This is a genomic window from Nostoc sp. UHCC 0870 (assembly GCF_022063185.1).
Taxonomy (GTDB): domain Bacteria; phylum Cyanobacteriota; class Cyanobacteriia; order Cyanobacteriales; family Nostocaceae; genus Trichormus.
The window spans coordinates 1,989,272-2,045,000 of record NZ_CP091913.1; the positions used below are offsets into that span (position 1 = coordinate 1,989,272).

The window sequence follows — 55,729 nt, forward strand, 5'->3', positions numbered from 1 at the left end:
TGGGATTGATCCAGATAAAGACGTGTCATTGATTGTAGTTCCACCACCGCAGATGGTAGCGAATATGCGGGGCGGTTCAATGGATGCTTTTTGTGTGGTAGATCCTTGGCATCATCGCTTGATTAAACAAGGAATTGGTTACTCTACTGTTACTAGTGGCGAGTTATGGAATAATCACCCAGAAAAGGCTCTAGGAGTGCGTGCTGAATGGGTAGATAAACATCCCAAAGCAGCCAAGGCTTTATTAGCGGCTGTGTTGGAAGCGCAAATGTGGTGCGATCGCCCGGAGAATAAAGCAGAACTGTTTCAGATTTTATCTCAACGCCAGTGGATTGGAGTACCTAATGAATTTTTGCGCGATCGCCTCTTGGGTAAGTTTGATTATGGCAATGGACGCGTAGTTGAAAATAGCCCCCATGCGATTAAATTCTGGCGGGAAAATGCCTCCTATCCCTATAAAAGCCATGACTTGTGGTTCTTCATTGAAGATATGCGCTGGGGTAATCGCCCCAAAGATTTTAATCCCCAACCAATTATTAATACAGTCAATCGGGAAGACTTATGGCGAGAAGCCGCCAAACTCATCGGACAAGAAAAAGCCATCCCCGCTAGTACATCACGCGGAGTAGAAAAATTCTTTAACGGCTTAGAATTTGATCCCCAAAATCCCCAAGCTTATCTCAATGCTCCCAAAATTCGGAGTTAGTTATTTTAGGGATTTCCAAGAAATAAATTATCCAAGATAAACTAACCACAGAGACGCAGAGAACACAGAGAGAGGAGAAATAGAGAGAATTTTTGCGTCAGCTTTGGGATATTTTTTTATTTGGAAGTCCCTTATTAGTCATTAGTTATTATCTCCCCAATCCCCAGTCCCCAATCCCCAAAATAGTAGCTAAATACACAGATATTCGCTATATTCCCCTAGGTAGCTATTGGTGAGTATTTGTATGGGAAGACGTGGAAAAAGTCTCAAACTGGTTGCTGGTTTCTTGAGCGCACTGGCTGTAACACAGTTTTTTGGGGTTAACACCTCTGCAAAGGCGGCTGATACGGTGGTGGTGCGTTATGGCTTGTTTGCAGAATCAATTCCTCTGGCTGATTTGCAAACCGCCGCTAGAACAGGAGAATTTCCCAGCAGTTTAAATACGATTACTAAGCGGTTATCTGAAGAACAGCGTCGCTCTCTTTTGGGGATGCTGAGAATGAGAATACCTCTAAATGTGGTGACTCTGAGTAGGTTACTTAATACCCAGATAGGTACAACTATCCTCAACGACCTCTCAACGGCTGTAGTTCGCAAAGATAAAGCGGGTGCAGAAGCTTTAAGAGCTGCGTTGGTACTAGGCTCTACTTCTTCTCAGGGTCTATCTATGCTCAGTTTTATTGCTGCTTATCCAAGTCAACGCTTGGAAATTAATGTTCCCCAGGCTTTTGCTGTGATGGGAAGCTTCAATAATGCTTTTTGGCGTACTCAGCAGTTCATGCTTTCCCTGTCTCCCCAACTTGCGCCTAAATCTTCCCAAATTAATTTACCCTTTGACCCCAGCCAACCAGGTAGCGCGTCTGTACAAGTGCTGAACTTGAATTTTAATGATCAAACGCGGACTCGCAATATTCCTGTTGATGTTTACTGGTCAACTGCGGCCAATGCCAACAAACCTCTAATTGTATTTAGTCATGGTTTGGGATCAATTCGCACTGATTTACGCTATTTAGCAGAACATCTGGCTTCCCACGGTTATATAGTTGCAGCTTTAGAACATCCTGGTAGTAATCAAACTAACACTAATTTAGCTATTCAAGGTAAAACCAGAATTGTTAAACCCCAAGAGTTTTTAGAACGTCCTAAAGATATTAGTTTTGTTTTAGATGAGTTAGCAAAGGTCAATCAAACAGCAGGTAATTCTCTAGAAGGGAAACTAGCCACTAATAACGCGATGGTGGTGGGTTATTCTTTTGGTGGTGGGACGGCTTTAGCACTGGCTGGAGGCGAATTACAACTAGCCGGACTCAAGCAACGGTGTCAGAAAAAATTAGCTACTTTCAGTATTGGGGAAACTATCCAATGTATTGCCCAAGAATTGCCCGAAAATACCTATCAACTGCGGGACAATAGAATTAAACAAGCGATCGCACTTAGTCCGACAACCTCATTAATGTTTGGCGACACTGGTTTAGCTAAAGTAGAAGTACCTACCTTGATTTTGGCTAGTTCCGCAGATAAAACCACCCCGGCTTTAACTGAACAAATCATGGGATTTAGTAAAATTACCTCTCCCAAATGGTTAGCGGGTGTGATTGGTGGAACACATTTAAGTGTCAAAGACCCCAGCACCACCTTAGACCAAGCAGATCAACCCAATACACCCCTGAGTGGCGGTGAAATTGTCGGTGAACAAGCTGCTGATGTGCGAAAATTTGTACAGGCGATCGCTTTGGCAATGGCAGCACAACTTACACCCGAAGCTGAAAAATACGCGATTTTTCTCACTCCAGATTATGCTCAGGCAGCATCTACAAAGGTCTTTCCTTTCCGCATAGTTAGAGATATTCCAACCCCTGTCTTTAAGTAATGAGTAATGAGTAATGAGTAATCAGTAAATCCCATTACTTATTACTCATTTAATCCCGACTCCCGACTCTCCACTACCTCATCCATAATTCTGTAAAAGGTCAGCGCAGTATTACCGTAAACCTTTTCACGACAAATTTCCCAGTTGGGAATTACTATCTCTGTCCACCCTTGAGGATTATGCTCAACAGCGATTTCACCATTGGCATCTAATAATTGATAGTGAGCGATCGCTTCTAATACCTGCTGATATAATCCACTAGCATAGGGTGGGTCAAAATAAATTCTGTCAAACTGCTGCCCTGATAAGTGCTTTAGCTGCTGGATGACATCGCCGCGCAATACTTGCCATTTTTGATTTGACTGTGCCACTGTCTGCCAATTCTGTTGAATCACAGCACAGGCGCGGCTTGATTTTTCAATTCCGACCACCAAACTGGCTTCTCGACACAAAGCTTCTGCACCCATTGAACCCGTACCGGTGCATAAATCCAGCCAGCGACAACCTGATATTTCTCCCTGCCAAATATTAAAAACTGCTTCCCTAACCCGCGCACTGGTGGGTCGGGTTTCTTGCCCTGGTAAAGTTTTAATTTGGCGATTCCCGTAAATTCTTAGACTCATTAGTCAATCGTCAACAGTCAATAGTTAATAGTCAATAGTATGTAGCAAAAACATAATGACTGAGGACAAATGAAGAACCTCTAAGTTTTAACTTCATATTATGCGGCGATTTTTTCCCGTACTTGCGAAACGAAATTAGACAAAATTTGCAACCCAATATTCGAGGATTTTTCTGGGTGAAATTGTACTGCCATCAGGTTTTCATGGGCAATGGCAGCTGTAATGGTTTGCGTACCGTGGGTAACAGTTGCAGCCCGGATTTGCGCCTCAATAGGGTCAACATAGTAGGAATGCACAAAATATACCCAAGGGTCATGGGGTAAATGCTCCCACAAAATACTTTTTGGCTGAGTTAATTGCAGCTGATTCCAACCCATGTGGGGAATTGTAATTCCCGGTTCATGGACAAACCGCCGCACTTTTCCCTTGACAATTCCTAGTCCTGGTTGCGTTCCTTCGGCACTGGATTCAAAGAGAATTTGTAGTCCTAAACAGATGCCTAAGAAGGGTTTGCCAGATGCGATTGTATCTTTAATCGGTTGCTCTAAATCTCGCTCGCGGATATGTTGCATTGCCGGATCAAATGCTCCCACTCCTGGCAAGACAACGGCATCGGCTTGAGCTAATTCCTTGGGGGAATGAGTAATTTTAGGAGTCGCTCCAGCTTTTTCTAATCCCTTACAAACAGAATGCAAATTTCCCATGTCATAGTCTACAACCGCAATAACTGGCATCGACTTTCTCCTTGTAAATTATTTATGGAGGGTTTTTCTATTCTAAATAATATTTTCCATGAAGAAAAGAATACTATTAACTTCTTTTGACACTTGGCTTGATGATCAGCACTCAAATTCTTCTGATGATTTATTATTTGAAGTCTCTAAACTTGACTCACTCCCCTATGATTTAAAATTTTTGCGCCTGTTACCTGTAGATATCGAGCTTGCTAGTTATCGGGTGATGGCAAAAATAGAGACATACCAACCAGATTACATCGTCTGTTGTGGCATGGCTGCTAGTCGGCAAAAATTAAGTCTAGAACTTGGTGCTAGGCGTGGAGAAAGCTTTTTACAGACAACAATTGATGTCAAAAAATTAGTGTCAGGAGCAAAGGCAACTTATATTAGTGACGACTGCGGTAAATTTGTTTGTGAAGGCCTTTATTATTCCGTACTGAACTACTTAGAACAAAATAAACTGGCGGCACATTGTATATTTGTTCATGTTCCAGTTTTAAATCAAGAAAATTTTATAGAGATTTTGACAGATTTCTTATTAATTATTCACAATATCGCACTTTTATAAGTCGCTAGCGTCAAAGCGGGAGCAGGGTAGACAAGGGAAATTATATTGACTATCGGGACTTAAACATTTTTGAGTCATAAAAAAACCTCAAACTCATACAGGGCATTCTTGTGTTCGCGTAGTGTTCCCGCAGAGTAGCAAAAATCCCACGGCTTTAGCCGTAGGATTGTCAACCTTAGAAAGTGAAGGTGGTTCTGAAAGTACCAATCACAGCATCATTTTTATTAGTTTGACCATGTTTGGTTAATCAAAACGGGTTTCTGTTGAGGCATCAACTGTTTGCCAAATTTGGCGTAGAGAGCCGGAATAACTAATAAAGTCAAAGCTGTAGATGTAAATAAACCGCCTAAAACGACAATTGCCAAGGGTTGCAGAATTTCATTTCCAGCCCCACTGGCGATCGCCAAAGGCAGCATCCCTAGCGCAGAAGTGAGTGCAGTCATCAAAATGGCATTAACTCGTTCTAGAGAACCGTTGACAATCACATCTTTAAGGAGCATTCCCTGAGCAAACTTATTGTTATAGTTGTCTACCAACAACAAGCCATTGCGGACAGCAACACCAAATAGGGTAATGAAACCGATTAGAGAAGCGATCGAAATCACACCGCCACTCAAGGCAATGGAGATAATACCACCCACCAAAGCCAAAGGCAGATTGAGCATGATGGCGATTGTCGCGGAGAGTGATTTAACGGAGAAGAACATCAACACCGCAATGGCGATCGCTGCCAAAATACTAAATACCAGTAGATTATTAGTAGCACGCTGCTCTGACTCAAACTGTCCACCGTACTGGATGAAGTAGCCATTGGGGAGTTTGATTTTCTGTTGAATTTGGGACTGAATATCGCCAACGACACTGCCCAAATCGCGATCGGCGACGTTTGCCGAAACAACTATCAGCCGTGATACATCTTCCCGATTTACAACATTTGCTCCCATCCCGTACTCTACTTTCGCAACCGCACCCAGTTGGATAGTTTGACCAGTTGGGGTAATGATGGGAATAGCGCGAATGGCATCTAAACTATTGCGGGCTTTCTCCGTCAAAGAGATAGAAATATCAATAAGCTGCTGATTTTCTGCCACTTGCGACACTACACGACCATTCAAGGCAGTTTCCACAACGTTTGATAACTGCTCCATACTCAATCCATAGGTTGCAGCAGCCGTGCGATCATAATGAATTTGTACCTGACGAATGGGCAGTTGGGGTTCAAGCTGCAAGTCTACAATTCCGGTAATGGGCTGAATCACATCTCGCACTTGTTCGCCAATCTTTCGCAGTTCAATTAAATCAGGGCCAAAGATTTTCACAGCGATCGCACTTCTGACCCCAGACAGCACTTCATCCATGCGGTGAGAAATAAATCCACCAATATTAGATGCTACACCAGGCAGTTTATTGAACTCCTGCCGCAATTGTTTAATACTGGCTTCGCGGTCTTGGAGGGCGCGATCGCTCAGTTCTACGTCCACATGAGCCATGCTCACCCCCGCCCCATCTGCATCTCCTGGAGCGCGTCCTGCCCGTATCTGCACCCACTCATACAAAGGATTATCTTTAAGCGCACTAGACAGTGCTATCCCAGCCCGATTGGTCATATCTAGGGAAACCCCTGGAAATAAAACCATTGAATTGACCAATGATTTCTCCTGAAATTCGGGGAGAAACACCCGTCCGAGGGAGGGAACGATCGCAAAAGCAGCAACCAAGGCTGCAAGTGCTACACCCAGAATAATTTGAGGCGATCGCAGCGATAGATTTAACAATGGACGATACAACCGTTCTGCCCAACGGGAAATGAATGTACCTTCTTGCGGTAGGGTTTGGTTTGCCAGCAGAATTGCACACAGGGCAGGTGAAAGGGTCATGGCCACCAAAGTAGACGCGCAGATTGAAAGCAAATATGCAAAACCCATCGGTGCAAAAATGTTGCCTTCAACGCCCGTCAAACTAAAAATTGGTGCAAACACGACTACGATAATCACCGTGGAAAAAATCACGGCTAACCGCACCTGTACAGAGGTTTCATACACTACCTGAAAGGGATGCTTCGGGTTGCCCTGCGCCTGATTGGTTCGCAGTCCGCGATAGCAGTTCTCCATGTCCACGATTGAGTCATCCACAACTGAACCAATGGCTACGACTAAACCGCCCAAGGTCATAGTGTTAATGCCCAAGCCAAAAGCTTTCATGAACATTAAGCCAATCAACAGTGACAGAGGAATTGCACTCAGAGTAATTACGGCAGTACGCCAATTCATCAGAAATAACAGCATAATCACTGACACGATGATGATGCCTTGAATTAGGGAACTGCTGACATTGGCAATGGCAGTATCAATAAAGTTAGACTGCCGGAACGTCCGCGCCAACTGCACATCAGGGGGAAAGGTGGATTGCAAAGATTGCAACACCGTTTCTACTGCTTTTGTCACCGTGGGGGTATCAACATCAGGCTGTTTGTTAATCATCATTACCACAGCCGGTTGCCCATTAAAACTAGCATCTCCCCGCTTCAGTGCCGCACCCGTTTTGACTTCCGCCACATCTTTGAGCAAAATCGGTTTCCCTTCTTGCACCTTGACCACAGATTGCTGCAAGTCTGCAATTGATTTTACCTGCCCAATACCCCGCACCAACAGTTCTTGACCACCACCAATTAAGAATCCACCAGGAGCGTTGGAATTTGCGCCTTTGGCAGCATTGGTCACTTCGGTCAGCGAAACATTGAGCGATCGCAATTTTTCTGGATCAACTAACACTTGTTCCTGTCGTTCATCCCCACCGTAAACGGTGACTTGGGTGACTCCCGGTACAGACAAAATTTGGTTGCTCAGGGTAGTATCCACCAGACGGCGCAAGTCCATCAGCGAGGTTTTCCCCTGCCCATTCACAGTAAAGGCATACTGTAAAATCGTACCCAATGGCGATGCTAACGGTGAAATTTCCGGCGGATGCACCCCTTCAGGTAACTGATTTGTCACCTGCTGGAGTCGTTCTGTTACCGATTGCCGGGCTTTATAAATATCGGCTTCTTGGTCAAAGACCACCTGCACCATCGATAGCCCGACTTTGGAGGAAGAACGCACCGTAGTCACCCCCGGCAAACCATTCACCGCGCTTTCAATCGGCACGGTAATTTGTGATTCCACTTCCTCTGGAGCTAATCCAGTTGCTTCGGTGTGAATATCCACCTGGGGGGGCGCAAATTCAGGAAAAACGTCCAGTGGCATCTGGGTGACAGTGAACACTCCCCAGACCGTTACTAGAATCGCACAGATAACTATAAACCAACGCTGGACAATTGAGGTTTTGAGAATCTGATTGAGAATGGAGTTCAACATCTCAATTAAACGCCTCCCTTGTTCTTGCGATTGCCTACGATAAGGGCGATCGCTCCGCCCACAAGCACAACTCCACCACCAACTCCTGCTACAATACCCATTGGGAATCCGCCCGATTGCTGAGTTGTTTCACCAGCCTGTGAGACGAGATTACCGCTAGCATCATGGCTATGAGGTATTCCTTTAGCATCTGCCTGAGCATGGGCTGCATCAGTTTTAGGAGTGGCACTTGCAACTGGACTGGGTGCTGTATCGGCGGTTTGAGTTTTGCGCGATTCAGCATAGAGCGACAAACTACCTTGGGTAACGAGCTTTTCCCCAACTGACAATCCTTTGGTGACAGCGATTAGTTCGCCTTTAGTCGCGCCGGTGGTGACTTCTACTGGCTCATAAAAATTCTTATACTGCACAAAGACTATCTGCTTGCCATCAGCATCAACCAATGCCGTCACCGGAATCATGACAGCAGATCCAGCTTTGGCAGAGGAGGCGATCGGCGTGACAACAATACCTAATAGTTGATCGGTTTGGGAATTGACTTTCACGCGATCAATGCCGCCCGTTGCTTGAAATTCATCACCATGTCCAACGTGAGCAAATACAACTGTGGGAGCACTGATAATTAAACTGGCTGCCAGAATGGAACTCACTAGCATAAAAGGTTTCATAATCACTCCTCACAATGGATACTTAATTAAACAAAAGTTCTTCATAGTTTGCCAAAGGGCAGATGAAATCCAGGTGAAATGGCAGAAGTTTTTGTAAGATCAGAGCTTCGTGGGGGTGTTAAATAATAAGCAGGTGCTAAAGATTTGAGGAGGCAGGATGGCATTCTACGATGTGATTGGTAAAACCTATGCTCAAACAAGAAGAAGTGATCCACGCATCACTAAGAAATTGCTAAGGATGTTATACGGCAAAATTCTTGGTAACACCAAGGGATATACGGAAAAATTCCATATAATCCTCCCGTGAAAGGTGGTTATACGGAAAAGTTCGGTGTAATACCCAGATAGGGATGTAAAAAAGAAGTTTTCCGTATATTCAGACAGGAGTTCGTTGTAATGCTTGATATATAATGGTTTTTGTTGAAAAACCTAGAATCTAATGAAATTTTGGTTTAAATGGATTGCCATAGGTTTTCTATTTCCAGTGATCATCCTGTTTTTAGGACTTTTTCTTTATGAGTATTGGTCAAGAATCTACTTGGCAAAAAAGTACCCGCCACCAGGTCAATTAGTCGATGTTGGAGATTCTGATTCTAAGAGGCTTCGGCAACGCAAACTGCACCTGCATTGTGAGGGTGAGGGAGATGTGACAGTTGTATTAGAAGATGGGCTAGGGCCGATTGGCTCACTAGGTTGGGGAAAAGTGCATCCGCCTGTAGCCCAGTTTACAAAGGTTTGTGCCTACGATCGAGCAGGAATTATGTGGAGTGACCCCAGCCCACATCCTCCTACAGCAGACAAAATTGCCCAAGACTTACATACAGCTTTGAATCAGGCTGGTATTAACCCACCCTATGTGTTGGTGGGGCTTTCTATGGGCGGTATCTATAGTCGGGTCTTTGCTGAACGGTATCCTGATGAAGTGGTAGGCATGATCTTGGTGGATTCAGCCCATCCAGAACAGGAGGAGCGCTTTCCTCCTGCACCAGTAAACCTTAAACCTTCCCCAATCAACTTATGGTTGACCCGGCAATTGGCGACAATGGGAATCCTGCGCTTAAGTCATCATTTACCGAATCCCAACGCTAAACGCATTCCTCCAGAAATGCTACCAAAGCTTAAAGCCTTTTTTCCGCAATCTGTCCGTGCAGTGCAAGCTGAAGCGAAATTGTTTCATGAAAATCTGCATCGAGTAAAAGGAAGGAAATCATTGGGCGATCGCCCCTTAATTGTGTTGACAGCAGCGAAGCCCGTTCCCTTGGATAAGGTTCCCCGTGGCTTTACGAAAGAGTATCTTCAAAAGGAAAGAGGCGTTTGGCAAGAACTCCAAGCTGAACTTTCAGCCCTATCTGCGAGGAGCCGACATATTATTTCAGAGGAGAGCAGTCATCTCATGTATTTTGATCAGCCAGAATTGATCATAGATGCTATTCATGATGTCGTAAACGAAGTTTTACGGGATCATGAGTTGTAACTAAATAAGAAGTGGCGATTCGCCTTTAATTAATTTATCGAGGTTGGCTAAACCTTGAAAGCTTACTGAGGGATAACCGCTCCCATGCTCCCAGTGAAGTAAGAAATAAATGTCTAGACTTGTCTAGGATTTATATAGCAGCCAACTAACAAAGATACGCCCAGAGGTGGGTTGGTCATCTATACAAATTACCTTTAACCTTGATGAATCGCTTCTCAACGAAGCTTTTCAACTGACTAACCTCACCACCCAAGAAGAATTGATGAATCTTGCTCTACAAAAATTCGTGAGATCGCGCCGTAAGAAAAACCTTCTCGACCTTGCGGGACAGATTCAATTTGCCCCAGGTTTTGATTATCAAGCCCTACGTGAAAATCGTCATGTTGCTGAAGGAGGAGAGAATGAGTGTTTCCATTATCAATGAAGTGATCAAACGGCTAGAAATAATGCCGCAGCATTTGCAACAACGAGTGCTTGAATTTACTCAAGCGTTAGTAAAAGCTGAAGTTCGAGGAACTCCAGGGCAGCAATTACTACGTTTTGCAGGTTCAATCCCTCCGGACGATCTCCAGGTAATGCGTGAGGCGATCAAGCAGGATTGTGAACGGGTAGATGTCGATGAGTGGTAGGTATTTGCTCGATACCAACATCATCATTGCTCTTTTTGCAGATGAAGCGATCGTCAAAAGCAATCTTGCTCAAGCCAACGAAGTTTTCATTCCAAGTTTTGTGATTGGTGAGTTGTGTTATGGAGCCAGGATGAAATCCAGGTGAAATGACAGATGTTTTTGTAAGATCAGAGCTTCGTGCTTGATTTCCCTGGAGCAATGCGAATTTTACTTGTGGAAGATGAACCGGATTTGGGACTGGCAATCAAGCAAGTCCTGATTAGCGAAAGATATGTGGTGGATTGGGTAACAGATGGCACTGAAGCATGGCTGTGCCTGGAAAGCCAGTGGACAGAATACACAGTTGCTATTGTTGATTGGCTGCTTCCCGAAATGTCGGGATTACAGTTATGTCAGAAGCTCAGACTACACCAAAATCCCTTACCAGTGCTGATGCTGACTGCTTTGGGTCAGCCAGAAAATCGCGTGGCGGGGCTGGATGCGGGCGCGGATGATTATTTAGTCAAACCGTTTGTGATGGAAGAATTGCTGGCACGGTTGCGGGCCCTTCAGAGGCGATCGCCTCAACTACAACCTTCTACCCTGACTGTTGCAGGTTTTACTCTGGATACAGCAAACAATGTCCTACGAGTAAATTCAGATGGATCTACGCCCCTAGTCATTCCCTTAACCACCAAAGAATTTCAGCTGCTCATGTATTTGATGCAGAACCCCAATCGCATCATTCCCGGTAGTAAATTGCGTCATCAACTTTGGGACATGGACGAAGAACCGATTAGTAATGTAGTTGCGGCGCAAATGCGCTTATTACGGCGCAAGTTAGCAAATCATGGCTGTTACTGCCCGATTGAAACTGTTCCCGGTGCTGGCTATCGCTTTAATTCTCAACATGAATAGCTACTCTCTTTTTCGGCGCAGTCGTCTACGGTTAGCCCTCTGGTATGCCGGAGTCATGGGCGTGATTTTGAGTGTTTCTGGCTTGGGGATGTATCGAGCAATGGTACAAACAAACTGGGCAGCAATGGAGCGCGAAATTGAATCAATCGCCGGAACTTTACACGATAGCGTCGAACCACTGTTACCGCCTTCTGAAGAACCGACTGCTGTGTTGCAACAAATTTTTCCCGATCTTTGTTTGAGTGGACAACCTTGTAAGGCTACCCCAACGCTGATTCAACGGCACACCATCGGCATCAGCGATCGCACTACATATTATATTCGGCTGTTCAATCATCAAGGGAAACTCCTGGCTTTTTCACCCAATCAACCGCTATCTCTGCCGCCAAATCTCAACCGCACTTCATGGCAAACTTTTCGCACGACTAAGGGTATTCGCTATCATCAATTCACCACGATTTTGCATAGTGCCAATACCCATCCTTTAAATAATGAAGCCAATGCTGAATCATCCTGGGGCTATTTGCAAATTGGGCGCACTTTAGAACATTTTGATGCGGAAATCAGGCGAATTAAATGGATTATGGCGATTGGTTTGCCTATAGCTCTAAGCTTGGTTGCTACTTCCAGTTGGTGGCTTTCAGGATTAGCCATGCAACCGATTTACCAGTCCTATCAGCAACAGCAACAGTTTACCGCTAATGCTGCCCATGAATTGCGATCGCCCCTGGCTAGTCTGTTGGCGACTGTGGAAGCTATTCTCCGCATACCGCAGTCAAATCAACAAGATATGCAAATAATGCTTCATACTGTTGAGCGACAGGGGCGGAGGTTGAGCCATTTGATTGCAGACTTACTCTTGTTAACCAGTCTTGAGCAAAATTCACTTGAGCAAAATGTAGGGGCAAAACCTTTTCAGCCCTGTTGCTTAAATGATTTGGTGAGCGATTTGACCGAAGAATTTTTAGAGCTTGCCACTGTTGCTGATATTAACTTAACCTCCCAAATTCCCACTTGTGAGGTTTATGCTCTAGGGAACGAATCGCAACTTTACCGTTTAGTGTCAAACTTGATTGCCAATGCCATCCAGTACACACCTAGAAGGGGATATGTAACTGTTAGCTTAGTCAAGAGTGATTACACTGCTGTTATTGCGGTGAAAGATACGGGGATTGGGATTGGGCTTGCTGATCAAAAGCGAATTTTTGATCGCTTTTACCGTGTTGATGGCGACCGCTCTCGTAAAACCGGAGGCACAGGATTGGGGCTAGCTATAGCTGTGGCGATCGCCCAAAAACATCAAGCGATTCTGAAAGTTGAAAGTCAGGTGGGAAAAGGTAGTATTTTTACGCTAGAGATGAAAGTTTTATCTTCTAATAAATGTATAGAAAATTGACCATACATCAACTTCCGAAATTGCGTTTTTTACGTAACTGGATGTCTTGGTTTGTTAAACTTTCTTAAAGCCATAAAACTTTCTATGCTATGTTAGATTTATTACTAAGCTTACTCGTCGCTCAATCTACTCCTGCTGCACCACCACCGGAAGAAGTGGTAAAACCACAACAAGTGCGCCCGTTACCAGGACAGTTAGATGCAGTACCAACATTTAATAGCAATAGTCCAGAATTGGTTTTAAAAGAAGGGATCTTACTTTCCACATTTCCCACAGAGGGGAAAAAAGCACCATCAGCCCATTTGAATTTTCCCTTTCGCGGTAGATTTGATGTGTTTGCTCACCATGTCGCCAAAGCTGATCCGCCGGAGGATTTGCGCTCATTATATTTAGGGATAATTTTACATAACCCCACGGCTGAATCAGTAACAGTGAATGTGTTGCAAGGGGCGAGTTATTTAAGTCAACCGGATGCACCGTTTATTCAGTTACCCGCTTTTAGTCCAAATTTGTTGGGTAATGTGTTTGCTGGCCCAGGCGATCGCGTTATGCTAGATGTCCTCAGAGGAAGACGACAAGATATTTTCCCTGACCAAATCGTCATTCCCGCCGGGGAAAGTCGAATGTTACTCAATCAACCCATTCCCGTGAAAGGACTCACACCACCTCTCAACGGTAGGTCAACGTTGGCAAGACTGCGGAGTAATGGTACAGTCTATGCAGCAAGTTTGGCTATGTTTGCCCGTACCAATACTGATGGTAGTGAACGTGCGCCGACTTTAGAAGAGTGGCAAAATTTATTAAATAATAGTGATGTATCTAGTCCCCGCGATAAAGTACCTACACCCTTAGAAGAAACTGGTAAGCCACGCATTTATGGACGAGTCGCTGGGGTAGGGCGTGGGGCGCAATGGCGAGCCTTTATAGTTGATAGTCCCAAAGCCAAGTCTTTAACTATTCCCCAACCAGGACAAGCATTTTCTTATGCACTTAGCACACTGCATGGTGGAACTTTAGGAACAGAGCAAATTCAAAGTGCGCCGCTTTTGGTACGTTATCCTGACACCGCTTATCGCGCACACGGGAATTATGCTATTCAATATAGTTTAAAATTACCCTTGTATAACAATACACCCACCTCCCAGACTGTGAGTATATCTATACAAACGCCACTTAAAGAAGACCGACTGACAAAACCCGGACTGCGCTTTTTTACTACTCCAGCCCGTCAAGTCTTCTTTAGGGGAAGTGTGCGGATACGACATAGAGACGATAATGGACAGCCTAAGACTAATTTTATCCACCTAGTGCAGAGGAGAGGACAACCAGGGGAAGCATTAGCTGTATTAAACATGAAAACAGGCGATCGCCGATTAGTCGAAGTAGACTTTCTCTATCCCCCTGATGCGACACCGCCGCAGGTGTTAACAGTCTCGACTCAGGGGAAATAAGGGGAGCAGGGAGCAGGGGGAGAAAAATCCAATATTAATTACGAATTACGAATTACCAAACCCTTTCACTGGTTTTTGTTTCCCTTTCCCCTGGGGTTTAGACTTATGAACTTCGACGACAGCCGCTTGAAATAATTCGTGCAGATGTAGGGGTACACTGGCAATTTCTGGTAAATCTGGCTTGAGGGGTTTATTGAACTCTTGCAGTAATTTGTCTAAGTCATTACTCAGGCTAAATTCTGGGCGTTGCAAGTAATCTTGTAATATTTTTTCTAAAGAAGTGGGATAATTTCCAGCTAAACGATGCCAAATAAAAGCATTAATACTTTTATCTTCGAGGTAATGACGAATTAATTTCTCAGCACCTTCAACAGTTTGCCAATTTTCTGCTGTTAATAGTGTTTGAAATTTACTATATGTTGGTAAAAACATTTGTCCCCAATGGGGATGAGAAATAGCGGTCACTTGTTCAGCTTTTTTTAGTTCGGCAGGTAAATCAACTTTTGGCATCACCATTTTACTACTGCCATTTTTATTATTAAATATCTGCGACACTAATTTGGCATCAGCACCAGTTTCTTTAGCTGCTGCTTGAATTTCTGCTTCGGAAACACCAGTTTCTGCTGCTAACTCACTTAGAGATTTACTTTGATCAATTCCTAGTGCTGACAAGCGTTTCTCTGCGGTTAACTCTTGAAATTCACCAATTTTTTGATTAAGTTGATATCCGGGTAGTGTAATTTCATCGCTACCAAAAAATTCAATAAACTGCTCATGGTATTGGGATACAGACTGCCAAGCTGCTTCTAGTAAATTGGGAGCATCACTATAAAGATGATTTTTATAGTTTTCCTTAAAGTTACCAATAGCTACAGCTAATTTCGGTTTACCCAATTTACCCAGCAGGGTGTATTGTCCAAAAAATGTCCAGTATTCATCAGTAATAGGCGCAATTCTGGTTAATAATATTTCCTCTAGTTTTAATCGTGAAATTGCCTGTAATATTTGGTTGTTATTGGGTTTTACAAGATAATATTTATCTGTTAACCAGTTTTTTAACTCTAAGCGATCGCTCTCAATTTGAGTAATAGCAAATAAACCCATAAAACTATAATGCCAGTTTTGAAGTAGCAGGCGATCGCTCTCTGTAATGTCTGTATACTGTTTAATAAATAAATCTATTGGTGATTGCTCTCCAACTTTCCCTTCAATGAGAAAGCTATCAATAGTTAAGTCTTGCTGCGTACTATCTCCACTACCACGGCGCGAGTGTTCGGCTGCATAAGTTTCTAATGCTTGTGCTAGTTCCCCTTCTGCATCCAAAACGAAATCTAATAAAGCTTGTTTGAGTTCGTGCGATCGCTCTAATATCCTATCCACAAGTCTGTCTCTCGGTACAATAGCTGTAGATTAAGGCTGACGAGAGAATCACAGCATCTAGCAACAGCTAGATTTGTCATAATATACATTGAGCAGGTTGACTTATTGACAAGTTATAAAATACAAAATATCTCTTTTCCCCTACACCCTTACACCTCTATACCCCTACACCCTTACACCCCTACACCCTTACACCCCTATACCCTTACACCCCCATACCCCTACACCCACTTTAAATTCAGATGATTGCAAATCCCAGCTATAGCTATATTTCCCCAGAAGACTATCTCAAAGGCGAAGAAACCAGTCCCATTAAACATGAATACCGCCAAGGAGAGGTTTATACAATGGCTGGGGCTAGTAATACTCATGTAGTAATTTCTTTAAATATTGCTTCAAGGCTAAGAAATCACTTACGAGGAAGTGGATGTCAAGCTTACATTTCAGACACCAAAGCCCACATTGAATCACGCAACATTTATTACTATCCCGATGTTATTGTCAGTTGTGACCAACGAGATAAAGCCTTTGATAATTTTCTCCGCTATCCTTGCTTAATTATCGAAGTGCTATCACCTTCCACAGAAGCTTTTGACAGAGGAGATAAATTTGCTGACTACCGACACATGGAATCACTGCAAGAATATGTTTTAGTTAGTCAAAATCGGCCGAACGTTGATTGTTTTCGCCGCAACCAAGATGGCCAATGGGTACTTCATCCCTACGGAAAAGATCAGGAAATACATTTAGCGAGTATAGATTTTCGGTGTGCGATCGCGGACATATACGAAGATATAACTTTTGAATTACCCCAACCTCAAGGGTAAAGACAAAACAAATCTTAAAAGCTGCTTAGTTAGCCTTGTAACAGTTTACCCTCAATAACAGTAGCTTATTATGGACTGAGGAAACCACAAGACGTAAGTTTATGACAAGTGTTGTTCAATCTCCCTACACTAGTGAACAGATAACCGCTTGGTTGCGTGGACTGCTAACAATAGCTTGGGCTGATGGTAACTTTGATGAACAAGAACAGCAATCAATTGCCATTATTACCAAAGATGAATTAGCCCCTTGTCTTGACTGGGATTCGCTGGAAATAATTACACCAGAAGAATTAGCTGCTGTTTTGGGTAAAAATACACCAGCTGCGGAAACTTTTTTGCGTACAGCTGTGATGGTAGCGATCGCAGATGGTACATATTCTTCTAGCGAAGATCAAGTGCTGCATCAATTTTGCCAAGCCCTAGGCGAACCGGACGACATTCTAGAAGCCCTACGCCATACCCTAGAAGAAAAAGAACAAGTAAATCCTCTGGTAGCAGCAGAACTTACAGCCCCCTGTCCTGATGTCCTCAACCCTCTACGGGATTGGCTCGATGGGTTAGATGTCAAAGACCCCAGAGTTGCCCGGTTTTTGTGTAAAATGATTCCTTCCCAATGTCCCTTTGAGCGAGATGTCACCCTATTTGGGCGTAAAATCGTCCACATTCCGCCATTGTGTAAAATTAACCCAATATATGAACAACTCGTAGGTTTACGCTTCCGCGCCCTCTCTTATTTGGCAGATGAATGTAAAGAAGATGTGACACCATATATTTGAGTGGTGAGTAATGAGTGCTGAGTAGTGAGTGGGGAGTGAGGAGTAATGAGTAATGAGTAATGAGTGAGGAGTAATGAGTAATGAGTAATGAGTGGGGAGTAGGGATTAATAAAGTTAGGAATTAAAAATCAAGTAATGAGGGATAAAGAGTCAATTAAAAACTTATAATTGATAGCTCACAACTCACAACTCAGCACTCAGCACTCAGCACTCAGCACTCAGCACTCAGCACTCAGCACTCAGCACTCAGCACTCATTCAGGATTTAGCACTCATGCAATTTATCGACCAGGCAAAAATTGAAGTAGAAGCCGGAAACGGTGGTGATGGTATTGTCGCTTTCCGGCGGGAAAAGTATGTACCAGCTGGTGGCCCTTCTGGTGGGAACGGTGGAAGGGGTGGTTCAGTAATTTTCGTCGCGGTGGAAAACCTGCAAACCCTTTTAGATTTCCGCTACAACCATATCTTTAAAGCCGACAATGGCGGACGTGGCGGCCCCAACAACTGCACCGGCGCATCAGGTAAAGATTTAATTATCGAAATTCCCTGTGGGACAGCAATTTATGAAGCAGAAACAGGCGATTTGATAGGAGATTTAACTAAACCTAACCAAAAACTAATTATTGCCCAAGGTGGTAAAGGTGGTTTGGGAAATCAGTATTTCTTAAGTAACCGTAACCGCGCCCCAGAATACGCTCTCCCAGGACTACCAGGAGAAAGAAAACTGCTCCGTTTGGAATTAAAACTTTTGGCAGAAGTCGGAATTATTGGTTTACCCAATGCTGGTAAATCAACTTTGATATCATCCTTGTCAGCCGCACGTCCCAAAATTGCTGACTACCCCTTTACCACTCTCATCCCAAATTTAGGTGTGGTGAGAAAACCCACTGGTGATGGTACAGTCTTTGCTGATATTCCCGGATTAATTGAAGGTGCAGCCGGAGGTGCAGGTTTGGGACATGATTTCTTACGCCACATCGAACGCACACGGGTACTACTGCATCTAATTGACGCTACTAGTGATGATGTCATCGGCGACTACAACACAATTCAGCAAGAATTATCAGCCTACGGACGCGGTTTAGAACAAAGAATGCAAATTTTGGCATTAAATAAAATTGATGCCGTTGATAGAGAAACTGTAGATTTAGAAGCACTGGCGACTCAATTAAATCATCTTTCTCACGCCAGAGTTTTCTTGATTTCTGCGGTAACTCGTAATGGTTTAGATCCAATGTTACAAGAACTTTGGAATGTTCTCGACCAAATCAATGCAATTGAAGCAGCCCAAGTGTTGGCGTAAGGAAGCAAGCTACATCTAACCTCTAAGGCTTGAAATAGCTTTTTTGGTGCTGGTGTTTGCAAGTTTAAGCTAGCTTCTGTTAACCAAGATGGGATTGCTAGCAAAGAACCCATCACTAAAGAAGGGTTCTTTCCTGTATAGCTATAAAACTGACTACCACCACAAAGACACGTAATCGTCACCTGTGTTTAGTGAAAATTGACACAAATTTTATCAAAACTAGTCCGTAATTATTACATACAGGGAACGAAGTCTGTAATCATACAGTTGCTGTTGATTGCCTCTGAAGAACAAAGAACAGGAAATTTCTGTACTTTTATAAAGTATAATTAAGAGGAAAGTTACACAAGTTCCAACAGATCAGGCAAACTAAGCTTGTCAGTCCACTGTTGTTGTGTGGCTATATTTTTATTTGTATCAACAACTACTGAGTTCATTAGCTGTTTACCAGCTTGAGGTTCAGAAAGTAAACAAAGTTGTAAATTTTCCAGTAGTAGAAGAGGCAAACAAAAGCGTGGGTCAGTATCAACCTGGTCAGCTAAAACGCTACAATTCAGACACGATCGCTCGTTACTATCGCTACCGTCCTTGGTTAGTTTGGGGACGCTTGTTCAAAATTAGTTGGTCTTTTGCAGTATTTGTTTTCAGTCTCAAATGGGATGAATGGCAAAATCAGGCCGAACAAAATAGAGAGAAGCGTGCTACTCAGTTGCGAGAATTGCTTACCAAGCTAGGCCCAACATTTATTAAAGTTGGTCAAGCTCTCTCGACACGACCTGACTTAATCCGTAAGGATTTTTTAGACGAACTGATCAAACTGCAAGACCAATTACCAGCGTTTGATAATGCGATCGCTTATCACATTATCGAAACTGAGTTAGGGCGGTCAATCTCAGAAGTTTTTAGTGAACTTTCACCTCATCCAGTGGCTGCGGCTAGCTTGGGTCAAGTCTACAAAGGACGTTTGTTCAGTGGTGAAGAAGTAGCCGTTAAGGTACAACGTCCTAACTTACGCCCAGTTCTCACCCTTGACCTTTATTTAATGCGCTGGGCAGCTTCTTGGCTTTCTCCCTGGCTACCTCTAAATCTTGGTCATGATCTGACTTTGATTGTGGACGAGTTTGGCATCAAGTTATTTGAAGAAATTGATTACCTAAATGAAGGTCGCAACGCTGAAAGATTTGCTAACAACTTCCGCAATGACCTACAAGTAAAAGTCCCCAGCATTTACTGGCGGTTTACCAGTAGCCGTGTCTTAACTTTGGAGTGGATTAACGGCTTCAAGCTCACGGATACTGAAAGGATTCGGGAAGCAGGTTTAGATCCAGAGGCAATTATCCGCATTGGTGTTACATCTGGCTTGCAGCAGTTATTAGAATACGGCTTCTTTCACGCTGACCCTCATCCTGGTAATCTGTTTGCTATGCCGGATGGTCGCATGGCTTACATTGATTTTGGCATGATGGATCAGCTAGAGGAAACCACCAAAGAAACGCTTGTTGATGCAGTGGTGCATCTAGTTAATCAAGACTACACTGACTTAGCTGCCGATTTTGTCAATTTAGGCTTTCTTACCCCAGACACGAATATTGCCCCGATTGTGCCAGCTTTAGAGATGGTGCTAGGCAACGCCATTGGTAGGAATGTCGGAGATTTTAACTTTAAAACCATTACCGATCAGTTCTCAGAACTGATGTATGAGTATCCATTTCGCGTCCCCGCCAAATTTGCGCTGATTATTCGTTCTCTGGTGACACAGGAAGGGATTGCTCTGAGCCTGAATCGGGATTTCAAAATTGTTGAGGTGAGTTATCCCTATGTGGCTAGGCGGTTGCTGACTGGAGAATCGCCTGGACTACGGCGGAGATTACTGAATATTTTGTTTAAAAATGGTAAATTCCAGTGGCAACGCTTAGAAAATTTAATTGCGATCGCTCGCACTGATAGCAATTTTGATGTATTACCTACAGCACAGATGGGTTTGCAATATCTGTTGTCTGATGAAGGTAAATTTCTCCGTCGCAAGTTGGTACTAGCACTGACAGAAGATGATCGTCTTCACACAGAAGAAGTGCAACGCCTGTGGTCTCTAGTGAAAGAGGATTTACAGCCAAATCGCTTGTTTAATGTAGCGATCGCTTTATTGACAGATTTATCTAGAGAAGGTGTAGCGGCTATCCTACCAAAATCTACAAATTTAGAATTTTTTGGTGATCCCAAATCAACAAATAAAAATTAAAAATCAACGATTTCTGCTGTTTTAATTAGAACATTCATTTTTTAACATCAATCGGGAGTTTTCATGTACTATTATCCTCTACAACCACCATATTTTATTCTCTTTGTTGGTTTATTTATGTCTGTGACTTCTGGTGTAGCTTTATCTGGCACACTGAAGTTAATTGTCCAAGAATGGAAAATCAATAGTACGGAAAATTCTCCATCTAATTCTGGATTAAAACAGCTATTGTCTGTCCCTTTTTTCGGTATCACCGTAGGAGTCTGTTTATTTCTATCTTCCGGCTTAGAAATATTCGGCTTTCCTTCTCTTCTAGCTTTAGGAGTTGGTTTACCACTTAGTCTTTTGACTTGTTTATTAGTATGGTTTCAATTGGGAAGTATGCTAGTTTTTGCTAAACAGCAAGGAATGCAATCTTTTGATTTAGATTCTTGACCTTAAAGATTGAAAAAATAGCCAACATATGAATTAATCTTAGCTAGCAAATGGTAACATTAGTTTCATCTGTTGGCTAATTTTTTTTATCATCTATTACTTGATTAATTCTATAATTATGATATTTTTCAAACCAGCTATTTAACTCCTTAACAAATACAATAAAATTCATGAAACTTTTTTACTACAAAGAAAACAATTTTGGTGATCAACTTAATACCTGGCTATGGGATCAGTTGATACCAGGTGTATTAGATGATGATGAAAGTACTGCTTTCATTGGCATAGGTACTCTCCTTAATGACAGATTACCACTAAGGACAAAAAATGCTCGCTTGAGAGTGATATTTGGAACAGGAGTAGGATACGGGCAAGGAATACCTCAAATAGATGATTCTTACAAAATTTATTGCCTTCGTGGCCCCCTATCAGCGCAAGCACTAGGAATTGAAAATAAATTCGCACTGACAGATGGAGCTATTTTAATTAGAAAACTTTATAACTTTACCAGCAAAAAGCTGTACAAATTTTCTTATATGCCCCATCACAACACAGATGGGGAAGGTTGGCGTTTAGTCTGTGAAAAACTTGGATTTGGATATATTGATCCTCATTGGCCAAGAGAAAAAGTTTTGTCATCTATTAGCCAAAGTGAAGTCATACTTGCAGAGGCTATGCACGGTGCGATTATTGCTGATGCGTTTCGTATACCTTGGATTCCAGTCATTTCCCACTCTACTATTCTGTCATTTAAGTGGCAAGACTGGTGTCAGTCTATTGATGTAGAATACAAACCATCATATATAAACCGGTTGCATCATCCTAGACAAAAACTAGATATATTATCTCCAGTACGCTTGGTTCGTGATTGGGCAAGGCAAAGAGAATCTGCATCACAATTACTCACTGTTGCCAGAACTGTAAATCCTACTTTGAGTAGTGATACAAAAGTAGAAAATCTTACTCAAAAAATGTATGAAAGGCTTCAGGAATTTAAGCAAGATACGGAAAAAGGAGTTTTGTCTTAAATATGTAGAGACGCGATTTATCGCGTCTCACAAGACCAATTATCTACACAAATAACCCTGAAGTAAGAAGGATTAATTAGAGTATTCGTGTAGGGGTCATCGATAATAAAAATCAAAATTACTCAGTGTGAGTAGTCGTGCTAAGTTTAAACGATAGTAATAACCGAGTTGGCGTTGTATTTTAACCGTAACAGCTTTGGGGTCTTTCAACTTATCCCAAAAACTTTTGGAGTCTGGTTCACGAGAAGCATAAGTATGTTTTACAGCCTTTTTTAAAGGCTCGATATTATGTCTATTCACATTCCAGCCTACTTTAGTTGCAGCCAAGCCAATGGAATTGCCTTCTCCAGTATGTATACTGTTTAATTCAAAATAGCTCGCTATTGTTCCCCACTGTTTAATAAATTCTTGCTCTTTTCCCCCATCCCTAGTGATGACGAATAAATCCTCATGCACATAATTGGTGTTTTCTAGTGAAATTTCTAGTTTTGTGCCTAGTTTTCTGATTATTTCCAATCTTTTTGAGACTCTTTTATTTCTACTATGCTCAAAAATATGTAGGAAATTATCTGATGTAATTCCAGGCAGCCATTGCATATCTACAGGTATACTTGACATGATTTTTGTATCTGCATCTACCCATATAACTGAATGGTATCTAGATAATGCTTCACCAATTACGAAACGTTTGTCATTGTAGCAGTAGCGGATACCTTTTTGAGAATGCTTAACAGCTAAAATGTTATGGCGATCGCAAAAATCATCAGGCTTATCGGTATAAACTAACAATATAGTTGTCGGACAATGTATTTCTAAGCCAGCAGCAAGTTCTTTAGCAAGACCACGATATTTACTACCAAGTGCTAAAGTACAGAAACAAAAATCTTTTTCTTGTGCAACCATTGTCAGTAATTTGATAAGTTTAAGTTGTCAAAAGTTCCATCGACTTCAAGTAGGTAACTTACCTATCTATAAAAAAATTCAAAATCTTTCAAAGCGACCAATCTAGCTTTATTCAATCGGTAGTGATAGCCAAGCTTTCTTTTCCATAAATCCCAGAAAGTTTGCTTGTTAGTGTAGGAAGCATCTAAGTGTTTAGTGATATTTCTCACTTCAGCCCAGCCATCCTTAGTCACAGTCCAGCCAATTTTGGCGGCTGCTAATCCCATCGCATTACCTGAACCAGCATGAATACCGCGCAATTCTAAATATCTACCAATCTTTGCCCAATATTTTAAATACTCTATTTCTCTACCTTCATCTCTAGCAATGATAAATAAAGACTCTCCAATATAAGGAGAGTCTTCCAAATTGATATTTAAATGCGAAGCTACTTTTTGGATATGTGCTAATCTTTCAGGCGTATATCTTGTAACGTGTTCAACTAGATTCTCGCAATGACCTGCTGTAATGCCTGGTTTCCAGTTTAAAGTATCAGGTAAGGAAGATAGTATTGTTGTGTCTGCATCAATATATATTGCTGCATTAAATCTCTCTAAAGCTAATTCCATAACCAAGCTTTTATCGTGATAACAATGCAGAATTCCGCGCTGGTTATGCTTAAAAGCTAAAACGTTGGGATAATTTTTAAACTCTACTGGCTTATCTGTTAAAACTACAAAGGATTTTCCTGGAGAATATTTTGCTAAATCACTAGCTAATTGTTGAGTTAGCAGACGATATTTTTTTCTTAAAGCTAATGTGCAGAAGCAGTAATTGTGTTGATCGGAATTCATAAATTTTCCTTATGTATTTCCACTTATATCCTCCAGATGGGGGATATGATTACTAGTATCCTTATGGTTGTCATGCTTACACTAATTCTCTGTGAAGATGCTCTAGTTCCCTTTGGCAAGGGGGAGGATGCTAGCAGGGGAGGAAAATATATTGATTGCAAATTCACAAAGAAACAGTAGTAGCCTTACAATCAGATTACAATAAATTCATACGTCTATAGCAATCCATTAAGGTAAATTTACTGTATTTTTACTGATTACACTATCAATCTTAATCATTAAGTTATAAAACATGAGAATTTTTTAAATATTTATACTTAAAGCGTCTGAGTGAAAAACAAAAAATTGCCTAATGTTAACTTCGCAATTTAGGTAATTTCACTTACTTAGTATTCAATTTATATAACCACCTGAGTTTTTATTCCTTATGAATGGAACTCCAGAGGGTGGAATTAATATTTTTTATTTGGAGAATCACAGTCAGATGTTACTCACCTAAGAGGGTGTTTGAAAAGTCCCCTTTTATGTCATGCTGACGAAGGAAGCATCCCAGTATAACGGTGAAAACGCGGATTCTTTCCTACGGAACGCTTCGCGTTAAGCGCAGCTCTGCCGCAGGCTTTACCTTCCGCAAAGCTCCACTCAGAATGACAAATGATACCTGACACAACTTTTCAAACAGCCTCTAAGCTGTCAAAATTCAAAAGTCCACAGTCTAGAACAAAAGATTGCCTTTTGACTCTTGACGATGGACGATCCTAACGAGTAAGTATGTAAACGCTGAAGCGTTTTCTCTGATTACATTTTAAGTTGCCGTAACTGCTGTTTAATATTATTTAGTGTCTTCTGCAACTGATTTGGTTTGACAGGTGCAGGTATATCAGATACAGGTAATGCAGAATTAAGATTACGATAGTATTGCCAAATATCCCAGTAGGGACAACCTGGTTGAATGCGAATACCTGCCCAATGGAGATATTGGAGGGGTTGATTCACACTAGGATCAAATAAAATATGGTCTTGAGTTTTAAATTGCGGTGAACCAGCCCAATTACCTGGAGCTTTACCCTCTCTGCGAACAATATTAAATCGGCGGGGAATTCGCTTGAGCAACATATAGTTGATAATTGGTTGGTCAGAAGTCTTCTCAGAGAAGTCAAAATACTCTGGATGAGCAGCACACTCAGCAAAGGTTGCAAATAAATCCTCATCCGATATCAAGTTTTTCTTTGACCCCCAAAAACCACCGTTAAAAATATCTTTAACTTCTGTTTCACTAAAGATATTATCTGTAAATACTTTTGGTGTGAAAACATTTTTAATACCGCCTAAATGTTGGTAATCACAACAAATAAAATCAGAGTCAGCTAGATAATTGAGATTGTCAATAATTTTTTCAAAAACAACAATATCAGTATCAATATACAAAAATTCCTCAAAGGGTCCGAACCAACAAGCCTGCTTACGAAATTGGTTGGGACGAGCAAAAAATTGATTACCAAAAATTTTGTGTAAATTATCAGCAAGACGCTCTATAAAATCTAAGTCTTCATAGAGTTGCACTCCATAATTTTTGTTGAGTAATTCCGCTATTTGATGATAATTGTCATCATAGGGTATCATCACAATTGGGGTGTCTTGGTCATGCAATCGAATGCTATTGAGTAGAGCGATCGCATGATCGATAACTTTGTCATTAGCAATAATATAAATGCCACGGCTCATTGTATCAACCTCAAAGAGTTAATCCTAATTTGCGTAAAATTTTTGTCCCCAAATTTGGAGACCCATTATTAGCCTTGGGCTTAGTTGTAAATATTGGTCGCTTGTCTGGTTCATGAAGATAGCGATAATGCAAGAAAGTATCGCGGTAGGGAAAATCAATATTTTCTCCTTCAGAAAGTTGCTTAAACAACCGAGATTTTAGACCAATATAATGAATATAAGTTAACTGTTTACCGTGGTCGTACAGGATATTGTCTTGTGTTGTAAAATGATTAGAAGTTACACAACAGCCTGTCCTTTCTTGGCTAGGAAGTTGGTGAGCTAAGTTACAGTAAGAAATCCCTAGCCGCATCACCATATAGTTGAGAACTGTTTGATCTGGGGCCATTGCATACAAGATTTCTGCTTCTCCTTGGCGGAGTTTTTCTAAAATAGTTTCTTGCTCTTGGGGTGTAAATATACCTTTTTTAGAAGCATAAAATCCAGAGCAAAATATTTCTGTTTGCAGTTGTTCTGGGGTGAATAATTCCCTTAATTTCGGGGAAGATTCATCATAAACATGAGATAAATCTTTATACTGGAAGTCATATACTATAAAGTCATGCTCATCTAGCTGGGCAAAAATTTTATCTAGGGGACTCATCAATAATGTGTCTGCATCCATGTACACAAATCGCTCAAAAGGCGCATCAAAAGCACAGTAACGCCGATGAGTACCGACTCGATGATATTTATCACTACTAACTTTTAGCCAATGAGCTTGAGCTGTGGGGTGAGTATCCCAAACACGACGCACAAATTCATCCCATTGTTGAATTGAATTTTGATCATCATATAGTTGCACCTGTGGACGGCGAGCTATTTCGGCAGCGATTTGCTCTGTATGATCATCGTAAGGATAGACACAAACCGGCATGGTTTGACCATAAATTGCCTCAATACTATTGAGTAGGGCAATTAGTTGGTCATAAACTTTATCATTAGCTAGGGTACAAATACCATCCATAGAGTAACTCCTTTTCTATGAGAACTTGGCAACAAATTCTGACAACCAATTGAGTAGATTTAGTTTGTGTAAGATAATTTGTCTAGCTTCTGCGATCGCATCCTTAGCAGCATACCAAGCATCAGGAGTAGAAGTCACTTCTTGGATGTAGGCAATACCTTTTTCATCTAAACTAGGTAAGCGTAAAAAACTACCTGGTGGTAACAACTTATCAGCAGCCGATCCTCCATAGTAAATTGGTAAACACCAAGCCAGTAACGCATCCCACAATTTTTCACTCACATACCAACTGTTATCAGCATAATTTTCAATAGCTAAATTGTAATAATACGGGGCCATGCCATGCCATTTACCGCCCAATTCACCTGATGATTTTGACCATACAGGTAAATTACGTCCATATAAATCAAATTTAATTTCACTATTTTGTAGTGATTCTAAAAACTGTAATCGTTGACGATGATTAGCTGTACGGTTGATACCAGAGGTAATCCAACTACAAGGCGCAACTTTTTCGGGTATTGGCATTTCATTTAATTCCCGAAACGAGTTACCAATATACCAAATTGCAGGCATATAGTCAGGGACAGGGGCAAAATCATCAGGGCCAGAAATATAACCGCAGTAATTTTCTGCTGCTTGATAATAGCGTTTATTTTTTTCAACAACCTCATCTAAGGGTGGTTCGCGCAAAAGATATATTACTCGTTCTTTCGGCACACCTCTGAGGCGTGAACTGACGTTAGTTTTTGGTTTTTGTTGTTTCCCTTTTAGCTTATCTAGCCAAGATTGAGGTTTATGCTGCTTAGGAAAATCAAATTGATACATCAGCATAAAATCTGGGTTTGGTGCTGATGCTTGTATTTTTATATTGCCCCAAATTCCAAAGGGATTAGGGGTTTGTTGCCATAGCCAATCACCTCTTGTATCAATATTGCTATAACTGCTAATCATCCCGACAGTTTTTATATTCATTTGTATCTATAATTTATTGTTTAAATTGTTCAATTTTCGACCTATACTGTAACTGGAGGTCGTAAAGACTCATCAACATAACTGAGTATCTTCTCTGCTCTATTTTCCCAAGAGAACTGTTTAGCTAATTCAATATTATTGATATAACCTCCTATTTTTCGGGGATAATTTTCTAAAGCTTGTTCTATTGCCTGGGCAAGCTTGGTGGGATGATCTGGTTCACACCATACAGCAGATAAAGGCAAATCTTTAAATAACATTAAAGGTGGTATCTCCGTAATGACTATAGGAGTTCCTGAAGCCATATACTGAAAAAATTTCACAGGATTTGTGAAATTAGCCGACTTACCGGAACAGTGGGGGTGAGCCAAAATATCCGCCGCTTGAAATAAACTTACTAATCGCTGGCGAGGTAGTATCCAGCCTAAAAATTTCACATTATCTATTTGTTTTTCTCTAGCTAGTTGTTCATAAGCTGTGACTTGTTCTTCTTTACCACCTGTGATGGCAAACTGAACGTGTGGCAATTCTTTGGCAGCATCAATCAATACATTAATTCCTTTAAAAGGATATAAAGCACCTGAGTAAACTACAAGATATTGCCGTTCATTTCCTAATAGCTGTTTACGCCATTCTTCAGCTTGTTCTGGTTGTCTAAGTAAAAATGATTGCTCAAAACCATTATGCAACCAGACAACTTTTTCTGGTGGCATACCTTTTTCAATTAGGCTTTGTCGAATAAGTTCTGATTGGGTGATAGCAATTTGAAAAAATGGGCTATTAACAATTTCTGGGTTAAATTTTTCTTCTTGAAAATAGTGCCGTTCATAGATTGTGGGAATATGATTTTTAACTGCTGCTTTGGCAAAGTTCCAATCTCTGGTATGGACAACTTTAGTATTAGGTAATAAATGAATTGGTAAATAGTAACGTGCCAATACTGTACTAGCAGAAGTGAACTTGCTTCCAACGCAATCAATTGGCCAAGGCATTGGTAAAGTAGCAATTTTTAATTTGTCTTGTACGTCGTAAAATTCTATAAACTTTTGATCGGGTTGTCTGAGGTGAAAAGGAGAAAATAACCCTAAAGGATTCCAAGCACCACGTTGAGAATCTGGATATACTAAGACTGAAGAATAACCGATATTGGCTGCGGCATTAGCACAAAGAACATCATGTATTTCGTGTGCTGTATCTGGTTTGAGGGATATTGTTCTACTAAAAAAAATATATTTATTTTTCATGTTTAGTTTAGATGCTAATTATTATGTATTTTATCTTCAAAATTTTCTAAAAACTTCAGCAGGTTCATACCTAAATCTAGAGCTTCTTTAAGGGTTTGATATCGGTTGGGAGGTAATTCTAAAGTATTATTAGCAAGTGACCGCAGAGAGATTAATAGGGAATTTAATTGAATGTTAAATTCTTGTATTGTCTGCAAATATCCCATCTGGGCATTGCTGTTGTAGTTTTTCTCTGATGATGATGTAGATAAATAGTGGATTTGCTGTTGCACAATATCCTCAAAAATATCCAGGGTGTTGATGATTTTAAATGTTGATTTGTATGAGTCTTCAATCAATGTCTGGTGTTCTTGAGTATTGTCTGTCATCTCATCAAGTAACAAGTGTAAAACACCGATCATTGAGTTTAGCCTTGTCCGCATTTCATGAGAAATTCTCAGTAAGCTTTGATTACTGTGATTGCTAGTTTTAGGAATATTGCTAAACTGCATTGAGTAAAGACGTGCATAATAACCACCTTTTTGTAGGAGTTGTTCATGAGTTCCTACTTCCATTACCTGTCCTTGGTCTAGGACAGCAATTTGGTCAGCTTTTTGGACTGTGGATAGGCGGTGAGCAATGACTAAGGTGGTGCGATCGCGGCTCAGATCATCTAGAGCTGCTTGCACTAAACGTTCAGACACTGTATCTAAAGCACTGGTGGCTTCATCTAAAATTAAAATTTCTGGATTTTGCAACAGGGCGCGGGCGATCGCTAATCTTTGTCTTTGTCCTCCAGATAACATCACACCGCGATCGCCAATTAAGGTATCCAATTCCTGTGGTAATTTACTAATAAACTCGTAAGCGTTGGCTCGCTTGGCGGCTGTAATAATTTCGTCTTTGGTGGCTTCTGGTTTCCCATAGGCAATATTCTGACCTACGGATTCATTAAACAAAAAGGTATCTTGACTAACAATTCCCATCCTCTGGCGCAAAGATTTCAAGTCAAAATCACGCAAATCTCTACCGTCAATTGTAATACTACCGGATGTTGGGTCATAAAATCTGGGTAGTAGGTCAGCCAAGGTTGATTTACCAGCACCAGAACTACCTACCAAGGCTAAAGTTGTCCCACGGGGTAAAAATAAATTGACATCTTTTAATACGAATTTCTCTTGTCCCGGATAGCCAAAAGATAATGAGTTAAAACCTATACCCTTTTCTAATTTGGTGTAGATAACGTCACCTTCACCCATAAAGGGTTTATTATCACGCCGCAAAAACTCAGTGACTATCTCCACGCTAGGCGCACTATTGGCAAAACTATTGCGGATACTATTCAACTGAGAAACTAGTGGTAACAGTCGCAGTAGTACCAATAGATATGTAAGTAGTACGGCTGATAGAGCAGAAACTTGATCGGAAAATAAAACTCTGCTTAAAAATACAATTAATAGCAAGGATGTGATTCCCATCACCTCACTGAGTGGAGCAATCAATTGGGAATTCGCTTGAGAATCGAAATCTGCTTGCTCGCGATCGCGAATTAGAGTGATGATTTTTTTATATTCTTTTTCTTCATTTCCTGTGGCTTTAACTAACCTAATTCCATTTAATATTTCTAGCACAGTGATTGAATACAATTTGGACATATCACTAAGCTGTTGTCCAAAGTGTTTGGAGCGGGAAATTGTGTACTGGTTAATTAACGTTACTAAAGACAACAACACAGTAGATGCAAGAGTTAACTGCCAAGAAATTGATAGTAGCAATCCAATAAATACAAAAATCGTAATAACATTAATAATTAATTTAATCACATTACTGATAGAACCTGCCGCCCGGCCAATTTCTCCTCCCAGACTATTTAATAAATCACCAACTCTCATTTTGGTGTAGTAGTCTAGGTCAACCTCTAGTAATAATTTTAATCCGTCTTCTCGGATATCTGAAGTTAACTTTCTTGTAAAAGAGCTTGATGTTAAAGAACTAGTATAAGCGGCTAAATTTTTTAAACAAATTGTCAATATAATTGCTCCCGACATGACCAATATCCGATAGTTCTCTGGAACGTTATCAAACGGAGTCATGATCGATCTGAGCAGGGGAGGGGCGTTAGTTAAGTCTATTTCTTGTCCCACTATCTTTAAAACTATCGGCACAATCAAAGTTGTGCTGATACCATTAAATAAAGCACCAGAAAATCCCAATAATACTGTCAGAAAAATCCAGCCGGGATATGGTTTGGCAAATTTTAGTAGTAGTTTTCTGGTAGACATCTGTTTTTCTTATCACACCTAAGCTATTTTTAACATTAATTATTCTGTAATCTCTACATATTTCACCTTTCGCATCAAGAGTAATAGAAAATTATTATACAAATAACTGTGTTTTTACTGTCAACCAAGATAATATACTCCTAATTTTACGTTATTCACCATCTACCACCGAGCGTCAATCTTCATAACTGAGCAATTAATGATTGCAGGGTAGAAGCCATCGCCTCTAAACTATATTTCTCGACACATCTTTCTCTAGCTTGTTGACCACGCTCATTAGCCAAATTTAAATCTTGAAATATCAATTGAATCTTCTGGGCAATTTGTGCTGGCGATGCTGGGTCTACTAAATAACCAGTATCCGCTAAAATTTCTGTAATATCTCCTACATGAGTTGATAATACAGGTTTAGCCATTGCCATCCCATCTGTCAACTTTAGAGGAAACTGAGCGCGAGAGGTTAAGGTATCCCGTTGCGGAACGACAACAACGTGAGCCGCCGCCACAATTTCTGGCATTACATCTACCGGACACTTTGGCAACTTAATAATCCAACGTCCCCATTTTTGAATGAGTTGCTCATCGTAGTCATCGTAAGGACTACCACCGACAATCACCAGTCTTAAATCTGACTCATTTAACAAATCCAAAGCCATTAAGACATCTTCCACCCCCTTGTGAGGACGTGGTGCGCCAGGAAACATTAAAATTCTATATTCAGACAAGTCATAACGCTCTCTACTGATTTCTGGGTCATACTTACTAGGATCAAACATAGCAGTATCTTTCCCATTAGGTACATAAACACCGCCAAAACGGTTTTGCAAAAACTGAGTATCTACTGTGACAGCATCTGCTTTTGGTACTAACTTTTCTATCCATTGAAGATACAATGGATGATCTGGAAACCTCAATGCTCCATTAGGCTTAAAAATATCTCTGTACAATTGCTTCAAACCAGGACGATATTGCCATTCATCGCCGCCATACCAACTCAGTTCCCAGTCATCCATATCTAAAAGTAAAGGACGATGGGTACTAAACTTCTTCAATAGCGAAACGCCAAAACTCGTTGGTTTAGGTTTTACTGCATAAATAATATCCCCATCTATTTTTTGTAAGATTTCTTGGGCCGAACCAAAAAAATTGGGATAGTTAGTGCCGGTAATAGGAATAACTGTAATTTCATTAGGTGGAATTGCATACAGTTCTTTTCCGTAAATAAATCCAATAATTTCTACTTGATATTCCAGAAATTTCAAAATCTGAGCTAGTAAAAAAGCCCTAACACTTCCACCACCAGATAAGTCGCTAACAATTAATGAAACCTTCATTATTTCTAAATAAGCCGTTCAATAAAATGGTAAATAATAGACCCTACTAGATGGGTAAAAAAGAATAATGGGCAAAAATTAGGTTTTTGAAAATTATAAATCAACTCATGTTAGTTAGTTCATCAGGATAAATTGAGCATATTTTTAACCAAATCTAATTTCTCTGATACAAGAGAGATGATTTTTTTTGACCGGGGTCCGCGATACTTTTCATATAATAAAAAACTTGGTGTAATTGCTCTCATTTTATTTACTAACTTTATAGTAAATTTATTATTTAATTTTACCTTTTTGTCGAATAATTTAACTGGTGTAGGAGCTATTTTAATTAATTGATCAAATATGGATTTATCTTGTTCTCGGATAGCTTCTTCCAAAAGATACTCTATGCCGATTGTGCAGAGCTTATGCAAGTCTGGATGCTTTTGTATGACATTTTCATAAAATAAAATATAGTAATTTCTCATATAAGGCCAGTTATTGGTCCGATTGGTTTGATGTTTTGTATAATAAGCACCAATCATAGGGGTATAAACAAAATTCGCACCTTTTCTGAGAATATCTATGGCAAAATATCTATCCCCCAGAGCTTTAAGATATTCAGGAAATTGAATTTTACTCAATATATTCCTGTGCATCAACATGGCTTGCTGAAGACAAGGATGAGGTGAGGCTGCTAAAAAATCGGGGATGAGTAAACGTTGAATTAGTTGCTCTGTAGTTAATAAACCGATAATATTTTCCTGACGGTTAACAATATTTTCTTGAGCATCTATAAATACTCGTTCATAATCTGAATAAAATATAACATTTTCAGAAAAATCAACTTGTGCTAGATGATTGAGTTGAAATCTAATTTTGTCTTCATGAATCCAATCATCTGCATCTAGACATTGAATCCATTCTCCCTGAGCCTTTTGAATCCCAAAATTGCGAGAAGATGGTAGTCCACTGTTTTCTTTGAAAAAGTATTTTACTCGCTGATCAATACCCATTAATTGCTCAGATACTTGACGAGTGTTATCAGTAGAACCATCATCTATAATCAAACACTCAATCTCAGTGTGGGTTTGTGATAATACACTTGTGACTGAACGCTCAAGGTAGTGTCCTTGATTAAAGCAATTAATAATAATTGATACCAGTGGAGGCATTTCTTAAGTGTTCCTCATGATCATAATTTGTCAGTTAATACTCACTATCATAGAGATAGTAGGCGTATTCACTTGCCCTGAAGACTTTTGGTTCTTAAGATAGCACAGATTTTTAGTGTAATTCCTGATAATGATTTTTCTCTAAGAGTCTTAGTTACCTAGTGGTCTTATAAAACTAAGCTACGTATAATTATGACGATGAGTTACCAATTAACTAGTTTTAGCTGTCCTGTTTGGATATAGTTAAAAACACGATTAATCTGACGACGCTCTCCTTCACGAACATCTCTTTTATTGAAAACAGTAGAGGTAAGCAAGGTATGGTCTTGACGACTCATCTTACCAGAGCTGAGGATTTTGTCTACAATTTGCTTTACTAACATCTCTGATTGGTCTTCGAGATTGCTATATATGTAACTTTGGTTACAACTCATAAATTATCCTACTTAAATAAAGGTGTCATAGCACTACGAATGAATCTTCTTTGCTTCAAAGTAAATATAAATACTACTACATAAAATTCCTTAAGTAATTTGACAGCAAAAAAGAACACACTAAATCTAACTGTGCATCAAGTCTTCCTCCTAGAGAATTTTTACTGATCAATTAAAATATTCTTTACATTTTTTTGTATTGTTTAAGTATAAGTACAGACTTGGACCAAAAAAGCGATGAAAAGGGAGACTGTAATATAAAAAATACAAGTATTTAATCAGACTTGGGGCAATATCTAGTGATTTACTAGTAATTAAGAGTTGAAAATATATACCAAGCACTAACTTATGAGGAAATAAAACCGATGCAAGTCATTCGTCTTGAGGCACTCTCAGACAACTATATATTTTTACTGCATGACCCTAAACAAAATATTGCAGCTGTTGTTGATCCCGCAGAAGCTGAACCATTACTCAAGGAACTTGCAGAACTGAAAGCGGAATTAGTGGCAATTTTTAATACACACCACCATCATGACCATGTAGGTGGAAATCAGCCGCTAATCCAAAAATTCCCGCAAGTGAAAGTTTATGGTGGTGCGGAAGATAAAGGCAGAATACCAAGACAGGAGGTATTTTTACAGGAAGGCGATCGCGTCCAATTTGCTGATAGAGTAGCAGAGGTCATCTTTATTCCTGGACACACCCGCGCTCATATCGCTTACTACTTCCCCCCCCAAACAGCCAATGAACCTGGGGAGTTATTCAGTGGTGATACCTTGTTTGCTGGTGGTTGTGGTCGCTTATTTGAAGGTACACCAGCGCAAATGATGGAATCTCTTAGTAAACTTAGGTCTTTACCAGATAATACTCGTGTTTGGTGCGCCCACGAATACACCTTAAAAAATTTACAATTTGCTCTGACAATAGACGGTAATAATACGGAACTGCAAAAACGTAGTTATCAAGTCAAAGCACAACGCAGTCGCCAAGAACCTACTGTCCCCTCAATGTTGGGAATAGAAAAGCTGACAAATCCCTTTTTACGTTGGGAGCAACCAGCACTACAGTTAGCAGCTAATAGTAGTGACCCTGTGCAAACATTTGCCAGGATTCGGGGAATGAAGGATATGTTTTAGTCACTTGTCCCCAATCCCCAATCCCCATTACCCCTTATCCCCAGAGGGGGCCCCGAGTTCCCCAATCTCCAATCCCTATTTTAAAATTTTTAGCACTAAGGAGTTGCGATCGCCCCCCGCCTTTCGCTAGGATCTGTAAGCTTTGGGATTATAGTATTGGTTGGGATACAGCTACGCTCACGTAGATTATCCTGCTGCCACCCAAGTTAATGAGATTTTACAGGAAAAACGGAAAACAATGGCGAAACGCATACAATTAGTTTTAACTAAGGATGTCAGCAAGCTAGGAAAATCTGGCGATTTAGTAGATGTAGCTCCTGGCTATGCTCGTAATTATCTGATTCCTCAGAGTTTTGCAACTCATGTTACTCCCGGTATTCTTAGACAAGTAGAACGCCGTCGGGAAGTAGAACGGCAACGCCAATTAGAGCTGAAACAACAAGCACAAGAACAAAAAGCCGCCTTAGAAAAAGTTAGCAGCTTGCAAATTGCCAAGCAAGTTGGTGAAAACGAAGCGATTTTTGGTACTGTCACCACCCAAGATGTTGTTGATGCTATCCAAGCAGCTACAGGTCAAGAAATAGACCGTCGTGGTATTACTATTCCAGATATTGGCAAGTTGGGTACTTACAAAGCAGATATTAAGTTGCACTCTGAAGTCACAGCGCAAATTGATATTCAAGTGGTGGCTAGTTAAACTAGGGAGGGACAGGTGACAGGGGACAGGGGACAGGTGACAGGAGAGGGGATAGTTTTACCCCAATACCCTTGCCCCATGCCCAATTTCCCCTGCCTAATGAATAAATTATGGCTGAAGAATTAAGTTTTGAATCGCGTGGTAGCAATAGCCTCCCACCCCAAAACATCGAAGCGGAAGAAGCGATTTTAGGGGGTATTTTACTAGACCCAGAGGCGATTAGTCGAGTTAGCGATCGCCTAATTCCTGAAGCTTTTTATATTACTGCTCATAAAGATATCTATCAAGCTACCCTCCGCCTCCACGCCCAGGGTAAACCTACAGATTTACTCGCGGTGACAAGTTGGCTGGCTGACAACGATTTACTGGCGCGGATAGGTGGTAGAAATAAGTTAGCCACATTGGTAGATCGTACAGTCTCAGCCGTAAATATTGATGCCTTAGCAGGGTTAGTTATGGAAAAATACCTGCGACGGCAATTAATTAAGGCTGGTAATGAAATTGTTCATCTCGGTTATGAGACTGAAACCGAGTTACCCATTGTTTTAGATAAAGCCGAACAAAAGGTTTTCGGTGTTACTCAAGAACGTCCCCAATCAGGTTTAACTCACATTGCCGAAACCCTGATTAATAATTTTCAAGAAATTGAGGAACGAAATCAAGGTATTGCCTTACCGGGGATTCCCTGCGGCTTCTATGATTTGGATGCCATGACTAGCGGTTTTCAGCGTTCTGATTTGATTATTGTCGCTGGGAGACCGTCAATGGGGAAAACAGCTTTTTGCCTCAACCTAGCTCATAATATCGCCGCTTCTATGCGATTACCTGTGGCTGTGTTCAGCTTGGAAATGTCAAAAGAGCAATTAGTACAACGTTTATTAGCTAGCGAAGCACAGATTGAAAGTGGTTATCTGCGGAGTGGACGGCTGAGTCAAACTCAATGGGAACCTTTAAGCCGTGCGATCGGTATGCTGTCGGAAATGTCGATTTTTATCGACGATACGCCCAATATTACCGTTACCCAAATGCGGAGTCAAGCGAGGCGACTGCAAGCAGAACAGGGTGTAGAACTGGGTTTAGTCGTGATAGATTATCTGCAATTAATGGAAGGTGGAGGTGATAACCGTGTCCAAGAGTTATCGAAAATTACCCGTTCTCTCAAAGGTTTGGCGCGGGAATTATCTGTGCCGGTGATTGCGTTATCTCAGTTAAGTCGTGGGGTGGAAGCACGCACTAATAAGCGTCCGATGTTATCTGATTTGAGAGAATCTGGTTGTTTAACTGGTGATAGTTTGGTGACGTTAGCAGATAGCGGTCTACAAGTTCCTATTCAGGAATTAGTAGGTAAATCTGGTTTTGCAGTTTGGGCGTTAAATGAAACTACAATGCAGTTAGAGAAAGCAATTGTTAGCCATGCTTTTTCTACAGGTGTCAAGCCTGTATTTACCTTAAAAACCCGCTTGGGAAGAAAAATTCGCGCCACTGGTAATCATAAGTTTTTAACAATTAATGGCTGGTGCAGATTAGATGAATTCAAAATAGGCGATCACCTGGCTTTACCTAACCTCTTAGTAGCAAGTGTTAGCAATTCTGAAATTGTGATTCAATCGACACTGTATAAACGCAATGCGAGTAGAGAAAGAACTGCAACCTTGACTAATCTTGCCCAATCTGAAGAAATAAATCTCTTAGGAAAAAATGATATTTATTGGGATGAAATTATATCAATTGCAGCTACCGACGAAGAGGAAGTTTATGATTTAACAGTTCCTATATGGCACAATTTTGTGGCAAATAACATTATTGTTCATAATTCTATTGAACAAGATGCGGATTTAGTCATCATGTTATATCGAGATGATTATTATAATTCTGATAGTCCCGATCGCGGTATTGCAGAAGTCATAGTTGCCAAACACCGCAACGGCCCGACAGGTACAGTCAAATTACTATTTGATCCGCAATTTACCAAGTTTAAAAATTTGGCTAGACAGGGTAATTATTAGACTGCTAACCTAAATAGCGCACTCAGGAGCAGTAGATATATGTTAGGATTTGACCGCATTACATTTGACCCCCGCATTATGGGTGGACAAGCTTGCATTAGGGGAATGCGAGTTCCGGTTTCATTAATTTTAAATTTGGTCGCCAATGGCAAAACAGTGGCTGAAATCATAGAAGATTATCCATATTTGGAATCAGACGATATTCAGCAATCATTAATGTATGCTGCATGGTTGGCACGCGAACAGGTTTTTCCCATACTTGGTGAGCAAGCTGGATGAAATTTAGGAATCAAGCATGATAAAATAATCATGGCAATGCGCCCAGATGCGCCCAGTGAGCCAAGATTGGTGTTTCTCGCCAGATAACTCGCATCACCAAAAGGAAATACCGGAATACCGGGGGGTCGAATGTTGTGAATGAGATAACGATACATGAGAATAAGTATTTTTTAGTTTGCCGTCGGGCAGTCGGTGAACTTTAAACAGATGCTTGTGGAGGGGAATCTGGACGGGGTTTTGAGTCAGAGATGGTTCAAAACTAGACAAACCCATTGAAGCAAGAATCTCCCACTACAATGCAAAGCATTTAGTGGTGAGAGTGTCAATGAATTTGTAGCGTAGAACTGGCTGAACGTCCAAACTCTTCTGGTGCATACTGCAAATGAACTTCCGCGCCAGGCCAGAGGAATGTACCGGGAGTTACAGAACGGACTAAGTAGTGCAGGCTATAAACTCCTGGTTCGAGGTAGTCAGCGTAGGCGATAATGCGATCGCGGTAGATATTCTTATAGCCAAGTTGCCAACTATCGGCCTGTGCTTGTAATGCGACTGTTGCAGTTTGAAAACTCTGGTCTATTGCTTCTAATCCTGCTGGTAATGGGTCTTTAATTACTATATGATCCACAGGATGGTCAGCAATGATTTCTAAACCAATATCAAACACTTGTCCACTTTCTACACTTAATGGTTTATCAAAAGCGTAAATCCCTGTTTTTTGCAGAGGTTTAGTTTCTCCAACTTTGCTAATGGCTTTTGTAACTCGTAAACCGTTAAATCTCCCCGGTTGGTTTCCTTGCAAACGGTAGTTATAAGCTACTAAATAATGTAATTTACCATTACCAGATTTTTGCAAGGTCAAATCATGACGACCACGAGGTAATTTATCCATTGAGATATTTAATTGTAAACTAGGATTTTGATAGCCATTAAAGCGATTTTCTCCGAGTTTTTTACCTGCTAATTGTACTGTCGCTAAAAAGTTGGGTGGTGTGGGTTGGAGTTGGCTATATTCTACTAATGCTGTTAAAGCTTGAGCATTATTATAATCGGTTTGCCATGTGCCGTTTCTGCGTTGTGCTAACAGACTTTGAAATAATTTATCGATGACTTCTGGCTTACTTTGTTTGGCGATAAATAATCTTAAAGCCTGTGCTTGTGCTGTGGTATTTGAACTCATCCATCCCCATTGTTTGGGTAAGCTAATCACTGCTGTCCTAACAGTTTCGTAGATATTCTTTTGTAACTGATTGAACATTTGTTGTGATTCATCCTGCCATTCTGGGAATTGAGATAAATACCGTGCTAGTTTGATTTGGGTAACGATATCAAAATTATTACGTTGTTGATAAATATTCCCTAAGAAACTATTGCGTTTATCTCCCAGTTCTGCTAATGCAATTAAAGCATTGAGTTGTAGTTGAGTTTTACATAATTGCTGTTTACAAAAGTCGTATTGTCCAGGGTTCGCCAAGACTTTCTGCAAATAATTCTTTAAGCGAGATAACATTGCAGTATCTACAGAATTGGGGAAGGCTTGTTTGGCTTGACTTAGAGATGCAGCAGCGTAAGCAGAAACCCAAGGGTCAGATTTTTCTTGTCCTGGGAAGGCTGCAAAACCACCATCAGCGATTTGCAATTTTTGTAATTGGGTAATGGCTTGATTCGCCTGTTGCTGAGGATTAAATTCTGCAAATGTTTGATTATATTTTTGCGTTAAAGTTTGTAGGTTAGCCGCAATCATTAACTGACTCGCCGCAGGTTCAGCGAAGGGTAAATCATTATCTGCTAATACTTGTTTAGCTGGTGCTTTGATTTCTGGGATTAAGGTACTCGCTAGTTGAATATCTAAACCGCCAGCTTCCAAAGAGACATTTTTATCAACATTGAGAAGAATTTTGACTTGCTTATCAGTCACGCCAGTTTCTACAACTTGTTCTGTAACTTCTAACGGCTTGACTTCTAACGGTACGGCAAAGGCATCGGCGGCTGTATTATTTAGCTGGGTAGTAAAGCGGACTTGCGCCACGCCGACATTCTCAGCCACCATTGGAAAGCGATAAGCTTGAGTTGTTGATTGTGTTTTGGTTTGTAAATTAGTGGTGTTGGGGTTCTTTTCAGCAAATTTGACTGTACCGTTGAGTTCGCCGTTAATTGTTAAGTTTCCTGAAGTATCAGTGTTATTGGTGACAGATAAACCGGCTAAGATGCGATCGCCTGGACGGGCAAACTGTGGCAAAATGGCATTAGTTAGTAGTGGCTTGGTGGTGATAAACGTCGCGTCCCCATTACCAAAGCGGAGATTTCCATCAGTAGCGACAACCATTACCCGCCATGTAGTTAAGTCATCTGGTAATTTCAAAGATATCTGTGCTTTACCATCAGCATCGGTGAGGACAGAACCATTGTAATAAGCTAAAGCTTGGAAATCTGTGCGGACACGGGTATTAGCTGCATTGGCTGAAAACCCGCCACCATAACCCCAACCTTTAGGTTTCGCTACCTCTTGGGGTTGTATCACCACATCAGGACGATTATCACTAAAGCGGGTAGATATTGGCTGTTCTGCGTAAACTGTATCTACCAAATTTGGCGGACGATAACCAGACAGTTGTAACACCGCCTCATTTACCACCATGACGGTTAATTGTCCTTGGGTGGGTTGATTTTGGTTATCTTTCAGTTCTAGTTGTATCGTTGACTCTGCACCTGGTGCTAATGAGGCTTGCAATGGTGTAACTTGCACTTTTAAATATTTATCTTGCAAGTTCACTTTAAAAGGCGTAAACCCAATTTTGACTAACTTATCTAAACTTCCCGCTTCTACTTGATTTAGAGGCGTACCTTGTCTAACTAACACAGCTTCTACTGCTGCGTTGGGTAACATTTCCGGCGTGACTTGAAATTGAATTTGTGGTGCGCCTCCCTTGGTTTTAGTTAGCTGTTGATACAGAGGTTTATCTTTAATAACGGCGAAATATAACTCTGCATCTGGGTAGGGAGATTGAATTAAAGCGGTAGCAATTTCACCAGGTTTATATTCTTTTTTATCTAGTTTAACTTCTAAGCGGTTCTGTTCTTCTGAACCCCAATAAACTGGATTATTTCCTGTCACCCAAATTTGGCTATCTGTGGCTGTTAATTCTTCTTGAGAATTGCTAAAATTAGCTCGAATGCGATATGAACCTGATGCGGATGGTGTGAAATTTACAATTTGGGGACTTTCCGCAGATGTAATTTCTGCGTGTGCTACCGTCTTATATTCAACTTGGTTTTTTGCTGTGCGACTACCTTCTACTAATTGCGTCACACTACTATATTTCATCTGTTGTAATTCTACCCTGACTCGTTGATTGGTCATGAGTTTTCCTGTAGGTTCAGTCACAATCACTTCTACAGGGAAAGGTTTATCAGAATTGGCAATAAAATTACTTTTTAAACCAATCAAACGATTACTTGGTAAAGCTGTAAAGGATTTGGAACTAGCCACAGATAAATTAGAAACATCTGCAACTTGTACATCCACACGGTAAGTCATGGGATAGGGTAAATCTTTCGCCACCGTTACCGTTTGACTGGTTTTACCATTTGCATTTAATTTAGTATTAGTTTCTAAGACATCACTAGGAACAGCAGGAGTTTCTTCTGGCCAAAACCATTGTCTACCAAAACTAAATTCTTCCCAATTTTTAGGGATAAAATTCTCCTGGCGACGAGTCACAAAATATTTGGCTTCTCCTCCCTCGACTGGCGCACCAAATAAATAATTACTCGCTGCTGTCGTCTCCACCTTATCCCCAACCAAGGCAAATTCTTTATCTACATCGAGTTCGACTTTAAAATTCGGCGGTTTAAATTCAGCTACCCGAAACTCACCGGAAATTTCTCTGTTGTCTTTACCCTTAGCTTGGATTGTATAGTACCCTAATTTTTGATTATTATTGATTGGTAATTCTAGCGAAAATGTCCCAAATTGATTTGTAGTTTTATTCCCTAAGTCTGTCTTCTGTCCATCAGGATTTATCAAACTTACTTGGTAAACTGCATTTTTATCTTGCTGAATCATCCCATTTTCTAAATAGTCAGCAAAACCAGTAAAAGCAGCTTTTTCTCCTGGTTGATATAACTGCCTATCTGAGAATATTACCCCGCGTGAAACTGGTTTGTTATCTGCCCAACCTGCATCAATACCATAACCATAAACACCGCTATATTCTTCGGTTTTTGTAAATGCCCAATCTTGATTTTCACGAGCAATTACTAATAATTCTGGTGATTTGACAAACTCTTTATTGGTGATATAACATTGCTGTAAATCTTGACGCTGAAGTCTTAAATTACCATCATTATCTGTTTTACCTGTGACACAAGGTTGAACTGGATCACGATATTTAGCATCTAATCTTAATTGATAAATTTCGATAGGTGCAGCTTTCACAGGTGAACCATCACTAAGATGATTGACACGAATGAAAGCAGAATCAGGAAACCATTGGCTAAATACACCCAAATTTGTTAATTGCACTAAGCCATAAGTCGTAGGTTCTCGCCACAATTCTTTACCGTTGTCTTGATATTTATTTGTGCGTGCCTGCACCCCATAGGCTAACATTCCTGTAGCAGCACCAAGTTTTTCTCGTAGTGGTACAGTGACATCAGTCTGCTGATTATTTTTAGCTGAAACTTTAAAACTTTGCCACTCACTTAGTTTTGGTAATAAATCATTATCATTACCTTGGGGATAAGCTCCCCTAGCGTAAACTAAATCTGTAGGTTGTACTACCCGATAAGCGGCTTTATATTGTGACTCTGGTAAGTTGACTGTATTAATATTGAGTTGTAAATTCTGCCCGGATGGAAAAATATGCAAATCCGAGGGAGTCCAGATATCCCCGGCTAAGTCTCCAGTATTATAGTTGAGTATGACAGGTTTATTTAAGGTTTGTCCAAACTTATCTTTGAGGTTTTTATCAATAGTAATTTTATAGTTAGTAGCTGGTGCTAAAGCATAGGGATTGATGCTGATAAATCTATCTTCATCACCTATTTGTAGCAGTCTAGAAATATCTTTTGGTGCAGGGTCAATTTTAATATGTTCTCTAACAGTATCTGCAACTAATATATTATTAAACTCTAGCTGGGGACTGCCTTTTACAAATCTCCCGTAAGTTCCGCCTGCATCTGGTTGTCCGTAAAAGTTAATTTGTTTAAATGCTAAAGGTGAATAAGTTGCTAATTTACTGACAAATTCTTTATCTGTAGGTAAGTTACCATCCGCAGGTAAGATACCAGGAGAAAATACCAGTCGATAACTCGTAGCTTTTTCTAAATTTTGTTGGGGAAATAAATCATAAACCCAATTACGGGCTGAAGGGTCGAATTTTTCTAAAGGTTCTTCATTTTCTGTTGGCTGTTCGGCTTTAGCTAAAGCTACTTTAAAACTAACACCTTTACTTTTTCCTTCGGGAATTAACTGGAGATGTTCTTGGACAGAAGCTAAGTTAAGTTCTGTATTAGAGGTAAATTGTAGTTTTGGCTGTAAGTCAACTGGCTGAATTTCTGCTTGTTCTACAGGATTTACACCGGGTAAGTTAGTTAATTCAATGGGGTTAGTATTAAAAGTCCAAGCTAAATCTTTTTCTAGGCGATGATTTTTTAAGTCTGCTAAACCTGCTTTGAGGGTAACTTGCAATCTTGTGGCTTGGGGTAAGGCTTTATCTGCTTGAAAGCCTACCATGCGCGGTGTTAAAAAGCGAAATTGACCGGGTAAGGGTGGCCAAAGGGCAAATTTTTGTAATAGGTTTTGTTGTTCGGGAGTGTCTAGTTTTTCGACGGGGATTAATGGTTCTTTGAAGCGGATGCGAATTTGATTGAGGGGTTTGGCGTTACCAATGGGGCTAATTTGTTCAATCCAATCTGGTAAGTTGGGTGGGGTGAGTGCTGTAACGGTTGGGAGTTGTGGTTTTGATGATATGCCAATAAAGTTACAAGATGCGATTCCTAATATGAGTGCAAAGGTTAGTAGGAATCGCATGAAAGTTTTTATAATCATGCTGGGTTTGTATGTGATTTAGAATAGGAATTTATCTCACGCAGAGGCGCAGAGAGGGAAAGTCTGAGATTTTATAGATTATGGAACAGCTACATTATATGGATAACCAATTTTGTGTGATTGTTTCCTGAAATGATCACAATTGTTAACTATTTGGTTTTAATTAATTTTTGTAAATTAAGTGATTGAGAAAACGTTAACTTGAAAAGGTGATGTGTATTTATTTAGTTGAGATGAAATTAAAGCTAATTACGTGATGAATAGGGTAAAGGGTTGGCGGCGGAAAATTACACAACAACTTAGACATCGTAAAAGTATTAAGGTGGTTTTGGTTGTGGTGTTGATGTGCCTATGTGTGCGATTATTGCCTTATTTTGCACCGATTCGTGCTGGAGATATTGCACAGAATCAACTGGCTTGGGAATTTAGCGATCGCAATGGGCTACCATTAGGAACAATCCTCACTCGTGACCAAGAACATACCGCAGTTGTACCACTAAAGCAGGTTTCACCCCAATTTATCCAAGCAATTTTAGCGGCGGAAGATGGTAGCTTCTATCATCATGGCGCATTGGATATGCAGGCTATTATCCGCGCTATCCAACAAGCCATTCATACCAAAAAAATTGTTTCTGGTGCTTCCACAATTACCATGCAATTGGCGCGGATGTTAGCACCATCCCCCCGCAACCTCTCTGGGAAAATTAAGGAGATTTGGTTGGCTTGGCGGTTAGCAGCAGGGATGAACAAAGACGAAATCCTGTCTGCATATGTTAATCGTCTACCAATGGGAGGTAATATCTACGGTGTAGAAGCCGCCGCTAGAACTTATTTTTCCATCCCCGCCAGTGATTTAAATATCGCCCAAGCCAGTCTCCTTGCTGCTATTCCTAATAATCCCACTTATTTTGACCCGTTACAGCATTGGAATCGACTCCAGCAGCGACAAAAATATGTCCTCAACCGCATGGTACAAGAGGGGTATATTACTAACCAAATAGTTGAGAAAACCCTCACCGAAAAAGTCGTCTTTCAGTCACGGAAACGAGGAATTCTCGCCGCACCTCATTTTTTATTTTGGTTAGTCAGTCAGTTATCTGAGACAGAAATAACTTCCCCCGTTCGCACCACTATAGATAAATCCTTACAGCAATTTGTCGAAGCGCAAGTACAGCAAGTAATTTCCCACCTCGCCGCCAATAATGTCCACGATGCGGCGGCTTTGGTAATTGACAACCACACTGGGGAAGTTTTAGCCTATGTCGGTTCACCTGATTACTTTAATGAAGCCAAACTAGGACGTAACGATGGCGTACAGGCGTTACGTCAACCGGGTTCTACCCTCAAGCCGTTTGTGTATGAGTTGGCTTTAGAAAAAGATGCGATTCGCCCAAACACTATTTTGGCTGATGTACCCACCCACTACGCTATTCCCGGTGCAAAACTGTATAGTCCCACAGACTACAGCCAGAACTTTCTCGGCCCCGTCAGAATACGCCTAGCTTTAGCTAATTCCCTCAACATACCAGCCGTGCGCGTCTTAGAAAAAGTCGGCGTACCATCTTTTTTAGCACGTCTACATCAACTTGGCTTTACCCACCTCAAGCAAACCCCAGAATATTACGGTTTAGGTTTAACTCTCGGTAGCGGCGAAGTCTCTCTCTGGGAACTAGCCCAAGCTTACTTCACCATCGCCCAACAAGGAAAAACCACACCTTTAGTTCCTGTATTTTCCCAATCCCCAGTCCCCAATCCCCAGTCCCCAGTACCCACCACATGGCAACTTATCACCGATATGCTGAGTGATAACCATGCCCGTGCTACAGCTTTTGGTGTAGACTCGGTGTTAAATTTACCCTTCCCCGCAGCTGTCAAAACTGGTACTTCCTCCAACTTCCGCGATACTTGGACAGTTGGCTTTACTACCGACTACACCGTTGCAACTTGGGTAGGAAATTTCAACGGTGAACCGATGCGTCAAGTGTCGGGAGTCATGGGTGCAGCACCTCTATGGAATCGCATCATGTTACACCTGCACGAACACCAAGAATCAGCCGCTTTTCCCTCTCCAACAGGATTGATTAAACTGCCTATATGTGCTGTCTCTGGCTTAAAACCCACACCAGACTGTAACTCTGTGGTGCAGGAATATTTTTATCCTCAAGATAAAATCGCCTATGAAACTCAGCAGGATTTTAATTTACCGTCAGAGTATGATGAATGGCTAGCAAAACAGCCGTCATCAAGTTTAGTTACTAATAATTTAAGGATTCTCTCTCCCAAAAATGGTGATTTATTTTTGGTATATCCCGGTACAGAGGGACAGCAAAAATTAGAATTCAAACTAGCAGGAAATAAATCTACATCTGTGGAGTGGTGGCTGAATGGGGAAAAGCTAGATAGCCAAGTTAATTCTATGTTTTGGTATTTGCGTCCTGGTAACTGGACTTTGGCAGCGAGAAGCGGGGAAAGGCAGGATAAAGTTAGTTTTCAAGTCGATTTAGCTAATATTCGTTCCACACGTCGGGGTTTTTCTATCGCCAATCCCCAATAATATAATCTCTTCATGGCATTAAATTAGTAATGCTGAATAAATTCTGATCATCAATAGATGGAAGGGTTAAAATTTTATCTTGTATAAATCAAATAATTCTCCCGTCAATCTGGTGACAATTTTCGCCCCAGATGCTTTGATGGTTTTTTCCCACACCGCCACAGGTTCTAGAAAAACTTCCGCATCTAAATAGGTTTCTAGCACAGCCCAATCTTCTGCTAAAGAGTGTTCAGGGTTGAGGATATCAAATACAAATAGTCCACCGGGTTTTAACACCCGTTTGACTTCTGTTAATACAGAACTCCAATATTCCAGGGGAAAATAGCAGCTAAATCCTGTAGCGATCGCTAAATCAAATTGCTCTGTGGCATAATTCAATTGATGTGCTGCGCCTAATTCCACCCCTTTAAATAACTTAGAATTCAACTGTGAACCACGAGAATTTAAGGTATCTCGCGCCACATTACTAATTTCTTGACCGTAAAAAAAGGCTTGCCAATCTCGCCAAGGATAAATCAAAAAGCTGACACCACAACCAATATCCAAACAGTGCTGATTTTTTTGGGGTTTAGCAATTTCCCAGAAAGGCGAAACAATTCTCCCCGTCAACAGTCCAGATTTCCATTCTTGAAATATCGGCATGGACTGCACTTCTTCAGGTAGTTCAAATTGTTCATTGTGATATTGTTTATTGAAGCGATATGCTACCTGCGCTACCCTCTGCTGCCATTTCTCTTGTTGAGTGTTTACTGAAAATAGAGGATTGTAGGAAGAATTTTTAGACATTTTAGAGACGGTTGACGGTTGACGGTTGACGGTTGACCGGGTATTGGGGATAGGATTTTACCCCTACACCCCTACACCCTTACACCCCCACACCCCTAATCTTTACTTAACCCCTAATAATTCCACATCAAACAACAGGGTAGCGTTAGGGGGAATCACACCACCAGCACCGCGAGAACCATAACCTAGTTCTGCGGGGATGATTAGCTGACGACGACCACCTACTTTCATAGTGCTGAGTCCTTCATCCCAACCTTGAATTACCTGTCCAACACCGATGGTAAAGCTAAAAGGACGATTGCGATCGCGGGAACTATCAAATTTAGTCCCATTTTCTAAAGTACCGGTGTAATGCACTGTCACGGTTTGTCCCTTTACAGGTGTTGCACCAGTTCCCTCTTCTATTTCCTCATACTTCAAACCAGAAGGGGTAGTAACGACTTTGGAGGCATCAGACATATGATTGTTCGCTATTAAGGTATTGTTTTCTGTAACGATGGTGGTTGCTGGTACAGTTGGGGTCACAGTTGCAGCAATAGCAGATTCCTGCTTACCGCCAATTTGTGACAACACTAAAACCACAACACAGACCAGCATGACACCCACGCTGAGTAAAATTGCTTTCAAAATTAGCCCTCCTACTGGGTAGTTTGGCGATGAAAATTACCAACAGAACAAAACTTAGTTTAAATCACAACCAGATCCTAACGCCAAAGCTTATTTTCTAAATCTCGGACTTGACGTTCCAATCTATCAATTCTACCCCGCAGTTCATCTACCTCAGACTGACGCGCTACCCCCAAATCCTGCATCATATTTCGCATTTGCCGTTGCATTTGCGTTTCCCACGTTCCCTGCTCTGACTTTAACTGCTCTACAATATCATCCATCACCGCCTTTGCTTGCTCAGGATTGAGTTTGCCGTCTTTTACCAATTCTTCACTGACTTCCTTAAGTTTTTCCGCTACTAGAGAAGTTGTCCCAATACCAAGCATCATTAGTTGTTGCAACCAGTTGTTGCTGTCCATACATCCTTCCTGTTATTTATTTCAAACCAGCCGACCTTTGCTTTTAACTATGTGCAATCAAGCTATGCTGGAAGCGTCGTTATTTTAGCCTACATCTCTATTTTGGCAAATTGGCAAACACATAGGATGATAAGGGTATGGTTATAGAATTTCTTAAGTTTAAAGTTACCCCCGGTACGCGAGAAGATTATCTACAAAAGGATGCAGCCATTTGGACAACTGTTTTGGCTAAGTATCCGGGGTTTTTGGGTAAAGAAGTGTGGATTAATCCGCAAGACTCCACAGAAATTATATTTATTATTCGTTGGGCAACGAAAGAACAATGGCAAGCCATACCCCTAGAAGATTTACAGGCGGTCGAGCAAAAATTTGCCCAAGTGATAGGTAATACCTATGAGTTAGTCGAGTCAAAAGAATATCAGGTACAGTAGTTAAGAACAACGCTCCCAAAAACTAGCACCCGATACTATTCTTTAAAAGAACTTACTTACCCAGTAAAACCCAATTTCTGCAATTATGTTTAAATATAGAGCAGTTTTCTGAACTCTTAGATATACTCAAAGTCACAACCTCAGCAGACGCGAGTATGATATTAGATTGGTTAGCTGTTTGGGGCATAACTCAAGCTGTCGGTTTTGCTTTTAAGTCGATTTTTGAAGACTTAGCAAAAGATGCCGCTAAAGATTGGGCGAAAGACTTATTAAAAGGTATTCCTGGCAACATTTTACAGCAGATAAAACCAGAAGATATTGACATTGCGGCTGGCAAAGCTTTAAAAGAATTCTTGCAATTAATGCAGCAAGAACTAGAAGATGCAGACTTAGAAGAAACCGAACTGCAACAATATAATCATGGTTTAAAAAAATTTATTGTTAATAAATCAATTAAGCTGATTCTCGGTGAACCTTTTCAAGCAAATTGTCAAGTTATAGACGCTAAAGTCTTAACCCATACCTGGCATGAAATGAAGTTACCCAATCTACCCCAGCAATTTGATTGGGAAAGATTAGCCAAACGCTATCTGAAAAAAGTTAAAGCAATTATTCGTGAATCCGAACAATTACGCCCACTTTTAGATTCCCAGTATCTAGAATCATTAAACAATACCTTGCTAGAAATTAATGGTATTACCCCAGATTTCGACTTAAAAAAATACCAAGAAGGACTCCGCGAGCGATATGGAAATCTTAAACTAGATAGTTTAGATACTACTGGTTACGCCTACAATGAATTAAAGTTGTGGCGGATGTTCATCCCTCAACAAGTGCGAGAAGTTCATCAAGTATTATCACAGGTGCATGAACTCCCTAAAGAACACCTCAAACGACTACAAGAAAGTAAGCAATTAGATGAAGAAATCACCCCAGAAGCTCTAGAATACTACAAACAAATTTATTTTGAACAGCCAACAACTTCAGTCTTAGATATTATCAATGATCCTCTAAATTATAACTATATAGTTATTTTAGGCGATCCTGGTTCTGGTAAATCGACATTATTACAATTTTTAGCATTAAATTGGGCAGAAACACCATTAAATAATGTAGTTTCTTCCGCAATTCCATTATTAATTGAGTTGCGTACCTATATCCGCAGAAGAGAAAATCATGAATGCCATAATTTTCTAGAATTTTTTCATAAATGTAGTGGTATAGTTCATCATCTCAATCAAAATAAACTCCACGAACAACTCAAAGCAGGTAATGCTTTAGTCATGTTTGATGGTTTAGATGAAGTATTTGATCTTGCCAAGCGAGAGGATGTAATTACAGATATTCATCGTTTTACCAATCAATATCCTGATGTCAGAGTAATTGTAACTTCTCGTGTAATTGGCTATAAACCACAAAGATTAAGAGATGCAGAATTTCGGCATTTCATGATCCAAGATTTAGAGCCAGAACAAATCCAAGAGTTTATCAATCGTTGGCATGAATTAAATTTTACAGATCAGGTAGATAGACATCGCAAAAAAGAACGATTACAACGAGCGATTGACACATCAAAAGCCATCACTGAACTAGCAGGAAATCCCCTCTTATTAACAATGATGGCGATTCTCAACCGTAACCAAGAATTACCCAGAGATAGGGCAACATTATACGAACAAGCATCACGGGTACTGCTACATCAATGGGATGTAGAACGCGCTTTAGTGGAAGATTATCGCCTAGATCCTAAAACCATTGATTATAAAGATAAACAGGCAATGTTGCGGCAAGTTGCCTATCATATGCAAACCAGTGCTAAGGGTTTAGTAGGCAATTTAATTAGTGCTAATGATTTAGAAAAAATCTTAATCCGCTATCTCAAAAACATCGAATTTGAACAACCGACAAAAGTTGCCAGAGTGATGATTAATCAACTACGGACTCGCAACTTTATGTTATGTTTTTTAGGCGCAGATTATTATGCTTTTGTGCATCGAACTTTTTTAGAATATTTCTGCGCTTGGGAATTTGTCTGGCAGTTTAAAGAAATACAAGTTATCTCTATTAAGGGACTCAATTGTGAAGTATTTGGTAAACATTGGCAAGATGAGACTTGGCATGAGGTGCTACGCCTAATTATCGCCATGATTGAATCGAGATTTGTTTGCGAAATCCTGGATTATTTAATAGCTCAAGATGGCGAAAAAGAAAAATTTATTAACTTGTTTTTAGCTGCTAAATGTCTAGCAGAAGTTAGAAATCGCTTATTAGTAGCGTCAGTCTCTACTAAATTACTAGATAAAATCAAAGCCTTAACCAAATACGACCTTAACTATTACTACCAACCCTATTTAGATGAAGAAGAAACTAAGTTAGTTCAAGAAATTCGCACCAAAGCAGTTGTATGTGTAGCCACAACCTGGAAAGATGACCCCGATACTCTCCCCTGGCTCAAACAACTAGCCACAGATGATAATAAAGATTATGTACGCCGTGTAGCCTTGCAAGAGTTAGCCAGAGGCTTTAAAGATGACCCTGATACTCTCCCTTGGCTGAAACAACACGCCATAAGTGATAATGATTGGACTGTGCGACAAGCCGCAGTGCAAGAATTAGTCAGGGGTTTCAAAGATGACCCTGATACCCTCCCCATTCTCCAAAAGCGCGCGATCGCAGATAATAGTGAATATGTCCGCCAAGTAGCAGTCCAGGAATTAGCCAGAGGTTTTAAAGATAATCCCAACACCTTATTTTGGCTGAAAAAACGTGCCACAGTGGATCAGTATGGGACTGTGCGCCAAGTAGCAATCCAAGAGTTAGCTAGGGGTTTCAAAGATTACCCCAATGTTCTCCCCTGGTTGAAACAATGCGCCGCCACTAATGAAGATTGGACTGTGCGCCAAGCGGTCGTACAGGAATTAGCTAGGGGTTTTAAAGATGACCCCGATACCTTAACCATCCTCAAACAAGCTGTAACCTCTGACGAGAATGAATATGTGCGCCAAGCCGCCGTACAAGAATTAGCCAGAGGTTTTAAAGATGACTCCGATACTCTCTGTATTTTGAAACAAATTGCGATCGCAGATAAATATTCCGATGTGCGCCAAACCGCCGTGCAAGAATTAGCCAGGGTGTTCAAAGATGACCCCCATACCCTCCCCTGGCTAAAACACCAAGCTACTGTTAGTGAAGATAAATATGTGCGCCGCGCCGCCGTTCAAGAACTAGCTAGGGTGTTTAAAGATGACCTTGATACCCTCAGTATCCTCAAACAACGCGCCGTTATTGATACTTATTCAGATGTGCGCCGTGCAGCCGTGCAAGAATTAGCCAGAGGCTTTAAAGATGACCTCGATACTCTCAGTATCCTTAAACAACGCGCGATCGCCGACGATAACGAATCGGTACGCCGGACAGCCGTCCAGGAATTAGCCAGGGGTTTCCACAATCACCCTGATACTCTCCCTATCCTCAAAAAATGTGCTAAATCTGAGAAATATGCAGATGTGCGCCAAGCCGCATTACAGGAATTAGCCACAGGATTTCCCCATGATCCTGAAACCCTTTCCATCCTCACAAAACGCGCTATATCTGACAAATATGCAGATGTACGCCAAGTCGCATTACAAGAATTAGCTAAAGGTTTTCCAGATTACCCTGAGATATTTGAGGTTTTCTACCACTGTGCTATTAATGATCCCTTTACCCGTGAGTACAATTTTCAACATAACCCCCGACAAGTAGCACTAGAAATAATTATTGAACATTATCCTCATCATCCCCAAACGCTACCACTATTACTCGACAGAGCAGAACATGATCAAGATGAACAAGTGCGGGAGTTTATTCATAAACTGAAGACAACAGCATATATATAAGCAATTAATTCATTAATTAATGTTCGGACACCTTCACTAGAAGTCCACCATCTTTCTGGATCGTACCCTTGGCTCTTAGATGCAATTATACCCACCTTAATCTCTGGAGATAACACTTTTTTAAAGAATAGCCAACTTCTGCGAGCATGAGCATCCCATGAGACAAGATTAATAGCTTTAATCTGTAAATTTGATCGGGTGATCCATTTACGGAATTCAACTACAGATATATAACTGCGGTCTTTTAAAACTGGCGGTGCAGGAACAGTAAATATCTTTTGTTCATCAACACCAATCTTTTTTAAAGTAGCTGCTGAAACCTCTGCAAAATTTTTATAATCAGTTAGATAAGTGCCTTTTCCTAAATCTCCTCCTGTAGTAATTATCATGCGATAATTACTATTTTTTAATTCATCTACAGCCTCTTTAATTGCATAATCTGGTATCCACCCTTCTATAACTAATGCGTCTGCCGATTCAAGTGGAGCATTAATAGCAAGGAATGAATGTAAATTAGTTATCGTGAACAATAATAAACAGACAAAAACACCCAGTGCAACTAGCCATCCTTGCAACGTCAGTATCCAAACTTCTTGACGCTTAAATAACCTAATTCCCCATAATTTTTTATATAAGCGATTTTTTCTTTGCATTAAACTCTGACCGATGACTTGTTTTTTAAATAAGTAAACACAGATTTATCACCAATATCAGGAGGAATTGCTTGCACTACTTTCCGCAACGCAAACACCAAGAATAAAGTTGCCCAAGCTCCTAACAAAAATTGTTCTGCCTGAGTGGGTAAAATACCTAATAAATGCCCTAATAATAGCAGGGGTACTATAACAGTTAACACTTTAGTTTCAGCGCGATTAAAGCAAAAAGCTTCTTTAAAATAAATCCCCGTCAAAGCAACAAAGGTAAACCCAACACCAAATAAAGTTAGTGGTTGATTGTAGACGGTGACAACAAAAGGTTCACTGTCATAATGCCCTATTAGAAATGAGGAAATACTACCAATCAACCAAAATACTTGCAATAGTCTATGCAACAGTGCCATGTAAATATGTATTGTTAATAAACTCACACCAAGAGCCAGGCTGAAACAAGTATATAAAGGGGTAAGTGCTTGGATAACAATGGGATTGTCGTTAAATAAGACTAAAGCACTGGCGATCGCAAAGCTCAATGCCGCTACCATTAACCCAGCACGATAGATAATTACACCTGTGCGATCGCTCTGAGTAATTGTAAACTCCCCAAACTGACCTTGATAAGCTTCTGGTGTAGATACTGTTGATGTCGTCATATAAATATCACAGTAGAGTTACAATTTTTCATTAAACAGCTAAAGCAATTAGCTGACAGTCCAATTGTACTATTATCAACTAGGAAAAACTCTCCCCATCCCCATAACTATTCCAAAGGATTCTGATTTTTATCCATAAATAACACTTCTAATCGATCATACAAATTGATTTGCATCTGTAAATGTGCGTTACGACCGTTAACGGCAATTTCTACCCAGCCATGACTCCCAACTAAAGCAATAGCGTCCCCAAACGGAACATCACTGTAAGTTTCACACCCTGGAATAATGACCCCTGAGATTTGTACACACCATTTTTTACCTTGCAGCCAACTCTCTGGAATATTACTCACTAAGTTGCCAAAATGATCTATATATTGAATGCAACCCACAACACCAGTTTTTGTTGGCTCACACTGCTTAACATTAAGTTTTACTAAGTTAGCTGGATCGATTTCTTCTCCTAGCTGTTGTAGAGAAACACCACTGGCAAGATGAGCAGCTACAGGTGCGAAAATATCTCTACCGTGAAAAGTCTTGCTAGGCGGGGAACTTCTCCAATATTTGTGATTAGTCAGTTCAACAGATGTGATCGCTGGACTTTGAGCTAATACACCACTAAATATGCCATTATCTGGCCCTACCAAAAACCCACCAGCAAATTTTACTGCGATCGCCTTTCTTTGACTCCCCACACCCGGATCTACAACTGCTAGATGTACTGTCCCCTTCGGGAAATAGGGATAAGCATTCATCAAACAAAATCTAGCAACAGCAATATCCTGGGCTGGAACTTGGTGCATCAAGTCTACCACCTGCAATTTAGGGTTGACTTGGGCAATTACCCCTTTCATTACAGCCACATAAGCATCGCGATCGCCAAAATCGCTTAATAAGGTTATGAGGTTCTGATTTATCTGCTGTTCCAACATTACAATTTAAGTTAATATATATTAAGTCAAAAGTTTCTGTAACAAAGGCTACTAAATTTGTGTTATCTTAGGAATAACAAATATAGAGAAAAAAATTAAAGGGGTTAACCACTATGAGCCAAAATAAACTCAGAGCCATGAGTGCTGCAAAAGAACTACACAAACAAAATATTCAAAGAAACATTGAGCATCGCTTAGAAATAGCTAAAGCTCATGGTGATCAAAGGCTAATTCGGCAACTAGAAGCAGAAATGAGATATTTTAGCTAAGGTCAAGTTTTCTTTTCATTGTTCATAGTGTTGTTGTGTGTAATCCCGCCTAGGCGGGTTTTCTATTATTAGGTACTTGCAGCGTAATGGCGCAAAGCAAAAAGCTCCTCCATAAATTAATATGAAGGAGCTTTTTGTATCGTA

At 40.6% G+C, this 55,729-nt stretch carries 46 protein-coding genes (1 of these 46 only partly in view); 24 read left to right on the forward strand and 22 right to left on the reverse strand.

Annotated elements, in window-relative coordinates; all coding sequences use genetic code 11:
* Together L6494_RS08635 and L6494_RS08640 are read left to right on the forward strand one after the other, a co-directional pair.
* Window positions 1-706, forward strand: the 3' portion of a protein-coding gene (locus L6494_RS08635) for a CmpA/NrtA family ABC transporter substrate-binding protein (protein WP_237993823.1). 584 nt of this gene lie to the left of the window's left edge; only the last 706 of its 1,290 coding nucleotides appear in the window; its start codon lies off the left edge, out of view; its stop codon occupies window positions 704-706.
* A gap of 244 nt (window positions 707-950) precedes the next feature.
* On the forward strand, window positions 951-2,576 hold the full coding sequence (locus tag L6494_RS08640) for an alpha/beta hydrolase (protein ID WP_237993826.1): 1,626 nt from the start codon (window positions 951-953) through the stop codon (window positions 2,574-2,576).
* Between the two features lie 41 nt (window positions 2,577-2,617).
* Here L6494_RS08640 and rsmD read toward each other — a convergent pair whose 3' ends face one another.
* Window positions 2,618-3,199, reverse strand: coding sequence for a 16S rRNA (guanine(966)-N(2))-methyltransferase RsmD (rsmD, locus tag L6494_RS08645; RefSeq protein WP_237993828.1), 582 nt, complete (start codon window positions 3,197-3,199; stop codon window positions 2,618-2,620).
* A 98-nt stretch (window positions 3,200-3,297) separates the two neighbouring features.
* Window positions 3,298-3,933 carry an imidazole glycerol phosphate synthase subunit HisH gene (gene hisH / locus L6494_RS08650; protein WP_237993831.1) on the reverse strand — a complete coding sequence of 212 codons (636 nt, stop codon included), beginning with the start codon at window positions 3,931-3,933 and terminating at the stop codon, window positions 3,298-3,300.
* A 58-nt stretch (window positions 3,934-3,991) separates the two neighbouring features.
* Here hisH and L6494_RS08655 point away from each other — a divergent pair, with 58 nt between their 5' ends.
* A complete protein-coding gene (locus tag L6494_RS08655; protein WP_237993833.1) occupies window positions 3,992-4,504 on the forward strand; it encodes a pyroglutamyl-peptidase I family protein in 513 nt (170 codons plus the stop codon).
* Window positions 4,505-4,728: 224 nt separating this feature from the next.
* Here L6494_RS08655 and L6494_RS08660 read toward each other — a convergent pair whose 3' ends face one another.
* Together L6494_RS08660 and L6494_RS08665 are read right to left on the reverse strand one after the other, a co-directional pair.
* Window positions 4,729-7,857: an efflux RND transporter permease subunit gene (locus L6494_RS08660; RefSeq protein ID WP_237993834.1), complete on the reverse strand. Its 3,129-nt coding sequence runs from the start codon at window positions 7,855-7,857 to the stop codon at window positions 4,729-4,731.
* Window positions 7,858-7,862: 5 nt separating this feature from the next.
* A complete protein-coding gene (locus L6494_RS08665) occupies window positions 7,863-8,525 on the reverse strand; it encodes a cobalt transporter (RefSeq protein WP_237993836.1) in 663 nt (220 codons plus the stop codon).
* 439 nt (window positions 8,526-8,964) lie between these two features.
* Here L6494_RS08665 and L6494_RS08670 point away from each other — a divergent pair, with 439 nt between their 5' ends.
* The 7 genes from L6494_RS08670 (at window position 8,965) to L6494_RS08700 (ending at window position 14,372) form a co-directional block, all read left to right on the forward strand.
* Window positions 8,965-9,999, forward strand: coding sequence for an alpha/beta fold hydrolase (locus L6494_RS08670; protein WP_237993839.1), 1,035 nt, complete (start codon window positions 8,965-8,967; stop codon window positions 9,997-9,999).
* Window positions 10,000-10,165: 166 nt separating this feature from the next.
* The gene (locus L6494_RS08675; protein WP_237993841.1) at window positions 10,166-10,423 is read left to right on the forward strand and encodes a type II toxin-antitoxin system VapB family antitoxin; all 258 of its coding nucleotides are present in this window, start codon (window positions 10,166-10,168) and stop codon (window positions 10,421-10,423) included.
* On the forward strand, window positions 10,401-10,628 hold the full coding sequence (locus tag L6494_RS08680) for a hypothetical protein (protein ID WP_237993843.1): 228 nt from the start codon (window positions 10,401-10,403) through the stop codon (window positions 10,626-10,628). The genes L6494_RS08675 and L6494_RS08680 overlap by 23 nt, the downstream gene beginning before the upstream one ends.
* Window positions 10,618-10,773, forward strand: coding sequence for a PIN domain-containing protein (locus L6494_RS08685; protein ID WP_237993845.1), 156 nt, complete (start codon window positions 10,618-10,620; stop codon window positions 10,771-10,773). The genes L6494_RS08680 and L6494_RS08685 overlap by 11 nt, the downstream gene beginning before the upstream one ends.
* A 53-nt stretch (window positions 10,774-10,826) precedes the next feature.
* The gene (rppA, locus tag L6494_RS08690) at window positions 10,827-11,525 is read left to right on the forward strand and encodes a two-component system response regulator RppA (protein WP_237993847.1); all 699 of its coding nucleotides are present in this window, start codon (window positions 10,827-10,829) and stop codon (window positions 11,523-11,525) included.
* Window positions 11,458-12,921: a two-component system sensor histidine kinase RppB gene (gene rppB / locus L6494_RS08695; protein ID WP_237993849.1), complete on the forward strand. Its 1,464-nt coding sequence runs from the start codon at window positions 11,458-11,460 to the stop codon at window positions 12,919-12,921. The genes rppA and rppB overlap by 68 nt, the downstream gene beginning before the upstream one ends.
* Window positions 12,922-13,010: 89 nt before the next feature.
* Window positions 13,011-14,372: a DUF3370 domain-containing protein gene (locus L6494_RS08700; RefSeq protein ID WP_237993851.1), complete on the forward strand. Its 1,362-nt coding sequence runs from the start codon at window positions 13,011-13,013 to the stop codon at window positions 14,370-14,372.
* A gap of 45 nt (window positions 14,373-14,417) precedes the next feature.
* Here L6494_RS08700 and L6494_RS08705 read toward each other — a convergent pair whose 3' ends face one another.
* Window positions 14,418-15,752, reverse strand: a complete 1,335-nt coding sequence (locus L6494_RS08705; protein WP_237993853.1) for a hypothetical protein — start codon at window positions 15,750-15,752, stop codon at window positions 14,418-14,420.
* Window positions 15,753-15,994: 242 nt separating this feature from the next.
* Here L6494_RS08705 and L6494_RS08710 point away from each other — a divergent pair, with 242 nt between their 5' ends.
* From L6494_RS08710 to L6494_RS08735, 6 genes are all read left to right on the forward strand, one after another.
* Entirely contained in the window at window positions 15,995-16,579 is a 585-nt protein-coding gene (locus L6494_RS08710) for a Uma2 family endonuclease (RefSeq protein WP_237993855.1), read from the forward strand.
* 101 nt (window positions 16,580-16,680) lie between these two features.
* Window positions 16,681-17,355 carry a Mo-dependent nitrogenase C-terminal domain-containing protein gene (locus L6494_RS08715; RefSeq protein WP_237993857.1) on the forward strand — a complete coding sequence of 225 codons (675 nt, stop codon included), beginning with the start codon at window positions 16,681-16,683 and terminating at the stop codon, window positions 17,353-17,355.
* A 273-nt stretch (window positions 17,356-17,628) separates the two neighbouring features.
* Window positions 17,629-18,657, forward strand: a complete 1,029-nt coding sequence (obgE, locus tag L6494_RS08720; protein ID WP_237995916.1) for a GTPase ObgE — start codon at window positions 17,629-17,631, stop codon at window positions 18,655-18,657.
* A gap of 514 nt (window positions 18,658-19,171) precedes the next feature.
* Complete coding sequence (locus tag L6494_RS08725; protein WP_237993859.1) at window positions 19,172-20,896, forward strand: ABC1 kinase family protein; 1,725 nt, start codon at window positions 19,172-19,174, stop codon at window positions 20,894-20,896.
* A 63-nt stretch (window positions 20,897-20,959) separates the two neighbouring features.
* A complete protein-coding gene (locus L6494_RS08730) occupies window positions 20,960-21,331 on the forward strand; it encodes a hypothetical protein (protein ID WP_237993861.1) in 372 nt (123 codons plus the stop codon).
* A 170-nt stretch (window positions 21,332-21,501) separates the two neighbouring features.
* Window positions 21,502-22,359, forward strand: a complete 858-nt coding sequence (locus L6494_RS08735; RefSeq protein ID WP_237993863.1) for a polysaccharide pyruvyl transferase family protein — start codon at window positions 21,502-21,504, stop codon at window positions 22,357-22,359.
* A gap of 96 nt (window positions 22,360-22,455) precedes the next feature.
* Here the strand turns inward: L6494_RS08735 and L6494_RS08740 are convergent, their stop codons facing one another.
* The 10 genes from L6494_RS08740 to L6494_RS08785 form a co-directional block, all read right to left on the reverse strand.
* Window positions 22,456-23,262, reverse strand: coding sequence for a hypothetical protein (locus L6494_RS08740; RefSeq protein WP_237993865.1), 807 nt, complete (start codon window positions 23,260-23,262; stop codon window positions 22,456-22,458).
* 62 nt (window positions 23,263-23,324) lie between these two features.
* On the reverse strand, window positions 23,325-24,095 hold the full coding sequence (locus L6494_RS08745; protein ID WP_237993867.1) for a hypothetical protein: 771 nt from the start codon (window positions 24,093-24,095) through the stop codon (window positions 23,325-23,327).
* A gap of 798 nt (window positions 24,096-24,893) precedes the next feature.
* On the reverse strand, window positions 24,894-25,820 hold the full coding sequence (locus tag L6494_RS08750) for an Npun_R2821/Npun_R2822 family protein (protein ID WP_237993869.1): 927 nt from the start codon (window positions 25,818-25,820) through the stop codon (window positions 24,894-24,896).
* 10 nt (window positions 25,821-25,830) lie between these two features.
* Window positions 25,831-26,826 carry an Npun_R2821/Npun_R2822 family protein gene (locus L6494_RS08755; RefSeq protein ID WP_237993871.1) on the reverse strand — a complete coding sequence of 332 codons (996 nt, stop codon included), beginning with the start codon at window positions 26,824-26,826 and terminating at the stop codon, window positions 25,831-25,833.
* 15 nt (window positions 26,827-26,841) lie between these two features.
* Window positions 26,842-27,801, reverse strand: coding sequence for a glycosyltransferase family 10 domain-containing protein (locus L6494_RS08760; protein ID WP_237993873.1), 960 nt, complete (start codon window positions 27,799-27,801; stop codon window positions 26,842-26,844).
* Between the two features lie 41 nt (window positions 27,802-27,842).
* Window positions 27,843-29,045 carry a glycosyltransferase gene (locus L6494_RS08765; RefSeq protein WP_237993875.1) on the reverse strand — a complete coding sequence of 401 codons (1,203 nt, stop codon included), beginning with the start codon at window positions 29,043-29,045 and terminating at the stop codon, window positions 27,843-27,845.
* Window positions 29,046-29,059: 14 nt separating this feature from the next.
* The gene (locus L6494_RS08770; protein WP_237993877.1) at window positions 29,060-31,306 is read right to left on the reverse strand and encodes an ABC transporter ATP-binding protein; all 2,247 of its coding nucleotides are present in this window, start codon (window positions 31,304-31,306) and stop codon (window positions 29,060-29,062) included.
* Between the two features lie 182 nt (window positions 31,307-31,488).
* Window positions 31,489-32,640 (reverse strand): glycosyltransferase family 4 protein, encoded by a 1,152-nt coding sequence (locus L6494_RS08775; RefSeq protein ID WP_237993879.1) that lies wholly within the window; start codon window positions 32,638-32,640, stop codon window positions 31,489-31,491.
* A gap of 122 nt (window positions 32,641-32,762) precedes the next feature.
* On the reverse strand, window positions 32,763-33,794 hold the full coding sequence (locus L6494_RS08780) for a glycosyltransferase family 2 protein (protein WP_237993881.1): 1,032 nt from the start codon (window positions 33,792-33,794) through the stop codon (window positions 32,763-32,765).
* Between the two features lie 203 nt (window positions 33,795-33,997).
* Window positions 33,998-34,228, reverse strand: coding sequence for a hypothetical protein (locus tag L6494_RS08785; RefSeq protein ID WP_237993883.1), 231 nt, complete (start codon window positions 34,226-34,228; stop codon window positions 33,998-34,000).
* Window positions 34,229-34,593: 365 nt separating this feature from the next.
* Between L6494_RS08785 and gloB the strand changes: the two genes are divergently transcribed.
* From gloB to L6494_RS08805, 4 genes are all read left to right on the forward strand, one after another.
* Window positions 34,594-35,367, forward strand: a complete 774-nt coding sequence (gene gloB, locus L6494_RS08790) for a hydroxyacylglutathione hydrolase (RefSeq protein WP_237993885.1) — start codon at window positions 34,594-34,596, stop codon at window positions 35,365-35,367.
* Between the two features lie 238 nt (window positions 35,368-35,605).
* Window positions 35,606-36,064 (forward strand): 50S ribosomal protein L9, encoded by a 459-nt coding sequence (gene rplI, locus L6494_RS08795; protein WP_237993887.1) that lies wholly within the window; start codon window positions 35,606-35,608, stop codon window positions 36,062-36,064.
* Between the two features lie 110 nt (window positions 36,065-36,174).
* The gene (dnaB, locus tag L6494_RS08800) at window positions 36,175-38,070 is read left to right on the forward strand and encodes a replicative DNA helicase (RefSeq protein ID WP_237993889.1); all 1,896 of its coding nucleotides are present in this window, start codon (window positions 36,175-36,177) and stop codon (window positions 38,068-38,070) included.
* Window positions 38,071-38,109: 39 nt separating this feature from the next.
* On the forward strand, window positions 38,110-38,349 hold the full coding sequence (locus L6494_RS08805) for a DUF433 domain-containing protein (RefSeq protein ID WP_237993891.1): 240 nt from the start codon (window positions 38,110-38,112) through the stop codon (window positions 38,347-38,349).
* Window positions 38,350-38,671: 322 nt separating this feature from the next.
* On the opposite strand, the gene L6494_RS08810 is transcribed toward L6494_RS08805, so the two are convergent.
* Window positions 38,672-44,380, reverse strand: a complete 5,709-nt coding sequence (locus L6494_RS08810; protein WP_442946988.1) for an alpha-2-macroglobulin family protein — start codon at window positions 44,378-44,380, stop codon at window positions 38,672-38,674.
* Between the two features lie 274 nt (window positions 44,381-44,654).
* On the opposite strand from L6494_RS08810, the gene pbpC reads away from it, so the two are divergent.
* A complete protein-coding gene (pbpC, locus tag L6494_RS08815) occupies window positions 44,655-46,952 on the forward strand; it encodes a penicillin-binding protein 1C (protein ID WP_237993895.1) in 2,298 nt (765 codons plus the stop codon).
* Window positions 46,953-47,018: 66 nt separating this feature from the next.
* Here pbpC and L6494_RS08820 read toward each other — a convergent pair whose 3' ends face one another.
* The 3 genes from L6494_RS08820 to L6494_RS08830 form a co-directional block, all read right to left on the reverse strand.
* On the reverse strand, window positions 47,019-47,738 hold the full coding sequence (locus L6494_RS08820; RefSeq protein ID WP_237993897.1) for a class I SAM-dependent methyltransferase: 720 nt from the start codon (window positions 47,736-47,738) through the stop codon (window positions 47,019-47,021).
* 102 nt (window positions 47,739-47,840) lie between these two features.
* On the reverse strand, window positions 47,841-48,365 hold the full coding sequence (locus L6494_RS08825; protein ID WP_237993898.1) for an FKBP-type peptidyl-prolyl cis-trans isomerase: 525 nt from the start codon (window positions 48,363-48,365) through the stop codon (window positions 47,841-47,843).
* A 77-nt stretch (window positions 48,366-48,442) separates the two neighbouring features.
* Window positions 48,443-48,766, reverse strand: coding sequence for a phasin family protein (locus L6494_RS08830; RefSeq protein ID WP_237993900.1), 324 nt, complete (start codon window positions 48,764-48,766; stop codon window positions 48,443-48,445).
* A 137-nt stretch (window positions 48,767-48,903) separates the two neighbouring features.
* Here L6494_RS08830 and L6494_RS08835 point away from each other — a divergent pair, with 137 nt between their 5' ends.
* Together L6494_RS08835 and L6494_RS08840 are read left to right on the forward strand one after the other, a co-directional pair.
* Window positions 48,904-49,197, forward strand: coding sequence for a TIGR03792 family protein (locus L6494_RS08835; protein ID WP_237993902.1), 294 nt, complete (start codon window positions 48,904-48,906; stop codon window positions 49,195-49,197).
* Between the two features lie 155 nt (window positions 49,198-49,352).
* Window positions 49,353-53,075 (forward strand): HEAT repeat domain-containing protein, encoded by a 3,723-nt coding sequence (locus tag L6494_RS08840; protein WP_237993904.1) that lies wholly within the window; start codon window positions 49,353-49,355, stop codon window positions 53,073-53,075.
* Here L6494_RS08840 and L6494_RS08845 read toward each other — a convergent pair.
* From L6494_RS08845 to L6494_RS08855, 3 genes are all read right to left on the reverse strand, one after another.
* Complete coding sequence (locus L6494_RS08845; protein WP_237993906.1) at window positions 53,045-53,728, reverse strand: ElyC/SanA/YdcF family protein; 684 nt, start codon at window positions 53,726-53,728, stop codon at window positions 53,045-53,047. The genes L6494_RS08840 and L6494_RS08845 overlap by 31 nt on opposite strands.
* Window positions 53,728-54,384, reverse strand: coding sequence for a DUF2301 domain-containing membrane protein (locus tag L6494_RS08850; RefSeq protein WP_237993908.1), 657 nt, complete (start codon window positions 54,382-54,384; stop codon window positions 53,728-53,730). The genes L6494_RS08845 and L6494_RS08850 overlap by 1 nt, the downstream gene beginning before the upstream one ends.
* A gap of 107 nt (window positions 54,385-54,491) precedes the next feature.
* Complete coding sequence (locus tag L6494_RS08855; RefSeq protein ID WP_237993910.1) at window positions 54,492-55,316, reverse strand: SAM hydrolase/SAM-dependent halogenase family protein; 825 nt, start codon at window positions 55,314-55,316, stop codon at window positions 54,492-54,494.
* A gap of 113 nt (window positions 55,317-55,429) precedes the next feature.
* On the opposite strand from L6494_RS08855, the gene pirA reads away from it, so the two are divergent.
* A complete protein-coding gene (gene pirA, locus L6494_RS08860; protein WP_237993912.1) occupies window positions 55,430-55,585 on the forward strand; it encodes an arginine synthesis PII-interacting regulator PirA in 156 nt (51 codons plus the stop codon).
* The last annotated feature ends 144 nt before the right edge of the window (window positions 55,586-55,729 follow it).

What these genes read in the sequence shown, in the direction of transcription:
- dnaB (WP_237993889.1), top strand. Translation starts at nt 36,175, where the DNA reads ATGGCTGAAGAATTAAGTTTTGAATCGCGTGGTAGCAATAGCCTCCCA.
- rppB (WP_237993849.1), top strand. Translation starts at nt 11,458, where the DNA reads ATGGCTGTTACTGCCCGATTGAAACTGTTCCCGGTGCTGGCTATCGCT.
- L6494_RS08710 (WP_237993855.1), top strand. Translation starts at nt 15,995, where the DNA reads ATGATTGCAAATCCCAGCTATAGCTATATTTCCCCAGAAGACTATCTC.
- L6494_RS08745 (WP_237993867.1), bottom strand. Translation starts at nt 24,095, where the DNA reads ATGAATTCCGATCAACACAATTACTGCTTCTGCACATTAGCTTTAAGA.
- L6494_RS08835 (WP_237993902.1), top strand. Translation starts at nt 48,904, where the DNA reads ATGGTTATAGAATTTCTTAAGTTTAAAGTTACCCCCGGTACGCGAGAA.
- gloB (WP_237993885.1), top strand. Translation starts at nt 34,594, where the DNA reads ATGCAAGTCATTCGTCTTGAGGCACTCTCAGACAACTATATATTTTTA.
- L6494_RS08665 (WP_237993836.1), bottom strand. Translation starts at nt 8,525, where the DNA reads ATGAAACCTTTTATGCTAGTGAGTTCCATTCTGGCAGCCAGTTTAATT.
- L6494_RS08820 (WP_237993897.1), bottom strand. Translation starts at nt 47,738, where the DNA reads ATGTCTAAAAATTCTTCCTACAATCCTCTATTTTCAGTAAACACTCAA.
- L6494_RS08850 (WP_237993908.1), bottom strand. Translation starts at nt 54,384, where the DNA reads ATGACGACATCAACAGTATCTACACCAGAAGCTTATCAAGGTCAGTTT.
- L6494_RS08780 (WP_237993881.1), bottom strand. Translation starts at nt 33,794, where the DNA reads ATGCCTCCACTGGTATCAATTATTATTAATTGCTTTAATCAAGGACAC.
- L6494_RS08740 (WP_237993865.1), bottom strand. Translation starts at nt 23,262, where the DNA reads ATGGTTGCACAAGAAAAAGATTTTTGTTTCTGTACTTTAGCACTTGGT.
- L6494_RS08680 (WP_237993843.1), top strand. Translation starts at nt 10,401, where the DNA reads ATGAGTGTTTCCATTATCAATGAAGTGATCAAACGGCTAGAAATAATG.
- L6494_RS08785 (WP_237993883.1), bottom strand. Translation starts at nt 34,228, where the DNA reads ATGAGTTGTAACCAAAGTTACATATATAGCAATCTCGAAGACCAATCA.
- L6494_RS08805 (WP_237993891.1), top strand. Translation starts at nt 38,110, where the DNA reads ATGTTAGGATTTGACCGCATTACATTTGACCCCCGCATTATGGGTGGA.
- L6494_RS08685 (WP_237993845.1), top strand. Translation starts at nt 10,618, where the DNA reads ATGAGTGGTAGGTATTTGCTCGATACCAACATCATCATTGCTCTTTTT.
- L6494_RS08660 (WP_237993834.1), bottom strand. Translation starts at nt 7,857, where the DNA reads ATGTTGAACTCCATTCTCAATCAGATTCTCAAAACCTCAATTGTCCAG.
- hisH (WP_237993831.1), bottom strand. Translation starts at nt 3,933, where the DNA reads ATGCCAGTTATTGCGGTTGTAGACTATGACATGGGAAATTTGCATTCT.
- L6494_RS08730 (WP_237993861.1), top strand. Translation starts at nt 20,960, where the DNA reads ATGTACTATTATCCTCTACAACCACCATATTTTATTCTCTTTGTTGGT.
- L6494_RS08840 (WP_237993904.1), top strand. Translation starts at nt 49,353, where the DNA reads ATGATATTAGATTGGTTAGCTGTTTGGGGCATAACTCAAGCTGTCGGT.
- L6494_RS08640 (WP_237993826.1), top strand. Translation starts at nt 951, where the DNA reads ATGGGAAGACGTGGAAAAAGTCTCAAACTGGTTGCTGGTTTCTTGAGC.
- L6494_RS08735 (WP_237993863.1), top strand. Translation starts at nt 21,502, where the DNA reads ATGAAACTTTTTTACTACAAAGAAAACAATTTTGGTGATCAACTTAAT.
- rplI (WP_237993887.1), top strand. Translation starts at nt 35,606, where the DNA reads ATGGCGAAACGCATACAATTAGTTTTAACTAAGGATGTCAGCAAGCTA.
- rppA (WP_237993847.1), top strand. Translation starts at nt 10,827, where the DNA reads ATGCGAATTTTACTTGTGGAAGATGAACCGGATTTGGGACTGGCAATC.
- L6494_RS08760 (WP_237993873.1), bottom strand. Translation starts at nt 27,801, where the DNA reads ATGAATATAAAAACTGTCGGGATGATTAGCAGTTATAGCAATATTGAT.
- obgE (WP_237995916.1), top strand. Translation starts at nt 17,629, where the DNA reads ATGCAATTTATCGACCAGGCAAAAATTGAAGTAGAAGCCGGAAACGGT.
- L6494_RS08655 (WP_237993833.1), top strand. Translation starts at nt 3,992, where the DNA reads ATGAAGAAAAGAATACTATTAACTTCTTTTGACACTTGGCTTGATGAT.
- rsmD (WP_237993828.1), bottom strand. Translation starts at nt 3,199, where the DNA reads ATGAGTCTAAGAATTTACGGGAATCGCCAAATTAAAACTTTACCAGGG.
- L6494_RS08810 (WP_442946988.1), bottom strand. Translation starts at nt 44,380, where the DNA reads ATGCGATTCCTACTAACCTTTGCACTCATATTAGGAATCGCATCTTGT.
- L6494_RS08670 (WP_237993839.1), top strand. Translation starts at nt 8,965, where the DNA reads ATGAAATTTTGGTTTAAATGGATTGCCATAGGTTTTCTATTTCCAGTG.
- L6494_RS08830 (WP_237993900.1), bottom strand. Translation starts at nt 48,766, where the DNA reads ATGGACAGCAACAACTGGTTGCAACAACTAATGATGCTTGGTATTGGG.
- L6494_RS08700 (WP_237993851.1), top strand. Translation starts at nt 13,011, where the DNA reads ATGTTAGATTTATTACTAAGCTTACTCGTCGCTCAATCTACTCCTGCT.
- L6494_RS08775 (WP_237993879.1), bottom strand. Translation starts at nt 32,640, where the DNA reads ATGAAGGTTTCATTAATTGTTAGCGACTTATCTGGTGGTGGAAGTGTT.
- L6494_RS08715 (WP_237993857.1), top strand. Translation starts at nt 16,681, where the DNA reads ATGACAAGTGTTGTTCAATCTCCCTACACTAGTGAACAGATAACCGCT.
- L6494_RS08755 (WP_237993871.1), bottom strand. Translation starts at nt 26,826, where the DNA reads ATGGATGGTATTTGTACCCTAGCTAATGATAAAGTTTATGACCAACTA.
- L6494_RS08845 (WP_237993906.1), bottom strand. Translation starts at nt 53,728, where the DNA reads ATGCAAAGAAAAAATCGCTTATATAAAAAATTATGGGGAATTAGGTTA.
- L6494_RS08770 (WP_237993877.1), bottom strand. Translation starts at nt 31,306, where the DNA reads ATGTCTACCAGAAAACTACTACTAAAATTTGCCAAACCATATCCCGGC.
- pirA (WP_237993912.1), top strand. Translation starts at nt 55,430, where the DNA reads ATGAGCCAAAATAAACTCAGAGCCATGAGTGCTGCAAAAGAACTACAC.
- pbpC (WP_237993895.1), top strand. Translation starts at nt 44,655, where the DNA reads ATGAATAGGGTAAAGGGTTGGCGGCGGAAAATTACACAACAACTTAGA.
- L6494_RS08765 (WP_237993875.1), bottom strand. Translation starts at nt 29,045, where the DNA reads ATGAAAAATAAATATATTTTTTTTAGTAGAACAATATCCCTCAAACCA.
- L6494_RS08855 (WP_237993910.1), bottom strand. Translation starts at nt 55,316, where the DNA reads ATGTTGGAACAGCAGATAAATCAGAACCTCATAACCTTATTAAGCGAT.
- L6494_RS08750 (WP_237993869.1), bottom strand. Translation starts at nt 25,820, where the DNA reads ATGAGCCGTGGCATTTATATTATTGCTAATGACAAAGTTATCGATCAT.